53 protein-coding genes and 1 riboswitch (2 of these 54 running past the window's edge) are annotated in these 56550 nt (G+C 63.0%); of the genes, 19 read left to right on the top strand and 34 right to left on the bottom strand.

Annotation, left to right across the window (positions count from 1 at the left end; translation table 11 throughout):
* The 5 genes from C8C92_RS03015 to hppD all read right to left on the bottom strand — a co-directional run.
* Nucleotides 1-1274, bottom strand: partial view of a M14 family metallopeptidase gene (locus C8C92_RS03015; RefSeq protein WP_116742992.1) — the 5' portion only. The gene continues 523 nt to the left of window position 1, outside the view; 1274 of the gene's 1797 nt are visible here — the first part of the coding sequence; its start codon is at nt 1272-1274; the stop codon falls past the left edge of the window.
* 124 nt (nt 1275-1398) lie between these two features.
* Nucleotides 1399-4119 carry a TonB-dependent receptor gene (locus C8C92_RS03010; protein ID WP_116742991.1) on the bottom strand — a complete coding sequence of 907 codons (2721 nt, stop codon included), beginning with the start codon at nt 4117-4119 and terminating at the stop codon, nt 1399-1401.
* Between the two features lie 163 nt (nt 4120-4282).
* On the bottom strand, nt 4283-5788 hold the full coding sequence (locus tag C8C92_RS03005; protein ID WP_116742990.1) for a S41 family peptidase: 1506 nt from the start codon (nt 5786-5788) through the stop codon (nt 4283-4285).
* A gap of 123 nt (nt 5789-5911) precedes the next feature.
* Nucleotides 5912-9508, bottom strand: a complete 3597-nt coding sequence (locus C8C92_RS03000; RefSeq protein WP_099760970.1) for an indolepyruvate ferredoxin oxidoreductase family protein — start codon at nt 9506-9508, stop codon at nt 5912-5914.
* A 286-nt stretch (nt 9509-9794) separates the two neighbouring features.
* Nucleotides 9795-10922 carry a 4-hydroxyphenylpyruvate dioxygenase gene (gene hppD, locus C8C92_RS02995; protein ID WP_116742989.1) on the bottom strand — a complete coding sequence of 376 codons (1128 nt, stop codon included), beginning with the start codon at nt 10920-10922 and terminating at the stop codon, nt 9795-9797.
* 125 nt (nt 10923-11047) lie between these two features.
* Here hppD and C8C92_RS02990 point away from each other — a divergent pair, with 125 nt between their 5' ends.
* Nucleotides 11048-11572 (top strand): Lrp/AsnC family transcriptional regulator, encoded by a 525-nt coding sequence (locus C8C92_RS02990; RefSeq protein WP_099760971.1) that lies wholly within the window; start codon nt 11048-11050, stop codon nt 11570-11572.
* Here C8C92_RS02990 and C8C92_RS02985 read toward each other — a convergent pair.
* From C8C92_RS02985 to C8C92_RS02970, 4 genes are all read right to left on the bottom strand, one after another.
* Nucleotides 11564-12277 carry a GNAT family N-acetyltransferase gene (locus C8C92_RS02985; RefSeq protein ID WP_116742988.1) on the bottom strand — a complete coding sequence of 238 codons (714 nt, stop codon included), beginning with the start codon at nt 12275-12277 and terminating at the stop codon, nt 11564-11566. The two genes, C8C92_RS02990 and C8C92_RS02985, sit on opposite strands and share 9 nt — an antisense overlap.
* Before the next feature lie 87 nt (nt 12278-12364).
* Nucleotides 12365-13462 carry a multifunctional CCA tRNA nucleotidyl transferase/2'3'-cyclic phosphodiesterase/2'nucleotidase/phosphatase gene (locus C8C92_RS02980; protein WP_116742987.1) on the bottom strand — a complete coding sequence of 366 codons (1098 nt, stop codon included), beginning with the start codon at nt 13460-13462 and terminating at the stop codon, nt 12365-12367.
* Nucleotides 13463-13475: 13 nt separating this feature from the next.
* Nucleotides 13476-14192, bottom strand: coding sequence for a glutathione S-transferase family protein (locus C8C92_RS02975; protein ID WP_116742986.1), 717 nt, complete (start codon nt 14190-14192; stop codon nt 13476-13478).
* 22 nt (nt 14193-14214) lie between these two features.
* Nucleotides 14215-16194 (bottom strand): lytic transglycosylase domain-containing protein, encoded by a 1980-nt coding sequence (locus C8C92_RS02970; RefSeq protein WP_116742985.1) that lies wholly within the window; start codon nt 16192-16194, stop codon nt 14215-14217.
* A 104-nt stretch (nt 16195-16298) separates the two neighbouring features.
* Between C8C92_RS02970 and C8C92_RS02965 the strand changes: the two genes are divergently transcribed.
* Complete coding sequence (locus C8C92_RS02965; protein WP_116742984.1) at nt 16299-16826, top strand: 5-formyltetrahydrofolate cyclo-ligase; 528 nt, start codon at nt 16299-16301, stop codon at nt 16824-16826.
* 14 nt (nt 16827-16840) lie between these two features.
* Here the strand turns inward: C8C92_RS02965 and metF are convergent, their stop codons facing one another.
* The 5 genes from metF to metK all read right to left on the bottom strand — a co-directional run bounded on the left by metF (nt 16841) and on the right by metK (nt 21500).
* Nucleotides 16841-17671: a methylenetetrahydrofolate reductase [NAD(P)H] gene (gene metF / locus C8C92_RS02960; protein WP_099760976.1), complete on the bottom strand. Its 831-nt coding sequence runs from the start codon at nt 17669-17671 to the stop codon at nt 16841-16843.
* Nucleotides 17658-18014 (bottom strand): phage holin family protein, encoded by a 357-nt coding sequence (locus C8C92_RS02955; RefSeq protein ID WP_034783534.1) that lies wholly within the window; start codon nt 18012-18014, stop codon nt 17658-17660. Before C8C92_RS02955 ends, metF begins: the two co-directional genes overlap by 14 nt.
* Before the next feature lie 81 nt (nt 18015-18095).
* On the bottom strand, nt 18096-19520 hold the full coding sequence (gene ahcY, locus C8C92_RS02950; RefSeq protein ID WP_099760977.1) for an adenosylhomocysteinase: 1425 nt from the start codon (nt 19518-19520) through the stop codon (nt 18096-18098).
* A 24-nt stretch (nt 19521-19544) separates the two neighbouring features.
* Nucleotides 19545-19613, bottom strand: a riboswitch (S-adenosyl-L-homocysteine riboswitch).
* A 57-nt stretch (nt 19614-19670) separates the two neighbouring features.
* The gene (locus tag C8C92_RS02945) at nt 19671-20192 is read right to left on the bottom strand and encodes a hypothetical protein (RefSeq protein ID WP_116742983.1); all 522 of its coding nucleotides are present in this window, start codon (nt 20190-20192) and stop codon (nt 19671-19673) included.
* A gap of 141 nt (nt 20193-20333) precedes the next feature.
* Complete coding sequence (gene metK / locus C8C92_RS02940) at nt 20334-21500, bottom strand: methionine adenosyltransferase (protein WP_071079821.1); 1167 nt, start codon at nt 21498-21500, stop codon at nt 20334-20336.
* A 188-nt stretch (nt 21501-21688) separates the two neighbouring features.
* Here metK and C8C92_RS02935 point away from each other — a divergent pair, with 188 nt between their 5' ends.
* Genes C8C92_RS02935 through dapF form a run of 3 tightly spaced genes read left to right on the top strand, consistent with a single transcriptional unit; the run spans nt 21689 to nt 24305 of the window.
* Nucleotides 21689-22558: a lysophospholipid acyltransferase family protein gene (locus tag C8C92_RS02935; protein ID WP_099760979.1), complete on the top strand. Its 870-nt coding sequence runs from the start codon at nt 21689-21691 to the stop codon at nt 22556-22558.
* Nucleotides 22555-23430, top strand: coding sequence for a lipid A biosynthesis acyltransferase (locus C8C92_RS02930; protein WP_099760980.1), 876 nt, complete (start codon nt 22555-22557; stop codon nt 23428-23430). Before C8C92_RS02935 ends, C8C92_RS02930 begins: the two co-directional genes overlap by 4 nt.
* A gap of 11 nt (nt 23431-23441) precedes the next feature.
* Nucleotides 23442-24305 (top strand): diaminopimelate epimerase, encoded by an 864-nt coding sequence (gene dapF / locus C8C92_RS02925; protein ID WP_116742982.1) that lies wholly within the window; start codon nt 23442-23444, stop codon nt 24303-24305.
* 11 nt (nt 24306-24316) lie between these two features.
* On the opposite strand, the gene C8C92_RS02920 is transcribed toward dapF, so the two are convergent.
* Nucleotides 24317-25819, bottom strand: a complete 1503-nt coding sequence (locus C8C92_RS02920) for an SEL1-like repeat protein (RefSeq protein WP_099760982.1) — start codon at nt 25817-25819, stop codon at nt 24317-24319.
* Nucleotides 25820-26231: 412 nt separating this feature from the next.
* On the opposite strand from C8C92_RS02920, the gene C8C92_RS02915 reads away from it, so the two are divergent.
* The 8 genes from C8C92_RS02915 (at nt 26232) to C8C92_RS02880 (ending at nt 33737) form a co-directional block, all read left to right on the top strand.
* The gene (locus tag C8C92_RS02915; RefSeq protein WP_116742981.1) at nt 26232-27266 is read left to right on the top strand and encodes a porin; all 1035 of its coding nucleotides are present in this window, start codon (nt 26232-26234) and stop codon (nt 27264-27266) included.
* A 178-nt stretch (nt 27267-27444) separates the two neighbouring features.
* A complete protein-coding gene (locus C8C92_RS02910; RefSeq protein ID WP_099760984.1) occupies nt 27445-28122 on the top strand; it encodes a DUF484 family protein in 678 nt (225 codons plus the stop codon).
* Between the two features lie 7 nt (nt 28123-28129).
* Nucleotides 28130-29077 (top strand): tyrosine recombinase XerC, encoded by a 948-nt coding sequence (locus C8C92_RS02905; RefSeq protein ID WP_116742980.1) that lies wholly within the window; start codon nt 28130-28132, stop codon nt 29075-29077.
* A 139-nt stretch (nt 29078-29216) separates the two neighbouring features.
* The gene (locus C8C92_RS02900; RefSeq protein ID WP_099760986.1) at nt 29217-30335 is read left to right on the top strand and encodes a GTP-binding protein; all 1119 of its coding nucleotides are present in this window, start codon (nt 29217-29219) and stop codon (nt 30333-30335) included.
* A 481-nt stretch (nt 30336-30816) separates the two neighbouring features.
* The gene (gene dksA / locus C8C92_RS02895) at nt 30817-31269 is read left to right on the top strand and encodes an RNA polymerase-binding protein DksA (protein WP_099760987.1); all 453 of its coding nucleotides are present in this window, start codon (nt 30817-30819) and stop codon (nt 31267-31269) included.
* Nucleotides 31270-31492: 223 nt separating this feature from the next.
* The gene (hslV, locus tag C8C92_RS02890; protein ID WP_096233303.1) at nt 31493-32029 is read left to right on the top strand and encodes an ATP-dependent protease subunit HslV; all 537 of its coding nucleotides are present in this window, start codon (nt 31493-31495) and stop codon (nt 32027-32029) included.
* 136 nt (nt 32030-32165) lie between these two features.
* Nucleotides 32166-33524, top strand: coding sequence for an ATP-dependent protease ATPase subunit HslU (hslU, locus tag C8C92_RS02885; protein ID WP_116745825.1), 1359 nt, complete (start codon nt 32166-32168; stop codon nt 33522-33524).
* A gap of 18 nt (nt 33525-33542) precedes the next feature.
* Nucleotides 33543-33737: a hypothetical protein gene (locus C8C92_RS02880; protein ID WP_077398720.1), complete on the top strand. Its 195-nt coding sequence runs from the start codon at nt 33543-33545 to the stop codon at nt 33735-33737.
* A 151-nt stretch (nt 33738-33888) separates the two neighbouring features.
* Here the strand turns inward: C8C92_RS02880 and C8C92_RS02875 are convergent, their stop codons facing one another.
* The gene (locus C8C92_RS02875; RefSeq protein WP_099760988.1) at nt 33889-34503 is read right to left on the bottom strand and encodes an outer membrane beta-barrel protein; all 615 of its coding nucleotides are present in this window, start codon (nt 34501-34503) and stop codon (nt 33889-33891) included.
* Nucleotides 34504-34671: 168 nt separating this feature from the next.
* On the opposite strand from C8C92_RS02875, the gene C8C92_RS02870 reads away from it, so the two are divergent.
* Nucleotides 34672-35445: a helix-turn-helix transcriptional regulator gene (locus tag C8C92_RS02870; protein WP_071079832.1), complete on the top strand. Its 774-nt coding sequence runs from the start codon at nt 34672-34674 to the stop codon at nt 35443-35445.
* Here the strand turns inward: C8C92_RS02870 and C8C92_RS02865 are convergent.
* The 17 genes from C8C92_RS02865 to gpmA all read right to left on the bottom strand — a co-directional run bounded on the left by C8C92_RS02865 (nt 35418) and on the right by gpmA (nt 53401).
* Nucleotides 35418-37679, bottom strand: a complete 2262-nt coding sequence (locus C8C92_RS02865; RefSeq protein WP_116742979.1) for a patatin-like phospholipase family protein — start codon at nt 37677-37679, stop codon at nt 35418-35420. The genes C8C92_RS02870 and C8C92_RS02865 overlap by 28 nt on opposite strands.
* A 70-nt stretch (nt 37680-37749) precedes the next feature.
* Nucleotides 37750-38304 carry a type II secretion system protein N gene (locus tag C8C92_RS02860; protein ID WP_099760990.1) on the bottom strand — a complete coding sequence of 185 codons (555 nt, stop codon included), beginning with the start codon at nt 38302-38304 and terminating at the stop codon, nt 37750-37752.
* Nucleotides 38305-38320: 16 nt separating this feature from the next.
* Complete coding sequence (gene gspF, locus C8C92_RS02855) at nt 38321-39541, bottom strand: type II secretion system inner membrane protein GspF (protein ID WP_099760991.1); 1221 nt, start codon at nt 39539-39541, stop codon at nt 38321-38323.
* Between the two features lie 10 nt (nt 39542-39551).
* Nucleotides 39552-40979, bottom strand: coding sequence for a type II secretion system ATPase GspE (gene gspE / locus C8C92_RS02850; RefSeq protein WP_099760992.1), 1428 nt, complete (start codon nt 40977-40979; stop codon nt 39552-39554).
* Nucleotides 40980-40989: 10 nt separating this feature from the next.
* Nucleotides 40990-43224 carry a type II secretion system secretin GspD gene (gene gspD, locus C8C92_RS02845; RefSeq protein WP_116742978.1) on the bottom strand — a complete coding sequence of 745 codons (2235 nt, stop codon included), beginning with the start codon at nt 43222-43224 and terminating at the stop codon, nt 40990-40992.
* On the bottom strand, nt 43221-43997 hold the full coding sequence (locus tag C8C92_RS02840) for a type II secretion system protein N (protein WP_099760994.1): 777 nt from the start codon (nt 43995-43997) through the stop codon (nt 43221-43223). Before C8C92_RS02840 ends, gspD begins: the two co-directional genes overlap by 4 nt.
* On the bottom strand, nt 43994-44542 hold the full coding sequence (gspM, locus tag C8C92_RS02835) for a type II secretion system protein GspM (protein WP_116742977.1): 549 nt from the start codon (nt 44540-44542) through the stop codon (nt 43994-43996). Before gspM ends, C8C92_RS02840 begins: the two co-directional genes overlap by 4 nt.
* Nucleotides 44539-45768 (bottom strand): type II secretion system protein GspL, encoded by a 1230-nt coding sequence (gene gspL / locus C8C92_RS02830; RefSeq protein ID WP_243420097.1) that lies wholly within the window; start codon nt 45766-45768, stop codon nt 44539-44541. The genes gspM and gspL overlap by 4 nt, the downstream gene beginning before the upstream one ends.
* Nucleotides 45769-45787: 19 nt before the next feature.
* Nucleotides 45788-46762 carry a type II secretion system minor pseudopilin GspK gene (gene gspK, locus C8C92_RS02825; RefSeq protein WP_116742975.1) on the bottom strand — a complete coding sequence of 325 codons (975 nt, stop codon included), beginning with the start codon at nt 46760-46762 and terminating at the stop codon, nt 45788-45790.
* On the bottom strand, nt 46759-47394 hold the full coding sequence (locus tag C8C92_RS02820; protein WP_116742974.1) for a prepilin-type N-terminal cleavage/methylation domain-containing protein: 636 nt from the start codon (nt 47392-47394) through the stop codon (nt 46759-46761). The genes gspK and C8C92_RS02820 overlap by 4 nt, the downstream gene beginning before the upstream one ends.
* Nucleotides 47394-47786 carry a type II secretion system minor pseudopilin GspI gene (gene gspI / locus C8C92_RS02815; protein WP_116745824.1) on the bottom strand — a complete coding sequence of 131 codons (393 nt, stop codon included), beginning with the start codon at nt 47784-47786 and terminating at the stop codon, nt 47394-47396. The genes C8C92_RS02820 and gspI overlap by 1 nt, the downstream gene beginning before the upstream one ends.
* Nucleotides 47786-48265 (bottom strand): type II secretion system minor pseudopilin GspH, encoded by a 480-nt coding sequence (gspH, locus tag C8C92_RS02810; protein WP_096233276.1) that lies wholly within the window; start codon nt 48263-48265, stop codon nt 47786-47788. Before gspH ends, gspI begins: the two co-directional genes overlap by 1 nt.
* Nucleotides 48266-48277: 12 nt before the next feature.
* Complete coding sequence (gene gspG / locus C8C92_RS02805) at nt 48278-48730, bottom strand: type II secretion system major pseudopilin GspG (protein WP_099761000.1); 453 nt, start codon at nt 48728-48730, stop codon at nt 48278-48280.
* A gap of 93 nt (nt 48731-48823) precedes the next feature.
* Nucleotides 48824-49585: a molybdopterin-synthase adenylyltransferase MoeB gene (gene moeB, locus C8C92_RS02800; RefSeq protein WP_116742973.1), complete on the bottom strand. Its 762-nt coding sequence runs from the start codon at nt 49583-49585 to the stop codon at nt 48824-48826.
* Nucleotides 49586-49593: 8 nt separating this feature from the next.
* Nucleotides 49594-51087, bottom strand: coding sequence for a S41 family peptidase (locus C8C92_RS02795; RefSeq protein WP_116742972.1), 1494 nt, complete (start codon nt 51085-51087; stop codon nt 49594-49596).
* A gap of 33 nt (nt 51088-51120) precedes the next feature.
* On the bottom strand, nt 51121-52578 hold the full coding sequence (locus C8C92_RS02790; protein WP_099761003.1) for a peptidoglycan DD-metalloendopeptidase family protein: 1458 nt from the start codon (nt 52576-52578) through the stop codon (nt 51121-51123).
* Nucleotides 52579-52654: 76 nt separating this feature from the next.
* On the bottom strand, nt 52655-53401 hold the full coding sequence (gene gpmA / locus C8C92_RS02785) for a 2,3-diphosphoglycerate-dependent phosphoglycerate mutase (RefSeq protein ID WP_099761004.1): 747 nt from the start codon (nt 53399-53401) through the stop codon (nt 52655-52657).
* 106 nt (nt 53402-53507) lie between these two features.
* Here gpmA and C8C92_RS02780 point away from each other — a divergent pair, with 106 nt between their 5' ends.
* The 5 genes from C8C92_RS02780 (at nt 53508) to C8C92_RS02760 (ending at nt 56528) form a co-directional block, all read left to right on the top strand.
* Nucleotides 53508-53924 carry a rhodanese-like domain-containing protein gene (locus C8C92_RS02780; RefSeq protein ID WP_116742971.1) on the top strand — a complete coding sequence of 139 codons (417 nt, stop codon included), beginning with the start codon at nt 53508-53510 and terminating at the stop codon, nt 53922-53924.
* A 25-nt stretch (nt 53925-53949) separates the two neighbouring features.
* Nucleotides 53950-54216: a glutaredoxin 3 gene (gene grxC / locus C8C92_RS02775; RefSeq protein ID WP_116742970.1), complete on the top strand. Its 267-nt coding sequence runs from the start codon at nt 53950-53952 to the stop codon at nt 54214-54216.
* Nucleotides 54217-54376: 160 nt separating this feature from the next.
* Entirely contained in the window at nt 54377-54850 is a 474-nt protein-coding gene (gene secB, locus C8C92_RS02770) for a protein-export chaperone SecB (RefSeq protein WP_034783580.1), read from the top strand.
* A gap of 140 nt (nt 54851-54990) precedes the next feature.
* Complete coding sequence (locus C8C92_RS02765) at nt 54991-55452, top strand: SH3 domain-containing protein (protein ID WP_116742969.1); 462 nt, start codon at nt 54991-54993, stop codon at nt 55450-55452.
* A gap of 35 nt (nt 55453-55487) precedes the next feature.
* Nucleotides 55488-56528 (top strand): NAD(P)H-dependent glycerol-3-phosphate dehydrogenase, encoded by a 1041-nt coding sequence (locus tag C8C92_RS02760; protein ID WP_116742968.1) that lies wholly within the window; start codon nt 55488-55490, stop codon nt 56526-56528.
* Nucleotides 56529-56537: 9 nt separating this feature from the next.
* On the opposite strand, the gene C8C92_RS02755 is transcribed toward C8C92_RS02760, so the two are convergent.
* Nucleotides 56538-56550 carry the 3' portion of a cupin domain-containing protein gene (locus C8C92_RS02755; RefSeq protein WP_116745823.1) on the bottom strand. The gene runs 329 nt beyond the window's last position, so 13 of the gene's 342 nt are visible here — the last part of the coding sequence; the start codon falls outside the window, past its right edge — the gene reads right to left on this strand; it ends in the stop codon at nt 56538-56540.

The raw sequence follows: 56550 nt of genomic DNA, 5'->3' as shown, positions 1-56550 counted from the left end.
CCCACCATGGCCGCCTGCGCGCGTGGCACCAGGTAGCCGGCCTTCGGCGCGGCCACCTGCAGGTCGGGCACGATCTCGTCGCGCAGCGGCACGTGCCAGATTTGCGGCGTCTTTTCGTCATAGCGCGTCATCAGCGCGCCCGACACGTCGGACGGCGTGCGCGTATAGGCATAACCGCGAAACGCGATCATGCGGCTTTTCTCCGTGGTCCTGTAGCTGAGGGGTAGCACACTGCCGGCCAGCTGCGTCGCGCGCAGGTCCGCTTCCATGGCGGTTTGTCGCCATGCTGCGCCGTGCTGCGCCATCTGCGACAGCAGGGAAACGATGGTGTTGCGCGTGATGCGCACGCGGGTCGCGTAGTCCTTCCACGAATGGGTTTCCACCAGCACGCCGAAACGGTTACGCAACAGGAAATAGCCGTGCGAAAAGCGCGGGTTCGGCGTCGAATCGACAAAACCCGACTGCGGATTGTCTTCTTCTGCAAACGACATGTAGAACGGCTTCGGATCGGAACCCTGCTTTGCCAGGTCGGCCAGCACGCCGTCGCGCAGCGCCGTTCCCGCCACGCGCAAGGCCGCATCGCCCGCATGCACGGGTTCGACCTGGATCGAGATATCGGGTTCGAACTGCGCGCCATCGGTGACGTGCAAGTCGACATACGCCAGCGGATCCCAGGCGTTCACCAGCGCCAGCATGTGCTGCATCTCGGGCGTATCGGCCTTCATGTATTCGCGGTTCAGATTGTAGTTTTGCGCCGTGCTGCGCCAGCCCATTTCCACGGGACCGCGCTGGTTCGGCCGGTTCCACTGGCCGAAGCGCTCATGGCCGTCGACATTGAAGACCGGCACGAACAGCAGCACCTGCTTGTCCAGCGCGCCAGGCGCTGCCTTGCCTTCCAATACTTCGCGCAGGGCCAGGAAACCCGCGTCCTTGCCGTCGATTTCCCCCGCATGGATGCCGCCCTGTACCAGCAGCACCGGTATCTTGCGCAGCTTGGCCACGTCCGGCGTCAGCGCGCCCGTGTTGGAAACGGCCAGCGCCAGCATGGGGCGGTTTTCCGGCGTGCGGCCAAATTCGAAGCAGCGCACCTGTTTCGGATGGTGCTCCTCGAAGCGCCGGCACAAGGCTTCCACTTCCTCATAGCGGCCCGTATTCTTGAAACCCGAGTACTCGGCCGCCGTTTTCAGGGAAAACTGCCGCATATCGCGCGCGGCATGCGCGTTGACGGCAAACAGGGACAACATGGCGGCGGACAGCAGGGCGTGGCGTAGCATCAGGCGAGCTCCATCAAGGGGGACAAGCGGGCAATTATAGAGGCGCGGTCAGGTAAAAGCACCGTGAAAAATAAAAAAGCCGGAACAGCGTCAGCTGCTCCGGCCTTGCTTTGACAAGCGTGAATTATGAGCCAAAGTGGTAGTTGAATTCGAGCCATCCCTGGCGGCCTTGCGGGCTGTAGTTGCCGATCGGGTAATACGGCCAGCCGTTGCTGGTGTCGCGCTTGATCTTGTCGAACACGTTATTGACGATCAGCGAGACGGTGGCGCGGTCGCTGATGCGGTAGACGGTGCTGATGTTGGCCAGCGCCGTCGGCGTCAGGTAGCCGGTGCCGGCGGCATTCGGCACCTTGCCGTAGCGGCTGACCAGCAAGGTATTCGACCAGTCGCCCGCCGCCCAGTTGACGCTCAGGTTCAGTTTGTCGGGCCAATCCATGTTGGTCAGCGATTTGGTTTCGTCGGTCTCTGCATCGCCGGCAAATTGCTGCGATTTCTTGCTCAGCACCCGCGCGTAGTTGGCCTTGAAGGCAAAGCGGCCATAGTCCGTTGTGCGCAGCACATACTTCAGGCTGACGTCGACGCCGCTGCTGCTTTGCTTGGCCGCGTTGATCGGGTTGACGGTGATGGTCTTGATCTCGCCCGCCTTGTTCAAGGCATTGGCCGCATAGCGCTCGATGCGGCCCAGGGTATCGATACAGGTCGGCGACCCGATGTCGGCCTTGCCCAGGCGGCAATCGGATTCGTCGCGCAGCAGCTTGTCGGCGCTCAGGTTCGTCACCAGGTCGTCGATCTTGATGTTCCAGTAGTCGACCGACACGTCGAAATTCGAACTCGGCGACCAGACAGTGCCCACGCCGAAGGACTTGCCCTTTTCCGACTGCAGGTCGCGGCTGCCGTTTTGCACGTAATCGGCGCCTGGCGATTTATTCGCATATTCGCAGCCGTCGATGGCCTGTCCGGCGGCATCGCAACGGTAGTAATCGGTGGTGCTCGAATAATAGCCTTTGCCGCGGGCCTGGTAGATGTAATTCATGTCCGGCGCGCGGAAGCTGGTGGCGTAGTTGGCGCGGAACAGCAGCTCCGGCGCCGGGCGCAATTCCAGACCGCCGTTATAGGTGAACTTGCCTTCCTTGCGCCCGGCAAAGCTGTAGCGGTCATAGCGGCCGGCCAGGGTGCCGATCAGCTTTTCATGCAGCGGCAGGTTCACTTCCGCGCCCAGCGCATAGCGCGAACGGGTGCCGGCCGTGGTGCCCGAACCGGTGGCGATATTGAAATAGCCCTGGTCGATACGCGCGTCGGGTTCGTTGCTGAAACCCTGCTTGCTCGCTTCGGCTATCGTGGCGATCTTCGCCGTGCCGGCAGGCAGCTGGAACAGGTCGCCATTCGTGGCCAGGCTGAGAGTATTCGTCCAGGCCTTATCCTTGCTGTCGCTGTAGCCGCTGATGCTGTCGAATTCGGCCGGCGTCAGCCGGCGCGACAGACGCGCCGCATCCGGTGCGTAGATGGCCACGCCCTTGGCATCCGTGCCCAGCTTGGGTCCCAGGAAGAAGCTGTCGATGTTCGACAATATGCGTGGCGTGTGGCCTTCGCTCTTGTAGACGGACGCGTTGTAGTTCGCTTCATACTGCCATGCGCTGCCGGGAATGCGGCCCTTGGCGCCCAGCGAGATGGCGGTGGCCTGGTCATCCCAGCTGCGCTTGTAGCGCTGCACGCCGCCGATTTCCTCAGGCGACATGAAGCGGGTCCACTCTTCGTAGGCGCCGCTGTTCTGGTTCAGGAAGTAGCCGTTGCCCAGCGAGGCCGAGGTCCACGATGGGCCGCGCGTCGTATTGACGGTCTTGTTCTTGCCGATCAGGAAGTCGGCAAACAAGGTCGTATCGGCATCGAGCTCGTAATTGGCGCTGCCAAACACGTTCTGGCTGCTATTTTTGGTCTGCGTGGTCCAGTAGGTCGGACGGGCTTTCGGGCTGGCGCAATAGCTGCCATTCTTCGCCGTGTACTTGCTGACACTGCCGCCGAACATGTCGCCAAACTGGCTGCAGGTGTCGCCCAGGTCGACATAGCGGCCGGACGTGCCTGACGCCATCACGCGGCGCGAAGCGACCGTGGTCGGTACGCCCGAGCGGCTGGTCATGAAGTCGCGCTCCATGCTCCACAACGGGTCGCGCTCGCTCAATTCCACGCTGAACAGGGTATGCAGTTTGTCGAAATTGCCGCCGCCCGTCAGCTGCACGCGCTGGTTGCCGGCGCCGCCGCGCGAGGTGCCGCCGACCTTGACGTTGATATCGAAACCTTCCGCCTGTTTTTTCAGGATCACGTTGACCACGCCGGCAATCGCGTCCGAGCCATAGATGGCCGAAGCGCCGCCGTTCAGAATCTCGATGCGCTCGACGATGCTAGCCGGGATATTCGCCAGGTTGGTGAAGTTGACCGCGCCGTCATAGGCGATGGGGAAGTCGGCCAGGCGGCGGCCGTTGAGCAGGATCAAGGTGTGGTTCGGCCCCAGGCCGCGCAGGCTGATGGTATTGGCCGACGGCGTGAACGTGTTGCCGTAATCTTCGCCCTGCGTAAAGCCGCTGTTCTGCACCTGGCTGGTCAGCGCGTCGAAGACGTTCTTGTAGCCCTGCTTGGTGATTTCATCGCCGGTCAGGATGGTGACGGAAGACGGGCCTTCCAGGCTGGCGCGGGGAATGCGCGAACCGGTGACCACGACGGCTGGCGGGGTGGCCGCTGCCTGCTGAGCCGCTGCGGGCGCTTGCGTTTGCGCGTGCGCCTGCCATGCGGTGCCGCCCAGGATGGCCAGTACGCCAAGGCTGAGCGGGGTTAACTTGAACTGTTTCGACATCGTTGCGCTTCTCAAGGTGGGAGAAAAGCGGGACGATAGCAAAATGCCAGTCATTCCAGAACGAATGGATTCATCTTTCTATATATCAAAATTGTTATATAGAAAGATTCTTGAGCAGGAAAACGTCAGGCGTCAAGGCGATGCCAAGGCAGAAGCATGCGCTTTATTGGCGAATAAGGGCAATTTCCTTGTAGGCCGGGCGCAGCAGCCGCGTCGCCGTCTCGGCCGGACTCTGCATCGAACTCAACAGCCTGGTCGCGCCTGTGGCCGGCGTACAGCTGCCGATGTTGCGGTAGCGCAGCGCCGCCGCCAGCATGCCTTCGGCCGGATCGCCCAGCTGGTGCTGGAAATCATCCGTCACGTCGCAGGTCGGCGCCATGCCGTCGGCAAAGTCGCCAAAGCCCTTGGCGTTGACACCCTGGAACTGCACCGCGAAATAGGTGGTGCCGCAATTGGGCGTGGGATAGAAACCGTAGGGCTTGCCGCACGTCGTGCCGCCGATCAGGTTCACTTGCACATTCACGCCGCGCAAGCCGTTGATGATGGCTTCGCTGGCCGAGCAGGTATTGCCCGTCGTCAGCACGGTCACCCGCGTCAGCCCCAGCGAGGGCAAGGGCGTACCCTTGGGGAGGGGATTCGGGCCGGGAAAGCCCTGGCTTTGCGCATGGAAGGGCACGGGCGCTTTCGGCCGGGTCTTGTCATTGAAGAGCACCTGCTCGAAGGTCTTGCCGGTGGTGACTTGTGGGCCGGCAATCATGTAAGCGAGTTCGCTGGCGACATCGAGATAGCCGCCGCCGTTGTAGCGCACGTCGAGCACCAGGTCGCTGATGCCGGCCGCCTGGAAGCGGCGCATGCTCTCGACCAGCTGGCGCTCGGCGACATTATTGTGGGTGTTGAAGGTCAGATAACCCACCTTGCCCGTGGGCGTGTCAATGATGCGCTCGTTCTGCACGGCGCTGGTGCTGACCTCTACCGCCTGCAGGGTGGCGTTTCGCACCGTTCCGTCACGGCTGAAACTGAGCACATGCGTGCCTTGGGCCTCAGGGAACAGGCCCGCGTTGATGATCTTCACGCTGGCCGCGTCCGCGGCATTGACGAAATCGACGCCATCGATGCTTTGCAGCAGGTCGCCCCGCTGCAAGCCCGCCAGGGCCGCCGGCGAACCTGGTTCGACGATCGAGATCACCGCCTGGCGCGGTGGCGTGTTACGCGTCTGCGCCAGCAGCATGCCGTAGCCCAGTTCAATGCCATTCTGCGCATTCTCCCACTCGGCCGTTGGATATGTGAAATGGAACTGGTCCTTAGGCTTGCCGGACGCCGTCGTGGCCGTTGTTTTCAGCACGTCGAAATAGGCGATGGGCGTGGTGAAGCTTTGCGGCTGGTACGAGGTCGGCACTTCGCGGTACCACAGATACGTTTCATCGATCCAACTGCGCACCCACGTCAGTTCATCGAGCAGGGTGCCCGGCTTGTCGATGCTGCTGCCGCTGCGCGGTGCCTCGCAGCGGTTCGCCACAGTGGACGAAGCGACCAGCGCCGTGGGACCCGTCGGTACGGTTGGCGTCAAGGGCGGGACGACGGGCGCGCTGTCGCTGCCGCCACCTCCGCCGCAGGCACTCAACACGAATCCGAGGGAAACAGCGAGGCAACGAAGGCGCAGGGAATGCATGAGAAACTTTCCGAAAAGAAATTATCGAAAAATTATAATATGTTTTGCCAGCAAGCGTTGTTTTCTTTGTCACAGAAAAATGGCGCCCGCAGGCGCCATTACTACTACGTCATACTCAAACCATCACGCCACGCTGGCCGCCACGGGCGCTGCCACGACGGGCGGCAGCGGCGTCGGCGCGTTGAAGGCGATCAGCAAACTGGCTTCCTTCTCTTTCGCCGCCTTCAAATGACGTTCCTTCACGTGACCATAGCCGCGGATGTCTTCCGGGATGCTGGCAATGGCCACGGCTTGCGCCAGCTTGGCCGTCGTCAGTTTCGGCAGCAAGCCGCCCACCGTCGCGCGGTATTCAAGAATCAGCGCGCGCTCCGTCTTGCGCTCGGCCGTATGGCCGAACACGTCGAACGCCGTGCCGCGCAAGCCCTTGAACTTGGCCAGCACGCCGAAGGCCTTCAGCATCCACGGGCCATATTCCTTCTTGATCAAATGGCCCTGCGCATCCGTTTTTGCCATGATCGGTGGCGCCAGGTGGAACTTGAGCTTGATATCGCCCTCGAACATGGCGGCGATCTTCGCCTGGAAGGCGCCGTCCGTGTACAGGCGCGCCACTTCGTACTCGTCCTTGTAGGCCATCAGCTTGTAGAAGTAGCGGGCCACGGCTTCCGTCAGGCGCAAGTGCGGGCCATTCAGGGCGCTTTCGGCCGCGCGCACCTGGCTGATGAAGTCCAGATACTGCTGCGCATACGCACGATCCTGGTAGGCCGTCAGCAAGGCGACCCGTTTTTCGATGATGTCGTCGAGCGTGTCGATGCGCTTGAATTCCACCACCTTGGCGGGGGTTGTCATGCGCACCAGGCTGGCCGTATCGTGGGCGCCCGCGCGGCCCCAGTTGAAGGCGGCCTTGTTGAACGCCACCGAGACGTTGTTCAAGTCGATGGCCTTCATGATCGACGCCTCAGTCAACGGCACCTTGCCCTTTTGCCAGGCATAACCGAGCATGAACATGTTCGTCGCGATGGAGTCGCCCATCAGCGCCGTGGCGATCTGGCCCGCATCGATGAAATCGACGTGATCCGTACCGCAGGCCTTTTCGATTTCCATGCGCGCCGATGCACCGGGGAATTGCCAGTCCGGGTTTTTCACAAACGCCGCCGTCGACGAGCTGGTCGAGTTGATCATGGCCCAGCTGCGGCCCTCGCCCATGCGCGACAGCGCGTCGCGGCTGGCCGTGACGATCAAATCGCAACCGATCACCAGGTCGGCCGCGCCCGTGCCGACGCGCGTCGAATGGATGTCTTGCTGGCGGTCCGCCAGGCGTACGTGCGACATCACGGGGCCGCCCTTTTGCGCCAGGCCGCTCATGTCGAGCACGGAACAGCCCTTGCCTTCCACGTGCGCCGCCATGGCCAGGATCTGGCCCACGGTGACGACGCCCGTGCCGCCGATGCCGGTGACCAGGATGCCGAACGGCTCGGCCGTCGAAGGAATGACGGGTGTCGGCAAGGCTGGCGCGGCCGGTGCGTCCTTGTCGGCTGCAGCGGCTTTTTTCGGCTTTTTCAAGCCGCCGCCTTCCACCGTCACGAAGCTGGGGCAGAAACCCGTCGTGCACGAGAAATCCTTGTTGCAGGACGACTGGTTGATCTGGCGCTTGCGCCCCAGTTCCGTTTCCAGCGGCTCCACCGACAGGCAGTTCGATTGCACGGAGCAGTCGCCGCAGCCTTCGCAGACGGCTTCGTTGATGACGGCGCGCTTGGCCGGGTCCGGGTATTCATTGCGTTTCCGGCGGCGGCGTTTTTCCGAGGCACAGGTCTGGTCGTAGATCATGGCCGACACGCCCGGCATGTCGCGCAGTTCGCGCTGCACGTCCATCAGTTCCGAACGGTGGCGCACGGTGACGCCTTCGGCCCAGGCGTAATCGTCCGGGTATTTTTCCGGCTCATCGGTGACGACGATGATGGGACCGACGCCTTCGGCGGCAATCTGGCGCGAAATGATGGCCGGAGACAATGGGCCATCGAATTCCTGGCCGCCCGTCATGGCCACCGCATCGTTGAACAGAATTTTGTAGGTGATATTCACCTTGGCCGAGACGGCGGCGCGGATGGCCAGGATGCCCGAGTGGAAATACGTGCCGTCACCGAGGTTGGTAAACACGTGCTTTTCATTCGTGAACGGCGCCTGCCCCACCCACGTGACGCCTTCGGCGCCCATGTGGGTAAAGGTCGACGTTTCGCGGTCCATCCACAGCACCATGTAGTGGCAGCCGATGCCGGCCAGCGCACGCGAGCCTTCCGGCACCTTGGTCGAGGTATTGTGCGGGCAGCCGGAGCAGAAGAACGGCGTGCGGTCCTTTTGCGGATCGGGTTTCACGCTGATCGCTTTCAGCACATTCTCTTTGGCTTCCAGGTAGGCGATGCGCTCCTTCACGCGCTGCTCGACGGGGTGGCCGGCGTAATAGCGCGAGATGCGGCTGGCAATCGCGCGCGCGATCATGGCCGGGTTCAGTTCATACGTGGCCGGTAGCAGCCAGTCGCCGTGTCCCGTGCCCTTCTGGTTGCTCCACTCGCCCGTGTCGTCGAACTTGCCGACCACGCGCGGACGCTCGCCATCCTTCAGGTTATACAGTTCTTCCTTGAGCGCGTATTCGAGGATTTGCCGCTTTTCTTCCACCACGAGGATCTCGTCGAGACCCTTGGCAAATTCGTGCACGCCGTCCGCTTCCAGCGGCCAGGTCATGCCGATCTTGTACAGGCGGATGCCGATGTCGGACGCCGTCTGCTCGTCGATGCCCAGGTCGGCCAGCGCCTGGCGCGTGTCGAGGTAGGATTTGCCGGCCGTGATGATGCCGATGCGCGCCTTCGGGCTGTCCCAGATGATCTTATTGAGCTTGTTGGCACGCGCATACGCCAGCGCCGCATACCATTTGTAGCTGTTCATGCGCACTTCTTGTTCCAGCACCGTGTCGGGCCAGCGGATGTTCAGGCCGCCGGCCGGCAGCTCGAAATCGGTCGGCAGCACGATCTGCACGCGGTCCGGGTCGAAATCGACGGCAGCGCCCGACTCGATGATGTCGGTCACGCATTTCATCGACACCCACAAACCCGTGTAGCGGCTCATGGCCCAGGCATGCAAGCCGTAATCGATGTATTCCTGTACCGACGACGGGTACAGCACGGGGATGCCGCAAGCGTTCAGGATATGGTCGGACTGGTGCGCCGTCGACGAGGATTTCGCCGCATGGTCGTCGCCGGCCAGCACCAGCACGCCGCCATGCTTGGCGGAACCGGCGTTATTGGCGTGTTTGAAGACGTCGCCGCAGCGGTCGACGCCAGGGCCCTTGCCGTACCACATGCCGAACACGCCGTCGTATTTCGCGTCTTCGAACAGATTCGTTTGCTGCGTGCCCCAGACGGCCGTGGCGGCCAGGTCTTCGTTCAAGCCGGGGTGGAATTTGACGTGGTGTTCATCGAGGTATTTCTTGGCCTTGATGGCCGTCATGTCGACCGACGTCACGGGCGAACCGCGGTAACCGGTGATGTAGCCGGCCGTATTCAGGCCCGCTTTCAGGTCGCGCTCGCGCTGCAGCATGGGCAGGCGGATCAGCGCTTGCGTGCCCGTCATGAAGGCGCGGCCACGCTCGAGCGTGTATTTGTCGTTCAGGGAAATCTCGGACGCGTGCGCGCCCGGCTCAAGACTCGAGCCCTTGATTGGTGCATTCATTACTTGTCTCCATTATTCTCGGTGCTACGCGTGCAAAGTCGGTTGAACTCACACGTACCGGTCGCGCTTTGTGAGCATGCCGGTGCGGAAAAATGACTTGTTTGTCGTAGACTACCACAGGAGGGCGCACAGTTCTTTTGCTGCACTGCACTCCCGGGCGGGTGCTGTTTGATGCCTGTTTTCTTTGCTGCCATGTCGGATTACGCTGCGCTAATCCGACCTACATCAATGGCGTGTGACGCGTAGGTCGGCTTAGCCCGCCAGGGCGTAAGCCGACAACAGCCAATTACGCCGCGTTCGTATCTTTCAGCACGCCGCGCTTGATCTGATCCAGCTCGATCGATTCGAACAGGGCGCGGAAATTGCCTTCGCCGAAGCCCTGGTCGCCCTTGCGCTGAATGATCTCGAAGAAGATCGGGCCGATTACCGTCTGCGTAAAGATTTGCAGCAGCAGTTCGCGTTCCGTTTCCGTGCTGTGGCCATCGATCAGGATGCGCAGGCGGCGCAGTTCTTCCAACTGCTCGCCGTGGTTCGGCAGGCGGCGGTTGACCAGTTCATAGTACGTTTCAATCGTATCCTGGAAATCGATACCCGTATCACGCATGCCTTGCACGGATGCGTAGATATTGTCCGTGCCCAGGGCGATGTGCTGGATGCCTTCGCCATGGTACTGGTCCAGGTATTCGGCGATCTGCGACTTGTCGTCCGACGATTCATTGATCGGGATGCGGATCTTGCCGCAGGGCGAAGTCATGGCTTTCGATTTGAGGCCCGTCAGCTTGCCTTCGATGTCGAAATAGCGCACTTCGCGGAAGTTGAACAGGCTTTCATAGAAGCTCGCCCATTCCTTCATGCGGCCACGGTGCACATTGTGCGTCAGGTGGTCGATATACGTCAGGCCATGGCCGACCGGGTTGGCGACGGCGCCGGGAATGGCGACGAAATCGACGTCATAGATGCTGATGTCGCCGATGCCGCCCGATGCGGCGGCGCCTTCCTTGTCGGCGCCCTTGCCGCGCCAGCGGTCAACGAAGTACAGCAGCGAATCGCCCACACCCTTGATGGCGGGGATATTGAGCTCCATCGGTCCCGTTTTATTGTCGAAACCCCAGGCGCCCAGTTCCAGCGCGCGGCGGTACACAAAGGCCGCGTCGTCGACGCGGATGGCGATGGCGCACACGGACGGGCCGTGATGGCGGGCAAAACGCTGCGCGAACGAATCTTGTTCGGCATTGATGATGAAATTGATGTCGCCCTGGCGATACAGGGTCACATCCTTGTGGCGGTGGCGCGCGATGGCCGTGAAGCCCATGTTCTCGAACAGCTTGCCCAATGCTTTTGGGTCTGGTGCTGCATACTCGACGAACTCGAAACCATCGGTACCCATCGGGTTATCCCAAGGCTGAAATTGCATGATGTCTCCTCCAAGAAGTAGCGCACAGTATAGGCGTGGCTCACGGGCATTAAATGCCAAAGATCTCCCGAACAATCATGATTTGCGCAATAATATTGCGTGAAACGAGAACCACCGGAGGGAGCATGAGCAAAATTACGCTGGATAAAACAGACCGCAAGATCCTTGCCGTCCTGCAGGCCGATGGCCGCCTGTCGAATCAGGACGTGGCCGAACAGGTCAGCCTGTCGCCGTCGCCATGCTTGCGCCGCGTCAAACGGCTGGAAGAAGCGGGCGTCATCCGCCAGTACGTGGCCCTGCTGGACCCGGAAAAGATCGGTCTGGGCTTGCTCGCCTATGTGAATGTGCGGCTGGAAAAGCATAGCGACGCCACCGCGCACAGCACGGCGCGCGTGCTGGCGCCCAACCTGGTGACGACTACCTCGCCGCGCGCCGACTTCGCCGTGGCCGTGGCGCATTGGCCGGAAGTGGTGGCCTGCTATGCGATGACGGGCGAAATGGATTATCTATTGCGCGTGCATGTGGAAGACATGGAGCATTTTTCGCGCTTCATGATGGCGACCCTGTTGCGCCACCCGGCCGTGCTGGACGTGAAATCGAGCTTTGCCTTGCAGCGCATCAAGGATACGACGGCCCTGCCCTTACTGTGACGGCGGTGACGGTGGCTCGGGCTTCTTCTTGCGCCCCGGCAAGCGATCCCACAGTTTGAATGCGGCGCGCGCGTTCGCCTTGAGCGTGTAGTCGAACATGGCAAACTGCTCCTGTACGGCTTCCTGCAGCATGCTGCTCGGGTTCGGCGGCAATAGTTTCAAATATGCATCAGCTTCGCCATAGTCGCGCTGGATTTCCATGCCCGCCTTCTTGGCGATATGCATCATCGTCTTGTTCGACGACAAACAATGCATGTACAGGGTATCGACATCGTTGTTGCGGCAGTGTATCGCCGCCCGCTCGAACAGTTTCGAACCGACGCCCATGCCGCGCATGGATTTCGACACGGACACGCCAAACTCGGCCACCTGCTCCTTGTCCGTGACGACACTTTTCGCCGGCGACTTGTCCTTCGGCGCGAACGCCAGATGCCCCACGCCCACCAGCTTGAACAAGCTGTTGTAGACGCCATAAATCATATCGCGCGAGAAATCCATCTTCTGTACGTACTGGGCGACGAGTTCATCGGGCAAGGTGCTGCCGAAGCGCAGCAAACGGTCGCTTTTCTCCAGAGAGAGAAAATGCTTCATCATGCGGCGCCGGTCGCGCTCATGCAACTGCTTGACGAGCACGCTCGGGCGCCCGCCGCCGCTACGACTGAGCCAGCGGCGAAACGGATTTTGAAACAGCTTGGGTAAGGTCACGACGACTCCTGGGGGCGGTGCTGCGGCACGTCAGGCCGGTATTGTGCAGTGCAACATTATGGCGCCATTGTAGCCTATTCCCGCCATTCAAGCCTGGGCCAGGAATGCTTGCACGGCGGCTACCCGCGCCGCGTGGATGACTTCAGGAATGCGTTTCGGCTCCGCACAACCTTGCGCCAGCGCGCCAGCGTTGACGGCGCGCGCCGCGTCCAGCCCGCCCTGCAAGCGCACCGCTTGTGGAAAGTCCCCGGTGACCAGCCCATCGCACGCCACCGCTTGCAGCAGCTGCGCAAAGCGCTGCGGTTTACGCAAGCCGTCGCAGCGTTCGCACAAGCTCACCACGGCTTCGGCGTGCAAGTCCAGTGCGCCATTGATCTGGTCCAGCTCGCGCGCCGCCATGACGGCCAGCTCGCGGCACTCGTTGGGCACGCGCAGGCGCTCGCTCAGTTGTTCAATGGCATCTTTCGGCAGGCGCAGCAGCAGGGCGGCGAAGCGCACGGGCAAGTCAAGGCCTTGCGCGGCCGCATGGTCGATGACCTGCAGCAAGCGCTCGCTCAACTGGATTTCTCGCATGATGCGCGCCAGCGCGCCGCATTCCTGCAGCGCCGTCAGCATGCGCGACGGCCGCGCTTCCATCAATCCTTTCGCTACTTCCTGCCACACGCGTTCGGCCACCAGGGCATCGACTTCGCCGTCGGCCACCATCCGGCGCATCAGCGCCATGGTGGCGGGCGCGACAGTGAACGTATGAAACCGGGCGGCAAAGCGCGCCAGGCGCAGGATACGCACGGGGTCTTCGCCAAACGCGTCGGAGACGTGGCGGAAGATTTTGTTCTCGATATCCTGAATGCCGCCGAACGGGTCGGTCAACGTACCGTCCGCGGCTTGTGCGATGGCGTTGATGGTCAGATCGCGCCGCACCAGGTCGTCTTCCAGCGTGACGTCGGGCGCCGCGTGGAAGACAAAGCCCCGGTAGCCGGGGGCCGTCTTGCGTTCCGTGCGGGCCAGCGCGTACTCTTCCTGCGTCTTCGGGTGCAGGAAGACAGGAAAATCCTTGCCGACGGGGCGGAAGCCCTGGCGCAGCATATCCTCGGGCGTGGCGCCCACGACGACGTGGTCGTGGTCTTTCACGGGCAAGCCCAGCAGTTGGTCGCGCACCGCGCCACCGACCGTGTAAATCTTCATGGTGAACTTCTCTTTAATCGGGTAATTCCGCGTCGTGCTTGGCCGCGACTTCCGTCTCCGCCAGCGCTTCCGTGATCCAGCGCGCCACGGCGGGGTGCGCCTGCACGCGCTCGCAATACGCGTTCAGCGCCGGTGCCAGACTCACGCCATACGTGCGGAAACGCATGACGACGGGGGCGAAATACGCATCGGCGATGGAAAACTCGCCAAACAGGAATTGGTGGTGGCCAAAGCGCGATAAACACTCTTCCCAGATTTCGCTGATGCGGCCGATGTCCGCCTGCGCGGCGGCCGTGCGGCCACGGCCCGGCAACGTCGCCTTGATATTCATCGACATGTCCGTGCGCAAGCCGGTGAAACCGGAATGCATTTCCGCGCAGACACAGCGCGCCATGGCGCGCGCGGCCACGTCTTGCGGCCACAGGTGTTTGTCAGGAAACTGCTCGGCCAGGTATTCGCAGATGGCCAGGCTGTCCCAGATCGTGATCTCGCCCGCCAGCAGCACGGGGACCCGGCCGCAGGCCGAATACTCGGCGATCTTCGTCGCCGTGTCGCTCTGGTCGAGCAGCACGCGCACTTCCTGGAACGGGATGCCAAACGCCGTCATGGCCACCCACGGGCGCATCGACCACGACGAATAATTCTTGTTGCCGATGATGAGGGTCAGGCCTGGCTCGCGCGCGGCGGCCAGGGTTTGCGTCAGGCTGGGATCAAGGATGGTCGTTTGCATGGTCGGGTATCAATTCATTGGGTTACGGCAAATCGGCCGCGATGGCGCTGTTTTTCGGTCCCACGGTACCCAGGCGCGCTTTCAGCGACTGCGGGCGCTTCTCGAACAGGGCCGCGTAATAGGTGGCGTTGGCCATCACGTTTTTCACGTAGCCGCGCGTTTCCGTGTACGGAATGATCTCGGCAAAGATGGCGCCTTCCAGCGGACTCTTCATGGTGGCGCGCCAGATGCGCAAGCGCCCCGGCCCCGCGTTGTAGGCGGCGCTGGCCAGCACTTGCGAACCATCGAGGCCACCGAGCACCATGTTCAGGTAATTCGTGCCCAGCAAGACGTTGGTGCGCACATCGCTCAAGGTTTCCGTGACGAAATCGGTGAGGCCGATCTTCTTGGCCACGTAACGGGCAGTCGATGGCATCACCTGCATCAAACCGGAGGCGCCCACATGCGATTGCGCATCCATGATGAAGCGCGATTCCTGGCGGATCAAGCCATACACCCAGGCTTTGTCGAGGCCCAGGGTTTGCGTGGCCGGATGCATGACGTCGTCGTGCGGCGTCGGGTAGCGCTGCGTATAGTCCACTTCCAGGCGCGTGCGGTCGGACGTATTGACCATGCGGTCGAGCACATTGTTCTGGCGCGCAAATTCCGCGGCCGCCAGATGCTGGCGATCCGTCATCGAGCGCAATTCCCAGTTCCACTCGCGCGTGCCTTCGAAGCGCAAGCGCATATTGAAAAATTTCAGCGCCCGCTGCAAGCCCGGATTGGCGGCCATGGCGGCGATTTCTGTCGGGCTGACGGGCTGGCCCGGCGGCGGCAACACCAGATGGTTGCCCAGCTCTTCGTTGGCCAGCAAGCCATAGAAATTCGATTGTTCGCTGATCGTGCGATACAGGGTGTCGGCTTGCGCATTCGGGCGGCCCGGCGTTTCCGCCTGCTGCGCGCGCGCCAGCCAGTAGACCCAGGTGGGGTCCGTGCGCAGCGAGGCCGGCATGGCCTGGATGGACGATTTCACCACAGGCCAGTTGCCTTCGCGCAAGGCAATGCGCGTTTTCCACTGCATCTGCTCCTGGGTCAACGGTGCGCCATTGGATTTTTGCCAATATTCAAACGCTTCCGGCGCCAGCGAATACGATGCCTGCAGGGCCAGGCTAGCCCAGCCGATGGCTTGCTCCTGCGCGGTCAGCTGCGCGCTGGCTTTTTGCAAGGCCACCACGCCCAGTTTCAGGGTGCTTTTCGCCATGCGGCCGACAGCCACCAGGTACATTTCATGGTCGGCACGGCTGGCGCCCGGGCCCTTGGCCAGCACCAGCGCCGGCAAATCGATCGCTTGCGCCATCTTCGCGTCGGACGCACCGAGCAACAGCGCGATGCGGCGCGCCGGGCCCGTGGCGTTGGTCTGGCCCGCCAGGCGGATCTGCGCCCACAGCTCATTCGTGTCGAACTGGCCATTTTGCGCCAGCACGGCGATCAGGCTGCCGCACGCTTCGCCATAGCCGGGCGGCGAGACCAGCAGGTTGCGCGCTTCGGGCGCCACGTTCTGCCCCTTGGCCGCGCGCGACATCAGCGCGTAGCACTTGAGCTGGGTGTCGTCGTCGAGGGCGAATTGCGGGTATTGCTCGTCAAATACGACCCAATCGCGCTTGCGGCCCAGTTCCAGCAGCCAGTCGTTGCGGAAACGGTCGGCGATGGCGCTGCCCTTGTAGCGGTTCAGGTAATCGCGAAATTGCGCCTCGGTCAGCAGTTTGATGCGCGGTTTCAGCCGATAATAGTCAACATACGATGGAATCTGGTAATTCGTCAGGCGCCCCGCATAAAAGTCGGCTTTTTCGGCGTCATCCTTGCGCGCGGCGTCGCGCAGCAGCAGGAAGGCATCGTCCTCGCTGCGCGTGTCGGGTGCGGCAGGAGAGACGGTGGCGGACACCTGGGCCAGGGCGGCCAGGGGAGACAAGGCCGATGCAACACACAGCATCGTGCCGGCAATCCATTTCAGTGGGGAAATCAATGTACGACTCTCAATCTTAACTTGATGGTGATATGAATAGCGACCCTAGAATAACATGCGATCCGGCTACACGGCCACCCATTGCGCCACAGGACAAAGCCGGCTTGCGCAAGGCCCTGCTGGCGGCTCGCCGCGCCCTGCCCGAGACTACCCGCGCGGGGTGGGATGCGGCCATCGCGCAGCGCCTGCTGGACTGGTGCGCACAGGAAAAAGTCGAGGAACTGGGCGTGTACTGGCCCCTGCATGGCGAGCCGGACTTGCACGGCGCGTATGCGCAACTGGCCGCGCGCGGCGTGCAATTAAGCTTGCCTGTAGTACTGGAAAAGCATGCGCCGCTGGCATTTTCCGACTGGACGCCCGGTGTAGCGATGGTGAAAGATGGCATGGGCGTGGCCGTGCCGGCCCAGTTGCGCCTGCGCCCGGCGCCGGCCACCCTGCTGGTGCCCTGCCTGGGTTTTAGTGTGGAACGGTATCGCCTCGGCTATGGCGGCGGCTATTACGACCGCACGCTGGCGCAAACGCCCCGTCCGCGCACCCTGGGCATCGCCTATGCCTGCCTGATGGCAAGTTTTCCGAACGGCGAATACGACATCGCCCTCGATTACGTCGTAACCGAGGGCGATCTGCTCTAACGCATCAGAATGGTTTATTTCACCAGGCGCTGCCACAGTGCGGTCGTGGGCGCCGCCTGGTTCATGCTATAGAAATGCAAGCCTGGCGCGCCGCCTTCCAGCAGGCGTTCGCACAAACCCGTCACCACGTCCAGTCCAAAGGCCTTGATGGACGCGCTGTCGTCGCCGAAGCTGGCCAGTTTCAGACGCACCCAGCGTGGAATTTCCGCGCCGCACATGTCCGAAAAGCGCATCAATTGCGTGTAGTTCGTGATTGGCATGATGCCGGCCACGATAGGCACGTTGATGCCCATCTTCTGTGTCTGCTCGACAAACTGGAAATACGCGTCGGCATTGTAGAAGTACTGGGTGATGGCCGCATCGGCGCCAGCCTGCACCTTGCGCGCGAACGCCTGCAGGTCGTCTTGCGGCGAACGGGCTTGCGGATGCACTTCCGGATAGGCGGCCACTTCGATATGGAAATGGTCGCCCGTCTCGGCGCGGATGAATTCCACCAGCTCGTTGGCGTAGCGAAACTCGCCCGAGGCACCGTAGCCGCTGGGCAAGTCACCGCGCAAGGCCACGATACGGCTCACGCCGGCCGCCTTGAAGTCGGCCAGCACGGCGCGGATCGATGCGCGCGAACCGCCCACGCAAGACAGATGCGGTGCGGCTTGTTCGCCAGCCGCCAGGATTTCGCGCACGGTGTCCAGGGTGCCCTGCTGCGTGGTGCCGCCGGCGCCGAACGTCACCGAGAAATACTTCGGCTGCAATTCAGACAACTTGATACGCGTGGCGCGCAGCTTTTCCGCCCCTTCCGGGGTTTTCGGCGGGAAAAACTCAATACTGAAATTATGCTTTTCCATCGTCATTACTCAAAAGTAAGGTCGACAGGGCCCAGGAAATGATGCTGTACAGAATGGCACCACCCACGGCAGACCAGAAACTGGCGACATGGAAACCATCGATCACCTGCGCCACCAGCCAGAACAGGAAGCCGTTGATGATCAGAATGAACAGGCCCAGCGACAAGAATGTCACCGGCAGGGTCAGCAGGATCAGCAATGGGCGGATCAGCGCATTGACCAGCCCCAGCACGGCAGCGGCCAGCAGCGCCGTCCAGCCGCTGCTCATCGTCACCGAGTGCATCAGGTAGGGGACGGCAAACAGGGCTGCCGCATTGATAAACCAAATCAGTAGCAAGCGCATTTCTCTAGCCTGTCAAAAGTAGGGTCAGGCCGGCGGCAGGCGCCGGCCCTCAGAGGGTGAGTTACAGCCCCGGACTACCGATTAATAACGGTAATGCTCTGGCTTGTAGGGGCCTTCTTGACGCACGCCGATGTAGTCGGCTTGCTCTTGCGTCAGTTCCGTCAGCTGCGCATTCAACTTTTTGAGTTGCAAACGGGCGACTTTTTCGTCCAGGTGTTTTGGCAAGGTGTACACGCCGACCGGGTAGTTGGCCGTGTTCGCGTACAGCTCGATCTGGGCGATCGTCTGGTTGGCAAACGACGAGCTCATCACGTACGACGGGTGGCCCGTGCCGCAACCGAGGTTGACCAGGCGGCCTTCGGCCAGCAGGATGATGCGGCGGCCCGACGGGAAGATGATGTGATCGACTTGCGGCTTGATGTTTTCCCACTCGTATTGCTTCAACGAAGCAACGTCGATTTCATTGTCAAAGTGACCAATGTTGCAGACGATGGCCTGGTCTTTCATGCGCGTCAGGTGATCGTGCGTGAGGATGTGATAGTTGCCGGTGCAGGTGACAAAGATGTCGCCGTGTTCGCAGGCGTAATCCATGGTCACCACGCGGTAGCCTTCCATCGCCGCCTGCAGTGCGCAGATCGGGTCGACTTCCGTCACCCACACTTGCGCCGACAGGGCGCGCATGGCTTGGGCCGAACCTTTACCGACATCACCGTAACCGGCGATGACGGCCACTTTACCGGCGATCATCACGTCGGTGGCGCGCTTGATACCGTCGACCAAGGACTCGCGGCAGCCATACAGGTTGTCGAATTTCGACTTCGTGACGGAATCGTTGACGTTGATCGCAGGGAAAGCCAGCTTGCCGTCCTTGTGCATTTGATACAAACGGTGCACGCCGGTGGTGGTTTCTTCCGTCACGCCGAGGATTTCCGGCAGACGCTTCGAATACCAGGTCGGATCGGTCAGCAAGTGTTGCTTGATCGAGTTGAACATGCAGATTTCTTCTTCCGAACCGGGGTTCGCCAGCACCGACAGGTCGGTTTCCGCGCGCACGCCCAGGTGCAGCAGCAGGGTCGCGTCGCCGCCATCGTCGAGGATCATGTTCGAGTAGACAGCCTTGCCGTCCACGTTCGGCCATTCGAAGATGCGGTGCGTGTATTCCCAGTAGTCGTCCAGCGACTCGCCCTTGATGGCGAACACAGGCGTGCCGGCGGCAGCGATGGCGGCAGCAGCGTGATCTTGCGTCGAGTAAATGTTGCACGATGCCCAACGCACTTGCGCGCCCAGTGCTTCCAGGGTCTGGATCAGCACGGCGGTCTGGATGGTCATGTGGATGGAACCGGTGATGCGCGCGCCTTTCAGGGGCTGCGCTGCCGCGAATTCTTCGCGGATGGCCATCAGGCCAGGCATTTCCGTTTCAGCGATCTTGATTTCTTTGTTGCCCCATGCGGCCAAAGTGATATCGGCGATGGTGTAGTCGTGTTGCGATTTGAGTACGGCGTTCATCACGCCCTCCTTTCAGTTGAAAAAGGTACGTGAGCGCAGTTGCAGGATATTCCGAGCCTGGCGAATTTCTTCGTCGCAACGCTCCTCGGACAGTGCATCATAACATTGGCCATGCGCCGGCGGCAACCATTAGTCAAGCGCGCTGGCGCCCTATGGTTTCTGCGGCGGCCAGTTCTTGCCCTGGCTGAGACAGCTGGCGCGCGCGTCGGCATCGAGGCGCCGCGCTATGTCATCGGCCAGGTCGCGCAGGATGGGTATCATGTCTTTATCGGCCTTGCTGCCGTCGGTCGGGTAATTCGCGGCGCGCATGGCCCATTTGCAGGTGAGCACGGGATCGGGCTTGCTGTTCGAGCGCCAGGCATCGGGATCCGTGGCGAGAAAACCACTGTCCGCATAGATGGTGAGCACATGCAAGGCCTGGCGTGCCGACATTTGCCCCATCAACTCGGTGAGTTCCGGCCGCATCTGGACCGGCGTTGCCAGCGAGCCCTCGGGAAAAATAAATTTGCCGCCCGCCGCCAGGATCAGCACGGCATGACCATCGCCGGCCTCCGCCTTGTCCAGCCATTGCCCCACCGTCAGCGTGGCCGGCGCCGCCACCGCCAAGGCAGCGGACAGGCCGAATGTCGCCACCAGACCAACACACAGCGAGCGTACGTGCAACACAGTCATGCCATTCCCCTATTGGTTTATTTGCAATGAATTGTAGCGTATCCCTACGGCAACGCCGTTCGGTACGCACTGTCGCGTGCGCCCATGAAAAAAGCGCCCGCGGCCAGCTGGCCGGGGCGCTTCTCATGCAAGCGGGCTAGGTTACTTCAGGCCGGCAGCGTCGCGCAGCAGGGCGACCTTGTCCGTGCGTTCCCACGTGAACTCCGGCTCTTCGCGGCCGAAGTGGCCGTAGGCGGCGCTCTTCTGGTAGATCGGGCGCAGCAGGTCGAGCATTTGCACGATGCCTTTTGGACGCAAATCGAAGTGCGCCAGCACCAGCTTGGCGATTTCCGCGTCAGGAATCACGCCCGTGCCTTCCGTGTAGACGGTGATGTTGATCGGCTTGGCCACGCCGATGGCGTAGCTGACCTGCACCTGGCATTGGCGCGCCAGGCCGGCCGCGACGATATTTTTCGCCACGTAACGGGCCGCGTAGGCTGCCGAACGGTCGACTTTCGATGGGTCCTTGCCCGAGAACGCGCCGCCGCCGTGCGGGGCTGCGCCACCGTAGGTGTCGACGATGATCTTGCGCCCGGTCAAGCCGCAATCGCCTTGCGGACCGCCGATGACGAAACGGCCCGTCGGGTTGACGAGGAATTTGGTCTCCGTCAGCCATTCGCGCGGCAGGATCGGCTTGATGATCTCTTCGATGACGGCTTCTTCGATCTGCTTGTGCGAGATTTCCGGCGCATGCTGGGTCGACAGCACGACCGTGTGCACGCCGACGGGGCGGCCATCGACGTAGCGCAGGGTCACTTGCGATTTCGCATCCGGACGCAGCCATGGCAAGCGGCCATCCTTGCGCAGCTGCGACTGGCGCTCGACCAGGCGGTGCGCGTAATGGATGGCGGCAGGCATCAGCTCGGCCGTTTCATCGCAGGCGTAGCCGAACATCAGGCCCTGATCGCCAGCGCCTTGATCCAGGTCAATCCCCGCACCTTCATCGACGCCTTGCGCGATATCGGGCGACTGCTTGTCGTAGGCCACCAGCACGGCGCAACCCTTGTAGTCGATGCCGTATTCCGTGTTGTCGTAACCGATGCGTTTGATGGTTTCGCGCGCAACTTGAATATAATCCACATTGGCGTAAGTGGTAATCTCGCCAGCCAGCACCACCAGGCCCGTGTTGCACAGGGTTTCGGCAGCCACGCGGGCGGTCGGATCCTGGGTCAGGATGGCGTCAAGGATGGCGTCGGAAATTTGATCGGCAACCTTGTCGGGATGGCCTTCCGAGACGGATTCGGAAGTGAAGAGATAGTCGTTTGACATTGCAAGCTCCTGATTACTATGTGAATGTTCTGTCGCAGTAAAGAGGATATTGCCTGCGACGCTTTAGCGATATTTATATTCCGCTTCGCAAGTTGTCTATTAACTCAGCGGTTACTGCATACGTGGTATTTTACGCTTCTTAAAAAATTTTGGCACGGCAACACGCCATTCCTGGAAACAGCTTATTCATGTTAGTCCCAATTTTCCGCTTTTTATCCCTCTTTCCCCTGCCCGTCCTGCATGGCCTGGGCGCTGCGCTCGGCTGGGTGATTTACGCCATTTCCCCGTCCTACCGGCGCCGCATGCGCGAGAACATGCAGGGTGCGGGGTTTTCGCAACACTTGCACACGGCCGTGGCCGAAGCGGGCAAGAGCGTGCTGGAATTGCCCTTCATCTGGTGCGCGCCGCCCGAGCGCGTGGCGCGTCATGCCACCGTGGAAAACTGGGAACTGGTGGAAAAGGCCTTGCAACACGGCCGCGGCATCGTCTTCCTGACGCCGCATCTGGGCTGCTTTGAAATCGTCGCCCAGCAAATCGCCCTGCGCACCCCGCTCACCGTGATGTACCGCCCGCCCAAGCGCGCCGCCCTGAAACCGCTGATCGAAGGCGCGCGTGCGCGCGAAAACCTGATGCTGGCGCCGGCCAACATGTCGGGCGTGCGCATCTTTGCCAAATGCCTGAAAAAAGGCCAGCCCATCGGCCTGCTGCCCGACCAGGTGCCGCAAGAGGGCGAAGGCGTGTGGGCCGATTTCTTCGGCCGCCCCGCCTACACCATGACCCTGCCGGCCAAGCTGGCGCAGATGGGCGGCGCCGAAGTCATCATCACCTACGCCGAACGCCTGCCGGGCGGGCGCGGCTATATCGTGCATTTCGTGCCATTTACCGAATCGCTGGACAGCACTTCGGCCGAGCAGGCGCGCACCATCAACGCGGCCATGGAAGAATTGATCGCGCGCAGCCCGGCGCAATACCTGTGGAGCTACAACCGCTACAAGGTGCCGCGCGGCGCGCCGCCGCCCACGCCGGCCAGCCCCGCTGCCGCCAGGGAGAAGGCATGAGACTGCTGATCGCCTTCATGTGGCTGCTGCACTGGTTGCCCCTGCCCATCCTGGGCCGCTTCGGCGTCGGCGTCGGCAGCGTGTTGTTCCTGGTCATGCGCAAGCGGCGCGCGATCGCCCTGACGAACTTGCGTCTGTGCATGCCGCAATTGTCGGAAGCCGAGCGCGTGGCCCTGGCGCGCCAGCATTTCCAGGCGTATTCGCGCAGCGTGTGGGAGCGCAGCATCCTGTGGTGGTCGTCGGAAGCACGCCTGACCCGCCTGATCAAAAAGGTGCCCGCCTTTCCGGGCCAGCAGATCGCGGCCAAGCCGACCATTTTGCTGTGCCCGCACTTCGTCTGCCTCGACGTGGCAGGCGCCGCCACAGCGATGGAAATTTCCGCATCATCGATGTATGTGCAGCAAAAGAATGCCGCCTTCGACCAGGCCCTGCGCGCCGGCCGTTCGCGCTTCAAGCCGCCCAAGCTGTTTACGCGCCAGGATGGCATCAAGACGATACTGCGCGCGCTGCGCGACGGCTTGCCGTATTTCATGCTGCCGGACATGGATTTCGGCGAAAAGGATGCGGAATTCGTGCCCTTCTTCGGCGTGCCTGCCGCCACCCTGACGGCCACGGCGCGCCTGGCGCTGGCCGCCAAGGCGCAAGTGATTCCCGTCATCGCCACCTTTTTGCCCAATTACCAGGGCTGGCAAGTGACGTATTACCCGGCCTGGGACGATTATCCGGGCGACGACATCACGGCAGCCACGCGCCGCATGAACGCATTCATCGAAGAGCGCGTGCGCGAAGCGCCGGCCGAATACTTCTGGACGCATAAACGCTTCAAGACGCGTCCGCAAGGCGAAGCGTCGTTCTATAACCAGCACAAGTGATACGGCAAAACATGAAACTCCAATTTACCAAGATGCATGGCGCCGGCAATGACTTCATCGTCATCGATGCCATCAATCAAGATATCGACTTCACGCCGGCCCAGTGGCAGCGCCTGGCCGACCGCCGTTTCGGTATCGGCGCCGACCAGATCCTGGTGGTGGAAAAGCCGCGCCTGCCCGGCTGCGACTTCCGCTACCGTATCTATAACAACGATGGCGGCGAAGTCGAGCAATGCGGCAACGGCGCGCGCGCCTTCGTCAAGTTCGTCAGCGAAAAAGGCTTGTCAAGCAAGGCGAGCATCCGCGTGGAAACCATGGCCGGCATCATTGCACCGCGCCTGGAGCTTGACGGCAGCATCACGGTCGACATGGGCGCGCCTGTGCTGGAACCGGCACTGGTGCCGTTCGATGCGGCTGGCCTCGCCGGTGTAGCGCAAGGCAGCGACACCTTGTGGCCGCTGGACCTGGCGCTGCCGGGCCACAGTAGCCCCGTGCTGGTGTCCGTCGTCTCGATGGGCAACCCGCATGCCGTGCAGGTGGTCGACGATGTCGATGCGCAAGACCTGGAACAATCGGGCCCGCTGATCGAGCACCATCCGCGCTTTCCCCGCCGGGTCAACGCCGGTTACATGCAGATCGTCGACCGCCATCACGTGAAACTGCGCGTGTATGAACGGGGCGCGGGCGAAACCCTGGCGTGCGGCACGGGCGCCTGCGCTGCTGCCGTGGCCGGCATCCTGCGCGGCTTGCTTGACTCCCCCGTGCGCATCAGCGCGCGCGGCGGTGAACTGTCGATCGCCTGGCAAGGCCCGGGCCAGCCTGTCCTGATGACGGGCCCGGCCGTGACCGTGTTCGAAGGCACGATCGAGTTGTAAGCAAATAAACGTCAGGCGGCCAGGAACTGCTGTTCCTGCGCGACGCCGAGTTCGGCCAGGTAGCACTTCAGGCGGTACAGGCGTTGCCGGTAATTGCCTTCCGGCCCCGTCACGCCGCAATCGACGCGTTCGAACAGGCGCACCACCTGATCGAGCAGCTGGCGCTCCTGCGCCGTGCGGATCAATACCAGGCGCCGCTTGCCGCGCCCATGCGTGGCGCTGATATCGATCAGCAGGCAATGTCCCTGGTCGGCCGCATGCAGATCGAGCAGCAAGGCCTCTGCACGCGACAGATGAAAGCGGCGCGCCAGCTCCAGCCGCGCCGCCAGCAAAGGGTGGCTCTGGCCCAACTGGCGCAGTTGTCCATCGGCATGCAGGGCGGCATACTGGCCCCAGTCGCCGGGCTCGCCGTACGGCGCGATCTTCGCCAGCGCCGCCTCCGCTTCATTGCTGCCCTGCGCCTGCGCCTGCAGCAGCCAATAGGCGGCACGCACATCGTTGTTGACATCGTCGCGGCGATTGCGCCAGGCATGCATGCCGCACTCGAGCTGGGCCGGGCCATGTCCCAGGCCGGCGGCACGCTCCAGGCAGGAATGGGCTTCGACCACATTGCGCTGGGAAAATTCCGGTTTTGTATAGATGCGCGACAGCACGAACCAGGCTTCGGCCAGGCCCTGCTCGCCCGCCTGCGTCAGCCAGCGCACGGCGCGCTTGAAATTGGCCGCGCCGTTGCGCGTGGCCAGCCGCTGTCCATGCCCATCCATGCGCGCATAGCCGAGTCCCAGCTCCAGCTGCGCCGTGCGGTCGCCGCCATGCGCGGCCAGCTCGCAACATTGCCACCCCTCGGCATCGCCGCCAGGCGCCAGTGCCTGGGCACAACGCGACAGCAACTGCACTTGCTGCGGGTCCAGCGCGATCGTGCGCGCCCCGGCGGCGGCCTGGCGCTGCAACAGCTCGCGCGCCAGCGGCAAGCCTTGCGACAGGAAGCCGGCATGGTTGTCCTGGCTCCAGGCCTGCTCCAGCCAGGCGTACAGGGGCGCATCGCCATCGAAGGCGTGCTTGCCAGCGACGCCAGTATCGGGCACGCAGGCTGCGGACGCTCCTTCTTGCATGGATAATAACCATTGCGCATCGGGCAAGCCGGCGCGCACCGCGGCGTCCAGCGCCACGCGTGCCTTGGCGCGCAAGGTTTCACAACTGTTGGCGGCGTTGCCCAGCACCAGTTGCGCCAGCACCAGGCCCGCCTGCACCAGGCCCGCATCGAACGCCTGCGCGTAATACGGAATCAGCGTCCTGGCTGCCGGTTGCGCCACTTCGAACGGCACGTGCGTACCGATCAGCAAGCATGCTTCCTGGCTATCCTCCTGGGCCGCCCGCGCCAGCCAGTGCAAGGCGGTCGGCAAGCTCTGCGGCACACCCTGTCCGAACAGATACAGCCGTCCCAACGCCAGCTGGCAAGCCACATCGCCCGCGCGTGCCCCCTTGATCAATCCTAATGTTTCGCGATTTGCCATCGATTCTCGATATTGAGTCAATGATTCTAATAGTAAGCCGTCTCCAGGCCCGTCCATGCGGGCCGTCCCTTAGTGTAACGTCCTTGCGTCATAAATCCGTCACAGCCCGCTTAAGAACTTGATTCAACGCAACAATGTCCTGGCCAGGACACGCCAATATGGCGAGGTGCCGCCACCGTGGCGATGGGAGAACGCCGGCCATCGGCGCAGGATCGGCAAAAACCGCGCGTTACAAAAATACAACAGGGCCATGGATTTATGACGCTTTTCACCAATCTTTTCACGCATATTTGACCAATCCCGCACGTCTTGCGCGCCAACGAATTAAGGTTCACTCATCGAAACGCGGTAATTGGCGCATTTCAATCTGCTCGGATCTCGGACGGAACTCACTTTTAATAGGGAATAAGACATGAAAAAATCACTCGTTGCCCTCGCACTCTTCGGCGCCTTTGCCGCAACCGCACAAGCGCAGTCGTCCGTCCAAATCTACGGTACGATCGATGCTGGCCTGGGCAAATTGACTGGTGAAACCACCAAAGTCACCAAGCGCGACAACAACAAGCTGGGTTTCAAGGGTACGGAAGATCTGGGCAATGGCTTGAAAGCTATTTTCCAACTGGAAATTCGCTATGAATCCGATACGGGTACGCTGGAAAGCAATTCCCGTCCGCTGTTCCAGGGTCAAAGCCGCGTCGGCCTGCAAGGCAACTTCGGTACCGTGCGCCTGGGCCGTGGCCTGACCGCCTTCCAGGAATCGAGCACCGCGTTCGAACCATGGTCGGGCATGCCTACGCCAGCCGGTTTCCAGACCGACATCACGGTGGCCGCCTACACCAGCGATCCGCTGAGCGCAACGGGCAACTCGCGTAACCGCTTCTCGAACGCCGTGTTCTATAACTCGCCAGTCTTCAGCGGCTTCCAGTTCAACGCCACTGTCGCCGCCAAGGAAGCCAATAACAATCCAGCATTCCCTGGACCAGCAGCTACGCCACCAGCCAACAACTACCCGGTGGCTGCCAATGCCGTGCCAGCGTCGAATCCATACTCGATGTCGGCCACGTATAACTACGGCCAGTTCGCCGGTATGGCCGCGTATGAGCGCAATGGCGTGCAAGCCAAGCTGTGGTCGGTTGCCGCATCGTTCAATCCGGTAACGGAACTGAAACTGATGGCGTCGTACCAGCATCAGGATGACAGCAACTTCAAGATCGTCAATACGGACACCAAAGCATGGCTGGTTGGCGCCAACTACGACGTCGGCGCAGGCAAGATCCGCGCCGGCTACGGTCAAAAAACGCCAGACGGCGTGACCAAGACCAAGCAGGCATCGCTGGGCTACGACTACAACCTGTCGAAGCGCACCTACCTGTACGCGGACATCTCGAATCGCAAGGACGTCGTTTCGAAGACCTACATCGGTCTGGGCGTACACCACAATTTCTAATGCCCCGCACCTCACCCGCCACGGGTGATTGCTGAGCAAGAAATGCAAGGCGGCATGGGCAACCATGCCGCTTTTTTCATGCGCGCGCGGAAAATGCTGCGACACCCTCCCCTTTGCGCCTATGCCGCCGCACTCTCGGTTAGAATGAAGCGTTCATCCTTCTCTCTTCTGACTACCAATGACCGCTACACTCGATTCCAGCACCGTCGCCCAGTACCTGAGCGAGCATCCGACGTTCTTCGCAGAGCATACCGCGCTGCTCGGCGAGGTCAAGCTGAGCAGCCCGCTGACGGGACGCACCATCTCGCTGCAGGAGCGGCAGATGGAAGTGATGCGTGACAAATACAAGGCGCTGGAACTGCGCATGTCCAAGCTGAGCCGCCTGGCCGAGGAAAATGGCGACATCGCCAGCAAGTTCCACGGCTGGAACCAGGCCATGCTGCAAGTGCGCAGCGATGCGGCCATGCCGCGCGTGCTGGTCGATGCCCTGCAAAGCAATTTCGACGTGCCCTATGTCAGCCTGCGCCTGTGGCAAGTGCTGCCGGAACACGCCAATGGCTGGTTCACGGAAGATGTCACGGCCGACGTGCGCATGTTCGCCAACAGCCTGCAAGCGCCGTACTGCGGCAGCAACCGCGATTTCGAAGCAGTGCACTGGTTGCAGGCGGATAAAATCGAATCGACCGTCATGATCGCCCTGCGCGCCCCGAACACCACGGGCACCTTCGGCTTGCTGGTGCTCGGCTCGCCCGACAGCGAACGCTTTACGTCCAGCATGGGCACGGACTTCCTCGTGCATATCGGCGCCACGGCCAGCGCCGCCCTGGCCGCGCTGCGCGCCGGCTCGCCTGCCTGAGTCAGCCATGGGCGAAGCGCGCGGCAAGGCCGAATGGCTGAGCAGCTACCTGGCGCAGCTGGCCACGCAGCGCAAGCTCTCGCCCCACACCCTGGACGCCTACGGGCGCGACCTGCGCGCCTTGCTGGAACTGAGCGGCAATACGCCCTGGACGGCGCTGGCGCACAATGAAGTGCGCCGCTACACGGCCAAGCTGCACGCCGGCGGCCTCGACCCGCGCTCGATCGCCCGCAAGCTGTCGTCGTGGCGCGGCTTTTTCAACTGGCTCAGCGGCGAAACGGCACTCGACGCCAATCCCGTCGACGGCATCCGCGCCCCAAAGCGGGCCAAGACCTTGCCCAAAGCCCTGTCGGTGGACGACGCCGTGCGCCTCGTGGCGCCCGCGCAACACCAGCAAGGCGCCGCCGAGCCGGAACAACTGTGCAACCGCGCCATGTTCGAGCTGCTGTATTCGAGCGGCTTGCGCGTGTCGGAACTGACCAGCCTGGACACCCATTACTGCAAGGCCGAGGGCGGCCAGCCCGCCTCGCTGGGCTGGCTGGACATGGCCAGCTTCGAAGTCATCGTCACGGGCAAGGGCAGCAAGATGCGCAAGGTGCCCGTTGGCAAGGCCGCCCTCGTGGCGCTGGCCAGCTGGCTGGCCGTGCGTCCGCCTGCCAAGGATGGCAGCACTGCCTTGTTTTTAAGCACACGCAACACGCGCATCTCGCCGCGCGTGCTGCAGCTGCGCCTGAAGGCGCATGCGCAGGCGACGAACATTCCCGCGAATGTGCACCCGCACGTGCTGCGCCACTCGTTCGCCTCGCACGTACTGCAATCATCGGGCGACTTGCGCGCCGTGCAGGAAATGCTGGGCCATTCCAGCATCACCTCGACCCAGGTCTACACGGCCCTCGATTTCCAGCATCTGGCGCACGTGTATGACCAGGCGCACCCGCGCGCCAAGCTCAAGTAGGCAGCCGCAGCCGTGGGCCAGCCTGATGCATATCAAGCCGATGGGCGCGCATTTGCAAGCATTTGCAAAATTCCGGCATAATCGTCCGCATTCTTCCGCTTGCGCGGCGGCACCATCGATTACAGCATAGGCATCTCTCATGGCACTGATTCCAACCACCATCCTCACCGGTTTCCTCGGTGCCGGCAAAACCACCTTGCTCAACCGCATACTGCAGGAAGACCATGGCATGCGCATCGCCGTGATCGAGAACGAGTTTGGCCAGGAAAACATCGACAATGAAATCCTGGTGCAGGATAGCAACGAGCACATCATCGAGATGAACAACGGCTGCATCTGCTGCACCGTGCGCGGCGACCTGATCGTGGGCTTGACGGAACTGGCGCGCAAGCGCGACGCCGGCCTGCTGGCATTCGACCGCGTCGTCATCGAAACGACGGGCCTGGCCAATCCCGGCCCCGTGGCGCAAACCTTCTTTGTCGACGAAGAAGTGGGCAGCCACTACATGCTCGACGCCATCATCACGGTGGTCGATGCCCGCCATGCGATGAAACAACTCGATGAATACGAGGAAGCCCAGCGGCAAGTGGGCTTTGCCGACAAGCTGTTGCTGTCGAAAACCGACCTCGTCAGCGAAGACGACGTGGCCACGCTGACGCGCCGCCTGAAGCGCATCAATCCGCGCGCGCCCATCGCCAAGGTCGATTTCGGCCGTGCGCCGCTGGCCGAAGTGCTCGACATCCGCGGTTTCAACCTGAACGAAAAGCTGGAACTGGACCCGGATTTCCTGGCCACCGAAAGCGAGCACGTGCATGATCACGACAAAGCGCACGACCATGCGCATGAGCACGCAGATGAGCACGCAGATGCGCACGGCCACGAGCACAAGCATGCGCACGAGCACAGCGACGCCTGCGCCACCGATTGCGGCCACACGGACCACCATCATGCGCAGCATAGCGACGATATCGCCGCCTTTGTTTTCAAGAGCACGCAACCGTTCGACAGCGCCAAGCTCGACGAGTTCCTCGGCGGCCTGGTGCAAGTGTATGGCCCGCGCATGTTGCGCTACAAGGGCGTGCTGCTGATGCAGGGCGCCGAACGCAAGGTGGTCTTCCAGGGCGTGCACCAACTGATGGGCAGCGACCTGGGCGCCAAATGGGGCGAAAACGAAGTACGCGGCAGCAAAATGGTGTTTATTGGCAAGAATCTACCAAAAGACATTTTTATTCGCGGACTCGAACAATGTTTGGTATAAACTAGCCGGGTTTTGCAAAATACCCGTTGCAAAGCAGAAACAAAAGGGAAAGTTAAGCACGCTTTCCCGCTGTCCGACACCCGTCTTGCTGGTATAAACCAACAAGTGGCCGTCTCTGATCGGCTAGGCAACAAATCGGGATGGCAATATAAGGCAAAGCGTGCCAAAATCAGCGACGAAAACGGCCCATGTCGTTCGCCTGTCATAAAATGCTGGCAAACTGCCGCTGGCCGCATGCCAGGCATGCAAACGATCCACCCAACACGCCCGTTGTTGCGCGCATAGCGCGACTGGCATAGAGCGGTAAAAAGTTATCAACATGGCACCATAGCCTGCCGGTAGTCCTGGCTTTCGCCGGCAAGCCAAGGTCGCACGCAGTACAGCGGGACAGCAATGCCAAGCGGAACCTGTACAGTTGCTCGGTATCGCCGCATCAACTGATCAATTTGAAAACTCTGTCGTATCGAAGGTAAGCGAAGTTATGACCAAAACTAATAAATCGACCCCGGCCGCCAGCCAAGACATCCCCCTCATCAGCGAAGATCAAATTCGCGCCATGAGCGAAGATGACTACATGAATGCGGCACAACTGGCATTCTTCAAGGCGCGCCTGCAGCAACTCGAAAAAGACTTGCTGAAAAACGCCGGCGAAACCACGGAACACTTGCGTGAAACCGTGCTCGTACCGGACCCTGCCGACCGCGCCACCATCGAGGAAGAGCATGCGCTGGAACTGCGCACGCGCGACCGCGAGCGCAAATTGCTGAAAAAAGTGCAGCAATCGATCGCCAGCATCGACGCCGGCGACTATGGCTGGTGTGAAGAAACGGGCGAGCCTATCGGCATCCCGCGCCTGATCGCCCGTCCGACCGCCACCCTGTCGCTGGAAGCCCAGCAACGGCGCGAACTGAAGCAAAAACTCTACGGCGACTGATCACCCTTTCCCTTGCGCGGCCGCCCCGGCTGCTGCGTGGCGGCAGAAAAAAAAGCACACAACCTGCGTTGCGTGCTTTTTTTTCGTCCCGCGCCGACTACACTGAAGCAGACGCGGCAGTGGCAAGTGCCGCTTGCAATTGTCTTTTCCATCCCCACTTTTGAGCCATGGGCGCGCAACCGCATGGCCTTGCACGCATCGGCACGAATCTTTTGAGGTCACTATGGAACAATTTCACGGCACCACCATCCTCTGCGTCCGGCGCGGCAAGCAAGTCGCCCTGGGCGGCGACGGCCAGGTCACGCTCGGTAACATCGTCATGAAGGGCACGGCCCGCAAAGTGCGTAAGTTGTATCAGGGCAAAGTCCTGGTCGGCTTTGCCGGCGGCACGGCCGACGCTTTTACCTTGCTCGACCGTTTTGAAGGCAAACTGGAAAAGCACCAGGGTAACCTGCTGCGCGCCTCCGTCGAACTGGCCAAGGACTGGCGCACCGACCGCGTGCTGCGCCGCCTGGAAGCGATGCTGCTGGTGGCCGACAGCGAGTCGACCCTGGTCATCACGGGCAATGGCGACGTGCTGGAACCGGAAGACGGCATCGGCGCCATCGGCTCCGGCGGCACCTTCGCCCAGTCCGCCGCCAAGGCGCTGCAGGAAAACACGGACTTGTCGCCGGCCGAAGTGGTCAAGAAATCGCTGACCATCGCCGCGGAACTCTGCATCTACACCAACATGTCACACATCATCGAAACCCTGGACTAAGAGTCCCCGAGAAAACGCCCATGGCTGCGTTGCCTGGCCTGGGCGTACAAAAACGTACTGCCTGCGGCCAAGCGCCTTGCCCTGAACGTTTTTCGGGCACTCTACGCAAAAGAAAGATAGAAAGCCAACTATGATCATGAACATGACCCCGGCGGAAATCGTCACCGAACTCGACAAACACGTGGTGGGCCAGGCCAAGGCCAAGCGCGCCGTCGCCATCGCCTTGCGCAACCGCTGGCGCCGCCAGCAGGTGGCCGAGCCCCTGCGCCATGAAATCACGCCCAAGAACATCCTCATGATCGGCCCCACGGGTGTCGGCAAGACGGAAATCGCGCGCCGCCTGGCCAAGCTGGCCGAAGCGCCGTTCATTAAAATCGAAGCGACCAAATTCACCGAAGTCGGTTATGTCGGCCGCGACGTCGACACCATCATCCGCGACCTGATCGATATCGGCATCAAGCAGACGCGCGCGCTGGAAATGAAGAAAGTGCGCGCACGCGCCGAAGATGCGGCCGAAGACCGCGTCATCGACATCCTGGTGCCGCCGGCACGCGACTTCGGCTTCACGCCGAATACGCCAGCGGCCGTGGACAGCGGCAGCGGCAGCGGCGACAGCACGCGCCAGACCTTCCGCAAGCGCTTGCGCCAGGGCGAGCTCGATGACAAGGAAATCGAGATCGAACTGGCCGAGGCGGGCCCGCAGATGGAAATCATGGCGCCGCCAGGCATGGAAGAAATGACGGAGCAGATCAAGTCCATGTTCTCGGGCGTGGGCGGGCAACGCAAGAAGGCGCGCAAGGTCAAGATCCGCGAAGCATTGAAACTGCTGGTCGAGGAAGAAGCGGCCAAGCTGGTCAACGAAGATGAGCTGAAACAGAAGGCCATCCAGAACGTCGAGCAGAACGGCATCGTCTTCCTCGATGAAATCGACAAGATCGCCTCGCGTTCGGAGTCCGGCGGCGCCGACGTCTCGCGCGCCGGCGTGCAGCGCGACCTGCTGCCGCTGGTCGAAGGCACGACCGTCAACACCAAGTACGGCATGATCCGCACGGACCACATCCTGTTCATCGCCTCGGGCGCCTTCCACCTGTCGAAACCGTCGGACCTGATTCCCGAGCTGCAGGGGCGTTTCCCGATCCGCGTGGAACTGGAATCGCTGTCGATTTCGGACTTCGAGCGCATTCTCACCAGCACCGACGCCTGCCTGACGATGCAGTACGAAGCCTTGCTGGCAACGGAAAACCTGACCTTGAAGTTCGCGCCGGAAGGCATCACACGCCTGGCGGAAATCGCCTATTCGGTTAACGAGCGCACGGAAAACATCGGCGCGCGCCGGCTGCATACGGTGATGGAAAAACTGCTGGAAGAAGTGTCGTTTACGGCCAGCGAAGGCAGCAGCACGACGGAAAACCTGCTGGTGATCGATGCCGCGTACGTGAATGAACGCCTGGAAGCGCTGTCGGTCAACGAGGACCTGTCGCGCTACGTGCTGTAATCAGGGAGGGGAAAACCGATGGCAAACAAGGCATTGGCAACACGGCAGAAAATGCAGTTCCGCGTCGAACCCTCGCAAAAACCGCGCAACCCGGTCGCCACGGCCGCCCTGCAGCGCGCCGCCGGCGCGCACGTGAAGACCGTCTCAGGCCAGCGCCAGCAGGAAAAACGCCTGCTGGCGAAATTGCTGCTGAAGGTTGACGTCAAAGACTGATCTGGAAATGTCCATGGCAAGGCGCATGGACGAAGACAGTATGGATAATACGGTGAGGCCATGCAACGCAGCCATGGTCATTTCCGGCCGCCCGCGGACACCCCTTCTACAGGGCGTCCGCCATCAGGCCATCGTCTGCTGAACGTCCCCCTTAGAACCGGTAGGACGCGCCCAGCGAAAACATGTCGACCTTGCTCGTTTGCTTGCTGTTGTACTTGACGGGCACGCGATCCCAGTCGAGGTGCAGCGACCAGTTCTGGTTCAGCGCATATGCCGTGCCGATGCCGTAGGTCAGGCCGGCCTTGTTCTTCTTGTCCGAACCGCCGCCCAGGTAATCGACCTTGCCCTGCGTGTAGGCCAAGCCGGCGCGCCCGCTCAGGGTGAAGGCATCGAACTGGTAGCCGAGCACGCCCTGCACGCCGAGGCCCGTGAACTTGCCCCGGCCGGCGCGCTTGCCGGCGCCCGTGTCGAAGCCTGACTTGACCTCGCCGCCTGTGTACCCCACCAGTTCAACCGAAGGCAGGGCCACGCCGCCCTGAAACGGCAGCGCGTTGAAACTGTAACCCAGGTAGGCCTTGCCATTGCGCTTGCTGCTTTTGTCGCAATCGGCTTGTCCTGGCACGCAATCGAGGCCGCTATTGGCGCGAAAGCCATAGCTAGCGCCCGCATAGATGGGACCCGGTGCAGGATCGGCAGCGGCGGCATGCAGGGGAGCGATGCTGGCCAGCGCCAGCAGCGCTGCGGGGAAACGGAAAGATGGGAACATGGATAACCTCTACAAGTGGATGGATTGCCTGGTTGTAGCGCGCTGCGCGAGCCACAAGCGGGAGTGTCATCTTTTTTGCCGAGAAGTACTATCAGCTTGTGCAAAGTGCCATTAAGGGCTACATTCGGTACCGTCATCTGCTACCAAACTTGTAAAGAAGGATATCTCGTGAGTTCACCTGAACTGGTTTTGCGCGTGCTGCGCACCCAATTGCGTGCCGCCGGCATCACGTACAAGGTATTGGCCGAGCGCATCGCCATGAGCGAATCGAGCGTCAAGCGCATGTTTGGCCAGCACGACATGTCGCTCTCGCGCCTGGCCCTGATCTGCAAGGCCTCGGGCATCGCCATGGAAGACGTGCTGCGCGGCGCGGCCGACATCACGCCGCATGCCGATACGCTCACCCTGGTGCAAGAAAAGTCGCTGGTGGCGCATCCGCGCCTGCTGCTGGTGGCGATCTGCTGCCTCGGCCACTGGAGCCTGGAGCAGGTGGTGGAAACGTATGCGCTGACGCAGGCCGAGTGCATCGGCTGCCTGGCCGAACTGGACCGGCTGGGCTTGATCGAACTCAAGCCCCTGAACCGCTACAGCCTGCGCGTCTCGAACGCCTTCCACTGGCTGGCCGACGGCCCGGTGCAGCAGTACTTCCGCGAACACGTGGTGGCCGATTATTTCAGCGGCCATTTTGACGGTGCCGGCGAAACGCTGATGTGCATCCCGGCGCGCCTGTCGCTGTCGAGCGCGCAGGAACTGGTGCAAAAGATCCGCCAGCTGGCCGAGGAACTGGCGCGGCTGCACCAGAACGACCGCCGCCTGGCACCTGCCGAACGCGATGGCTTTACCCTGCTGCTGGGGTTTCGCTCATGGGAATTTGCCGCCTTCACGGCTCTGCGCCGCAGCACGGCCCCCGCCGGCTACCAAACGGGTCCCAGGAACAGATAGAAGGTGCTCTCGCCGCCCTTCGATGCGCCCGAGGCCACGTATACGGGGCCGAAGCGCGTATCGACGGAGATGAAGGCGCTGCTGGCCTGCGTGAACTTGCTGGATTTCCAGCGCTCGTTCTGGTCAAAGCCGCCGCCCATTTCCAGCGAAAAGCCGGCCCGCACGGCGCCGCCCAGAGTACTGGGCAGGGAAGCGATGCGGCGCGCCATCACCACGCGCGCCAGGGCGATGCTGCGCCCGCTCACCGATTGAGAATCCGTGCCGGACAGGCGCAGAAAGCCGCCCAGGCTGAGTGGAGCCTCGCCGCGCTGCGCGCGCGCCCATTCGCCATACACGTGGCCGGCCCAGTTGCCGTAACCGAAAGCCTTCAATGCCGTCAGCGAAGAGCGGCCCAGCGCCGCCTCGCCCGAACCCGTGGTCGAAGCGCGCGTCCAGGTAGCATCGAGCAGCGCGCCGCGCGTGGGGAAGCCCGGCGAATCGAGCGTATCGACGCGGAACTGGACAAACTGGGTGGTACCCAGCCCACGCGACTCAGGCTGCGTGGGATCGGCCGGTATCGCCAGCTTGCCCTTGATCTCCGTGCGCGTGACACCGAACTGCAAATCGCCCCAGGTACCGAACTCGCGTCCCAGCACCAGCGCCGCCGTCTGGCCGCTGTACGCCACGCGCGCGCTGCGCCGGCCCTGGTCGAAGACATCCATCGCCGACGAGGTGTACTGCAGCTGCGGCGCGATATACCACGGGTTGCCTGCTCCCAGCGGCTGCCAGAACTGCACACCATAGCCGCGCGCATTGCCGATCTGCGCCATGCTGCGCAACTCGCCGCCCCAGCTGTTCAGGTTCGAACGCACGTGCAGCAGCTTCAGGGCGAAGCTGTTGCTGTCTCTGAAATCGCTGGACAGCTCCAGCCCCACGCGCAGGCGGTTGCTGGCCCATGGCGCTTCGACCGCCTTGATGCTGACCGTGCGCTGGTCGCCGGCATCGACCACGTCCGTCTCCACGCGCGCCACGTCGCCGCGGCCATACAGCTTGGCCGCCGCCTTGAGCACATCTTCCTGGCTGACGGCCTGCCCTTCCACCAGGCCCGATTGCGCCTGCAGGATGCGCGGATTGATGTCGCCTTCGCTCTCCACGGCCAGGCGCGTGAGCGGCAGGGCCACGTCCAGCAAGGCCGGCGCCGCCAGACGCAGCTGCTCGCGCGCCGCATACTGTTCCGGCGGCAGGGCCAGCGGCGCCAGGCGGGCGGCCAGCGCCTGCGTCGCCTGTTCGCCGGCGCGCATGGCGCGCGCATAGTTCTCGAAATCGAGGAAGCTGACGCCCGTCAGATCCGGCGCCACCAGGATATCCTGCGGACGCAATTCCTTGAGCGAGCGCTGCACATTCTGCTCCGTGAGGATCTGCAGCATCTGCTGCGCCACGCCGATGGCGCTGCCCAGGTCTTTTTCCGGCGCCAGCGGCGTGCCCACGTTGACAGCGATGATGATGTCGGCACCCATGGCGCGCGCCATGTCGACGGGCAGGTTGCGCACCAGGCCCCCGTCCACGACCAGGCGGTTATTCACGCGCACGGGAGCAAACACGCCAGGCACGGCCAGCGAGGCGCGCATCGACAGGAACAGCGGCGTGTCGACCAGTTCCACCAGCTCGCCATTGACCAGGTCGGACGCCACCGAGCGGAAGGGCAGCGGCAGCTGACTGGCGGGGCGGTCGCGCATGCCGGCCGGCAGCAGCCGGTTCAGCGCCATTTCCAGCGCCGCATTGCTGGCCGCAGCCGGCGGCGTGGAAATGCCGTTGCGGCTGATGCCAAACTCGATGCGCGACGGCAGCAATAAATCTTCTTCGCGGCGGCGAAACGCCAGTTCGTCACGCGGCGGCCGGTCGGCCACCACGCGCGCCCAGTTGGTCTCGCGCGCCATTTTTTCCAGGTCCGCCACGGAAGCGCCGGCCGCATACGCGCCGCCCACCACGCCACCCATGCTGGTGCCGACCACCATGTCGATCGGCACATGCAGCTCCTGCAGCACTTTCAATACGCCGATATGCGCGAGACCACGCGCGCCGCCGCCCGACAGCACCAGTGCAATGCGCGGGCGCGCCGCTACGGGCGCAGGAACGGCCAGGGCGGGAGCGGAGGCAACGGTGCTGGCGGGAACGTCAGCGGCGGCGCCGGCGTGCGGCAAGGCGCACAGCGCCGCCACGCAGCCTGCTGCCAGGACGGCACGAATCGAAAACATGAGGACTCCTGTTGCGATGACGGCACGGCGCCATCAGCATGGTGGTAATGGGGTGATCCCGAAAATCAGCTCAATTTGACGGCGGCGCGCCGGTGCTGCTCACCTGCGGCGGCGCCGGCATCATGGTCGCCGGACGCTGCTGCTCCATCGGCAGCGGCGGCGGCACCAGATTCGTTGCCGACGCCGGTGCCGGGCTGGCAGACACTGGCCCCGGCAAGGCCAGCGCCTTGTCGTCGGCCACCAGGTCGATGCGCTTGCTCACGCCGCCATCGCGCAGCAGCACATGGCGCGCATGCACTTCCAGCACCGTCACGCCGGGCGCCACCTCGGCGCCTTCCGGCAAGGCCACGGACGGCTTGCCGTCGGTGGCGATGATGGCCACGCTGCCACGGCCATTGCCGGCCGCGACCACGCCCTTGAGCTGGTAGTTGCTGGCCGTGGCTACGCTGACCTGGCCGCCAAACAATGCAGCGCCCGCCTCCACGCTGGCATCCTGCACCACCGGTACGGCGGGTGGATTGATGGGGCGCTGCGGCGCCTTGAACAGCTGCATGGCCCAGTAGGCCAGCGACACGGACAGCGCCACGACGGCGAGCAAACTTGTAAATTGAGGCAAACGCTTCATGGCTTCCTTGAGTTTCTTATCTGACGAGCTGATTGATTTCGATAATCGGCATCAGCACGGCCAGCACGATCAGCAGCACCACCACGCCCATGGCCAGGATCAGGGCCGGTTCCAGCAAGCCCGCGATGGTCAGCGTGCGGCGTTCCAGGTCCTGCTCCTGCGCACTGGCGGCACGTTCCAGCATGGCCGGCAGCTCGCCCGTGATTTCGCCCGCGCGTATCATGTGGATCAGCATGGGCGGAAAATGCTTTTGCGCCGACAGCGCGCGCGCCAGGCTGACGCCCTCGCGCACGGCGCCGCTGGCTTCTTCCACCAGTTCCTGCATCGCCACATTGGTCAAGGTATCGCGGCTGGTGTCGAGCGCGCGCAGGATCGGCACGCCGGAGCCCGTGGTGATGGCCAGGGTACTGGCGAAACGCGCCGTATTCAGGCTGCGCTCGAACTTGCCGTACAAGGGCGCCGTCAGCAGCCAGGTATGCCAGCGCCGTTTCAAGGCCGGCTGCTGCAGCGCGCGGCGCCAGGCGAACCAGGCGCCAATCAGGACGATGCCCACCACGATGCCGTAATTGCGCACGAAGTCCGACAGCGCCAGCATGATCACCGTCAGCAGCGGCAGCTTCTGCTTGGTATTGGCAAACACGGAAACGATCTGCGGCACCACGTAGGTGAGCAGGAAGATCACGATGGAAAACGCCACCACCGTGACGATGGCCGGATACGTAAAGGCCAGCTTGACCTTCTGCACCAGCGCGTTGCGCCGTTCGATGTAGTCGGCCAGGCGCGACAGCACGCGCGACAGATGGCCGATCTGCTCGCCCGAGGCCACCAGCGCCCGGTAGATTTCCGCGAAATCGCGCGGATGGCGCGCCAGCACGTCGGAAAACGCGGCGCCGCCGATCACTTCGGAACGGATCGAGGCAATCAGGTCGCGCAAATACGGCCGCTCGGCCTGTTCCAGCAGCGCGGAAAACGCCTGCTCCAGCGGCAGGCCCGCTTCGAGCAAACTGGCCAGCTGGCGCGTAAACAGGGCCAGCTCGGTGCTCGACAGGCGCTCGCCGAAGCCGCGCCGCTTGGTGACGCCGGCCGCGTCGACCTGCGCGGCAATCGGTTCGACGGCCAGCGGCACCAGGCCTTGCACGCGCAGCTCGGCGCGCGCGGAGCGGGGACTGTCGGCATTGAGCACGCCCTTGCGGGTGGCGCCCTGGGCGTCGACGGCTTCATAACGGAATGCGGGCATGGTGGCGGGCCTAGTCTTTGGTCACGCGCAGCAACTCGGCCTGCGTGGTGGTGCCGTCGCGCAGCCAGCGTTCGCCGTCGTCGCGCATGCTCGTCATGCCGTCCTGCAGGGCGACGGCGCGCACCTCAGCTTCCGAGGCGCGGTTGTGGATCTGCGCGCGGATCTGCTCCGTCGTGCGCAGCAGCTCGTACACGCCCACGCGGCCCTGGTAGCCCGTCTGGCCGCACTGCTCGCAGCCGACCGCCTGCCAATATCCGCTTTGGCCATCGAAGGTCTTGCAGGAGCCGCACAATTTGCGCACCAGCCGCTGCGCCAGCACACCGAGCAAGGAGGACGACAGCAGGAACGGCTCGATGCCCATGTCGAGCAAGCGCGTGACGGCCGCCGAGGCGTCGTTCGTGTGCAGGGTCGCCAGCACCAGATGGCCCGTCAAGGATGCCTGCACGGCGATCTGCGCCGTCTCCAGGTCGCGGATCTCGCCGATCATGATGACATCGGGGTCTTGCCGCAAAATCGCCCGCAGCGCCTTGGCAAAGGTCATGTCGATGCGCGGATTGACCTGCGTCTGGCCCACGCCGGCCAGGTCGTATTCGATCGGATCTTCCACCGTCAGGATGTTCGTGGTGGTGGCGTTGAGCATCGACAGCGCCGCGTACAGGGTCGTCGTCTTGCCCGAGCCGGTGGGACCGGTGACGAGCACGATGCCGTGCGGCTGCGTGATCAGGCCATCGAACTGTTTCAACATCGGCGCGCTCATGCCCAGGTGCTGCAGGTCGAGGCGGCCCGCTTCCTTGTCCAGCAAGCGCAACACGGCCCGTTCGCCATGCCCGGTGGGCAGGGTCGAGACGCGCACGTCGACGGGCTTGCCGCCCACGCGCAGGGTGATGCGGCCGTCCTGCGGCAAGCGCTTTTCGGCGATGTCGAGCTGCGCCATGATCTTGATGCGCGAAATGAGCGAACCGTGGATGGCTTTGCGCGGGCGCACCACGTCGCGCAGGCTGCCATCGATGCGAAAACGCACGACGGAGGTCTGCTCGAACGGCTCGATATGGATGTCGGACGCGCCTTCGCGCAGCGCCTGCGTGAGCAAGGCGTTGATCATGCGGATGACGGGCGCGTCGTCGGACGATTCGAGCAAGTCCTCGATGGCTGGCACGTCCTGCAGCAGCTTGGTCAAATCCAGGTCGGCGTCGAATTCATCGGCCATCTGCGAGGCGTCGCCGCCGCCGCCCGCGTAGGCGCCGGCAATGGCCGCATCGAGTTCGCCGCGCGGCAGCACCGTCAATTGAATCTGGCCGAAACGGCGCGACACTTCGGCAATGGCCGCCGGCGCCGTCGATGCCGCCACCAGCACGTCGACCGGGGCACCGTCGACCGCGCCGGGCCGGGCCAGCAAGCCGAAATCGCGCGCGTAGGCGTAGGGAAGCAGATTGCTCATGGCTGTCCCATCACTTCTGTGGCTGTTGCTGCTGGTACTGCTGCAGCAGCGGCTGCGGCGGCGTGGCCGCGTTGGCCGGCGCGCCTGGCGGCGGCGTCGGCGCCGGCGGCACGGGACGCGTCACCATGTTGCCGCCCACCGGCTGGCCATCCTGCAGGGCTGGCAGCACAGGCGTACCCAGGTCTTTCAGCATCAGGTTGCCCGTGGCCGGCACGGCGGCCGTCTCGGCCGAGCGCATGTAGTCGTAGCGGTCGGCCGCCAGGCTGCCGCTCTGCTCCTTGTTGCGCACGATGACCGGGCGCAGGAAGATCATCAGGTTGGTTTTCTTGCGCTCGCGCGTCTGGTACTTGAACAGGTTGCCGATCAGGGGAATGTCGCCCAGGCCGCGCACTTTCTCCGCGTTGTCGCCCGTGGTGTCCTCGATCAGGCCGCCCAGCACGATGATCTGGCCATCGTCGGCCAGCACATTGTTTTCGATCACGCGGTTGTTGATGGTGATGCCGCTGACGGCCGACGCGGTGGATTTGTCCACGCTCGACGTCTCGTGATAGATACCCAGCTTGATGGTGCCGCCCTCGGAAATCTGCGGGCGCACCTTCAGGGTCAGGCCCACTTCCTTGCGGTCGATGGTCTGGAACGGATTGGTATTGGTGCCGGCCGTACTGGTGTACTGGCCCGTCAGGATAGGCACGTTCTGGCCCACCTTGATGGTCGCCAGTTCATTGTCCAGGGTGATCAGGTTCGGCGTCGACAGGATATTCGCATTGCCGTCCGATTCCAGCGCATGCGCCACGGCGCCCAGGCCCAGCGCGCCGTTGATCTGCTTGAAGATGCCCAGGGTCAGGCCGCCCGTCGGCAAGACCTTGCCACCGCCCGTGGCGATGGCAGCGATGTTGTTGGTGGTGCCGCCGGCGAACGACTGCAAGGCGCCCACGCGGTAGTTGCTGGTGCTGTCGCCCGACAGCCCCAGCCACTGCACGCCGAATTCGGACGCCTTGGCCGACGTCACTTCGACGATCAGCGCCTCGATGTAGACCTGGGCGCGGCGCACGTCAAGCTGGTCGATCACAGCGCGCAGGTTGCGGTAGACGGCTTCGTTGCAGGTCAAAATCAGCGTATTCGTCGACGCATCGGCCTGGATGAAACCGGCCGCGCCGCCCGACGACAGTTGCTGCGGCGCGTTGTTCAGCGAAGCGCCGCCCGTGCTGCCGCTTTGCGTATTGCCGCCCAGGCCAGTGCTGTTCATGCCGCTGTTGTTCTGGCCGATCTGGTTGTTCGTGTTCTGGTTGCCGACGCCCTGCTGCGCGGTGGCGGCCGTGCCGTCCGACGTCACCACCGAGCGCAGGGTCTGCGCCAGCTTGGTGGCGTCCGCATTTTTGAGGTACACCACGTGCACATTGCCCAGCTGCGTGGTGGGCTGGTCCAGCTTCGAGATCAGCGACTTGGCCAGGTTGGCGCGCGCCGCCGACGGCGCGCGCAGCACCAGCGAATTGGTGCGCGGGTCGGCCAGCACGGAGACCTTGCCAGCGTCGGCCCCTGCGGCGGCCCCCGCATTCCCGCCTTCCATCAGTTTATTCACCATCGAGGCCAGGTCGGACGCGATGGCATAGCGCACGGGGATCACATCCAGGTCCGTCGAGGCGGGCACGTCGAGCGCGGCGATGATCTTCGCCAGGCGCTTGAGGTTATCCGCGTAATCGGTGATCACCAGCGAGTTGTTGCCCGGATTGGCGTTGATCGTGTTGTTCGGCGAGATCAGGGGGCGCAGCACGGCCAGCAGGTTGGCCGACGATTCGTAGTTCAGGTAAAACACCTGGGTAGCGATCTGGTCGCCCTTCACCTGGCTGGCGCCGTTGCCCACCTGGGTCGGCACGGATTGCAGCTTGGCGTCCGCTTCCGGCACCACTTTCGCGTAGCCGTCGCCGGACACCACCGCATAGCCCTGCAAGCGCAGCGCGGAGGCCAGCAGCCCGAAGGCCTGAGTTTTGCTGATCGATTTTTCCGACACCAGCGTGATCGTGCCCTTGACGCGCGGGTCGATGACGAAATTGATGTTGGTGTAATGGCCCACGGCCTTGATCACCGACTCGATGTCGGCACCGACGAAATTGAGCGCCGCTTCATCACCGGGTGCGGCCCAGGCGGGTGCCGGCATGCCGGCCACGGAACAGCACAGCAAAGCGGCGGCCGACAGGCGGCGCAGCGAAAAGGAGAAAGTATGGGGGCTCACGGATGGTTTTTTCATTGTCTGAACTCTAAGGCGATGATGTTTTTTTCGCTATTGCTACGGCGCTGTCCCAGCAAATTCAACAAACTCGCCAAGGTCTCTTCATATCCTGCTGCGGCCTGGGCCTGGCCGGAAAACTGCATGCGCCCCTGTTGCAGGCTGCCGCTGCCGTCAAGCAGCAGCGGTCCCTTGATGGAGCGCAGGGTCAACGTCGCCTGCTGCCCCTGCCAATCGAAATCGAGCTCGTAGCTGCCCAGCGGACGCAAGGACGACAGGCGCGAGGCCATGTCCGTCATCTGCAAGGTGGTGCGGCCGACGGCGGAAAACTGCCGCTGCTCCAGGGCCAGCTGCAGGGTGCTCCACGACAGGCGCATGCTGCCCGTCGGCGCCACGGTATTTAATGGTGCACCGAGGCCGCCGAGGCCATCGGCCGGCAGCAGCAGGGCCGCCGGGCTGACCTGCCAGTGCGACCACGAACCGCGCAGGTTCACCGGCTGCGACAGCGCCTGCGGATTCTGCAATTCCACGTCCGCCGATCCCCACAGCACCGAGGGCGAAATGCGCCAGCTGAAGCGCCCCGGCAGCAGCGGCGTCACGGCGCCATTCGCGCTGGCCGCCCCGCCGATAAAGGCCGAGCCGCGCCACAGGGTACCTTGCGCGTCGCCCAAGGTCAAACGTCCGCCCGTCTGCTTTTCCACGATGCCGGCGACCCAGCCGGCCGGGAAAAATACCAGCAGGGTGACGCAGACGCTGACGATGATGGCCAGCAGCCAGCCAAGCAAGCGCCTCATCGTGCCGCGCCCGGGCTCTGGTGCAGGGTCAGGCTGGCATCGACCAGGCCCGCCACCGCCTTATCCTGCACCGTCTGCGCCGTGATCTTCGCTTCCTGCACCGCCACGCGGCCTTCGCGGCGCAAGCCGTCCAGCCACAGCATGACGCTGGCAAACGGCACGCCGTTCAATTGCACGCGCGCGTACTCTCCCGTCAGCGACAGCGATTGCGGCGCCAGGCCGCGCGCCTTCAGCGACGCGTCTATGCTGTCACGGCTCATGGGAGCGACCTGCACGGGCGCCTGGCGCGCCAGGTCGCCCGCTTCACGCGCCAGCGCCTGCAGCTGGGCCGCGTTCTGGCGCAGCTCGGGCAAGCTCTTTTGCAAGGCGATGCGGCCCGTCCAGGCCGGCTCGAAAAACACCGCGTAGACGAGGGCCAGTCCCGCCACCACGCCGCCGATGGCCAGCAGCTTGCGCTCCTGCTGCGTGCGTTCCGCCCAAAAGGCTTGCAGCGCCTGCTGCTGCCGCGTCAACGCGGCGCGCGCCTGATTTACTGCTGCACTCATGCTTTTGCTCCCGTGGCCGGCGTGATCTTCCACACGCCCGGCGCCGTTTCATTCAAGGCCAGCTTGCGCGCGGCCAGGCCATCGCGCACCTGCGCCTGCGCGCTGGCGTCGACCATATCCGGTTTCAGCGTGACGATCAGGCTGCGCTCGCGATATTCCAGTGACGCCACCACGCCGCGCCCGGCCAAGCCACCCAGCGCCTCGCCCAGCGCCGCGCTCATGCTCGTAAAATCGTCCATGCTCGCTTGCCCGCCCTGCAGGCGGGCGGCGGCGATATTGCGCCGCATCTGCTCCGCTTCCAGTCCATACACGGGCGCTTCATTCGGATACGCGGCCTTGAAGGTTTGCTGCATCGAGGTGCGCACGGTGGCGGCCTCGCGCTTCAGCCGCATCCATTCGATATTCATGCCGGCCAGGTTGACGATCACGGCCAGCAGCGCCAGGCGCAGCGGCCAGCGCCAGCGGCGCCATTCGGTGGCCGACCCAGTGGCCGTGCCCAGCGCGGGCGCCAGGTCCAGTCCCGCATTTTTGGCGCCGGCGATCCAGTGCGCCCAATGATCGGGTTCCAGCGTCACGCCCTGCATGCCGGCAGCGAGCTGTTGATATTGCGCCAGCTCGGCCTGCGCCACGTAGACCGTCAGCGGCACGTCGCCGGCAAACGCGCGCGTCGTCAGCAGCGCCTGCTGAGGGTGAGCCGGCAAGACCAGGCCCAGCCCTTCTTGCGGGGCCTGGCGCAAGGCCAGTTCCAGGCCGTCGCCGGCCGCCTGCAAGGAGGCCGTCACGCTGCCTGGCTGCAAGGGCAGGCATAGCTGCGACGGCAGCAGCACCACCTTGCGCGCGCCCTGCGCCAGTAAAGCCTTCACCAGTACCCCGGCCCAGGCGCGCTGCGCCACGGCGACCGTGCGCATGCCGGCAGCATCGGGCACACCGGCGGCCAGCAGGCAGTCCTGCGTGTCACCGAGGATATGTTCTTCCACCAGGCCAGGCAAGGCCGCGCGCAGGCGGGCGCCGGCCAGCGGCGGGGTTTTCAGGCGCAGCAGAGTCACGTCGGCCGCCGCCAGCAGCAAGACCACCTGCTTCGCGCCGGCGATCAGCTGCCCCAGGCTGCCCAGCGGCGCGCTGCCCTGCTGCAACAGGGCGCCGCCGTCGCCGGCCAGCACGAAGGAGCAGGCCGGCGCGCTATCGATGGACGCCCTGGCCGGGTGACGGATATACAATATTATCAAAGTGACTCGCTTTCAGGGGTTAATTTTCCCGCAACCAGACCAGGCTGGTGGTGCGCTGCGGATCCGTTTTGCGATTGACGAGCGCCACGGCATCGAGGGCGGCACGGTCCAGCCGCACGCGGATGACGGTGAGGAAGTAGCGGCTCTTCACATCGAGCTCGACGCCCTCAATCACACTGCCATTGATATTATTCTTGAAGTTTGCCAAATCGACAAACTTTTTGCGCGGATTGCTCAAGGTCAGCGCGCTGGCTTCAGACAGCGACATCATCGTCACGGCCGCCAGCACCTCGGCCGGCGCCGTATTCACATTCACGGACGTTATTTCCGGCAACACGATGATGAAGTCGCGCAGCTTTTCGATGATTTGCGGCGTATAGCCGGGCACGGCCAGCAAGTCCTCGACCTGCGTGAAGGCCATCGGCTCGCTGCTGCCGCCCGATGGGGGCGTGGAGGCGGGCGTCTTGCCATCGCTGCCGCTGTCCATGGCGCGCGGTTTCGGCCGCGCGCGCAGCACGGCATCGGCCGTCGCCTGCGCCAGGGAACTATCGAGCTGCAAGTTGGCCAGCAGCCGCTGGTAGGCCTGCACGTAGGACTGGCTGACAATGCCCGTGGCGGCGGCCAGGTTGGTGATATTGAAACGCGCCTGCGCATCGAGCGCGCGGCCCGAGACGGTGGCGTCAAATTTTTCCGTGTCGACCTTTTCGCGGTCGACGTAATCGTCGAGCCGTGCTTCCTCGATGGGCGTGGCCCACACGCCGTCCAGCGCGGTCTGCGAGGGATTATCCTGGCGCAACCAGAAGCGGGCGAAGTCGACCATGCCGCGCATGGCCCACTGCGTCTGCAGGCGCAGGCGCTGGTTTTCCATCGAACGCACCTGCACTTGCTGCTGCCAGAACAGGCTGGCGACGACGGTAATGGCCAGCGCCGTCAGCAGCAGGGCCGTGATGACGGCCACGCCGCGCTGGCGCGCGGGGAGCGAAAAGTGCTTCATCCCGGCCCCAACAAAAAGACTTTGGACAGGCCCGCATCCTGGCCCGGCATTTGCAAGGTCACTTCCAGGCCGACAAAATCCTCTGTTTTTGTACCGGCAAACATGGTGATCCACTCAGGATTGGGCGTATTTTGGCGCATTTGACCGCGCATGACCATGCTGTCGACGCCATGCATCAGGGCCACGTCGGCGTTGGAGGTATCGGTATCGTCGCGCGCCGCCTGCCACAGCGTGTCGAGCACGGCCAGGTCGCGCGTGCCGTTCGACTCGCGCCGCGTCAGCACGCCGCCACGCAGACGGTAAGTGACCACTTGCAACTGTTGCGGCTCCTGTTCCGATGCGGCCAGGCGCACCAGGGTCAGGCGGTCATTTTCCGCCGACAAGTTCAGGCGGCCATTCAGCAGGGTATTGCTCTGGCCGGCACCAGCCAGATGGTCACAATCGCTTTGCATCTGGGCAAACGCCAGCTGCATGCCGCGCGCCTGCTCCAGCTGGCTGGTCAGCACTTCACGCGAACGCATGATGCTGTCCAGGCCGCGCCAGCCCAGCACGGCGACCATGGCCAAAATGCCGATCGCCACGAGCAGCTCGATCAAGGTGAAACCCGACGCGGAGTGATTGCGGCGCGCCATCAGTCGTTGAACGCCAGCAAGACCAGGCGCACGATGCGCCGGGCCGGGTATTGCACGTCGTACACGTTCACGCGCACTTGGCGGATGCGGGGATTCGGCGTGGCCACCACTTCCTCTTCGCAGATCAGTTTTAAATCGCCCTGCGGGCAGTCGACCGTGCGCTTGCCCGTCTGCGGAAAGGTTTTTGCCAGGCGCAGTCGCACCAAATGGTTTTCCGCCGACCAGGTGGCCATCATGGCGCTGCGCAAGCCGTCGCTGTTCTGCGTCAGGCTGCCGACGGCGCGCAGCGAAGCACCCAGGGCCGTGCCGACGATGACCAGGGCCACCAGGACTTCCAGCAAAGTGAAGCCGAACTGCGAGCCGCGCTGGCGGCGTGATCGGGAGAGACCCATCATTGCTCGACCGTGAAGTGGCCGATGCCATCGGCGCGGATGGCCACGCTGCGCTCGCCGCTGGCCAGGGTCAGCACGAAAGGCTTGTCGACCGGTTCGCGGCCGAAGATGATGCGCAGCGGCTGAGCCACGCTGTTCGACGGCTGCACGCTGAGCAGCATGGGCGTGTTGGCAAACGCGCGCTCGCGCAGCAAGTCATCCTGCGTCACGGGTTGCCACAGCTTTTCATTGAGGACCAGGAAACGGTATTGATTTTCGTCCGCCTCGAACGCCACTTGCCGGCTGCGCACGATGGCTTCATCGCGTGCCAGCTGCAGCAGCAGGGCGATGCGCTCGGCTTCTTTTTGCAGCGCTTGCTGGCCATTCGGCATGGCGTTCAGCGACACCAGGCCCAGGGTCACCCCGATGATGACCATCACCACCAGCAATTCGATCAGCGTGAAGCCGCGCTGGCGCAGACCGGTGGTCATGGCAGGCATGCAATGAAAAACTTACAGTTCCCAGGAGCCGATATCGGCATCGTCGCCGCTACCGCCAGGCTGGCCGTCGGCACCCAGCGAAATCAGGTCGACTTCGCCTTTCACGCCCGGTGACAGGAACTGGTATGGGTTGCCCCACGGATCTTTCGGCATCTTTTCCAGGTAGCCGCCGGCCTTCCAGCCATTCGCGGCCGGTCCCGTGGTCGGCTTCTCGACCAGGGCACGCAGGCCCTGTTCGGTAGTCGGGTAGCGCTGGTTGTCCAGTCGGTACAGTTTCAAGGCTTGCATCACGGTGGCGATGTCGACTTTCGCCGCCGCCACTTTCGACTCGCCCGTGCGAGCGATCAGCTTGGGCACCACCAGCGAAGCGAGGATGCCCATGATCACCACCACTACCATGATTTCGATCAAAGTGAAGCCGCGCGCGCGGCGCTGGCGTATCGGATGGTTTGCTGCGTTTTGCATAAGAAAGAGAGAAGAAGGTGAGTAATGAGTGCAGAGTATAAAGCGGAAATATGACAAAGCCTGTCATATGGGGAAAAATTTGTGCGGGGCTATTCAGAGCGGCAAGACCACTACACCGCAAACGGCGCAGCCGGGGTCGCGCGCGACCCGCATGCTGCTCCATTCCATGTGCAAACCGTCGAGCAGCAGCAGCCGTCCGGCCAGCGATTCGCCCGCGCCCATGATGAGTTTCAGCGCTTCGGCCGCCTGCATGGCGCCCACCACGCCCACCAGCGGCGCGAACACGCCCATGCTCGAGCACGCCTCGTCCGTGAACTGCTGCTCTTGCGGAAACAGGCAGGAATAACAGGGTTGCGTGCCCGTGCGCGGGTCGAACACGCTCACTTGCCCATCGAAACGGATCACCGCGCCCGACACCAGCGGCACCCGGGCCGCCACGCAGGCGCGGTTGACGGCGTGGCGCGTGGCGAAGTTGTCGGTGCAGTCGAGCACCACCGTGGCGGACAAGACCAGTTCAGCCAGGCGCGCGCCGTCGAGGCGCTCTTGCAAGGCGACGATGTCAATTTCGGGATTGATGCCGGTCAAGGTTTCGCGCGCCGACAGCACTTTCGGCTGGCCCACGCGGGCCGTGGTGTGGGCGATCTGGCGCTGCAGGTTGGTCAGGTCGACCGTATCGTCATCGACCAGGGTCAGCTTGCCGACGCCGCTGGCGGCCAGATACATGGCGGCCGGCGAGCCCAGCCCGCCCGCGCCAATCACCAGCACATGCGCATCGAGCAAGGCTTGCTGGCCTTCGATGCCGATCTGATCAAGCAGGATATGGCGCGAATAGCGCAGCAGTTGGGCGTCGTTCATGGCGGCGACTACGGTTTTTGCACAGGAATCTTTTTGTCATCGGCCTTGGTGTCGGAAGCAATTTCCGGCTTGGCGCCGATCTTCTCCGCCTTCGGGTCCACCTTGGCCAGCTGCACCGGCAAGCCCTGGAAGTGGTTCAAGGCTTGCTGCAACTGGAAATCATCCTTGGCGCCGTATTCGAGCGGCTTGCGCTTTTTCGCCGTGGCGATCAGGCGCTGCTCTTCTTCCAATTGATCTTGCATGCCTTCCATCGTCGGCTTGGCCGCTTCCGGCTTGCCGTCGTTGCTGCTCAAGTGTTTTTCCAGGTCCGCCTCGCGCACGCGCAGGCTGTTCCAGCCATCGCCTTCGGCCGTTTCATCGACCAGCAAGTCGGGCACGATGCCGCGCGCCTGGATTGCGCGGCCTTTTGGCGTGTAGTAGCGGGCCGTGGTCAGCTTGACGGCCGTATCGGCCGTGATCTGGCGCAAGGTTTGTACGGAACCCTTGCCGAACGTTTGCGTGCCGATGACGGTGGCGCGCTGGTAATCCTGCAAGGCGCCGGCGACGATTTCCGAGGCGGAAGCGGAACCGGCATTGACCAGCACCACCAGCGGCACGGTTTTCAGCGCGGCCGGCAGCTTGGCCAGCGGGTCGGCCTTGGCGCCCGGCGGCGCATAGAATTCGCGGCGGCCATAAAACACTTGCTTCGACTCCGGCAACTGGCCCTTGGTGGAAACGATCACGGAATTACCCGGAAGAAATGCTGTCGCCACGCCGATAGCGCCCGGCACGACGCCACCGGGATCGTTGCGCAAGTCCAGCACCAGGCCCTTGAGCTTGGGGTCTTGCGCATACAGCGCGTTGATCTTTTTGACCATGTCATCGACGGTCGGTTCCTGAAACTGGGCGATGCGCAGCCAAGCATAGCCGGGCGCGACCATCTTGGCTTTCACGCTTTGCACGCGGATTTCCTCGCGCACGATGGGGAACACCAGCGGGCGGCTTTCGCCCTTGCGCGACATGGTCAGCACCAGCTTGGTGCCGGGCTGGCCGCGCATCTTCTTGATGACCTCCTCCAGCTGCAAGCCCTTCAGCGGGATATTGTCGAGGCGGGTGATCAGGTCGCCGGCCAGGATGCCGGCCTTGGCGGCCGGGCTGTCCTCGATGGGCGAGACGACTTTCACGTAGCCGTCTTCCATGCTCACCTCGATGCCGATGCCGACAAACTTGCCCTGCACGCTCTCGCGCATTTCCTTGAAAGCATTTTTATCGAGGTAGACGGAATGCGGGTCCAGCGACGAGACCATGCCGGAAATGGCTTCCGTCAGGAGTTTCTTGTCTTCCACCTTCTCGACATAATCGGACTTGATCAGGCCGAAGACGTCGGACAGCTGGCGCAGCTCGTCGAGCGGCAGCGGGGCATTCGTGATTTTCTGCGCCACGGCCGGGAACTGCAGCGACATGCCGATGCCGGCCAGCACGCCCAGACCGATCAGGCCGATACTTTTGACTTTGATACCCATGTATTCTTCGCCTCTACAAATTCGCTGGGGAACTTAAAACTTCACCCAGGTGGCTGGATCGAAGGCGCGGCCCTGATGACGCAATTCAAAGTATAGCCCTGATTCCTCGTTGCCGCCGCTGTTGCCCGCGCTGGCAATGGCGTCGCCGCCCTTGACGGCATCGCCCACGCGTTTCAGCAAGGATTGGTTATTGCCATAAATACTCATGTACTGGCCGCCATGGTCGACGATGATCAAATTGCCGAAGCCGCGCAGCCAGTCGGAAAACACGACCCGGCCGCCGGCGATGGCGTGGACCTCGCTGCCTTCACCGGTGCGGATGAACACGCCCTTCCAGCTGGGGCCGTCACCACGCTTGCTGCCGAAGCGAGCGGCGATCTTGCCCGCCACGGGGGCGCGCAGCTGCCCTTTCAGGCTGGCAAAGGCGCCGGCCGGCGCGGCCGGGCCCAGGCTTGGGCGTTCCGGCTCCGGCTTGGGTTCCGGCTTCGGTGTCACCTTGGCCACCTGCGGCGGCTCGTCGTCGTCGATCGGTTCCAGTTTCACGGGCGGCGCCGGCGGCGTTTGCGGCTTGATCTTGCCCGATTTGTTTTGTTGTTCTTTCGCCAGGCGTTCGCGTTCGGCCTGCGCCTGGGCGGCCTTGGCGCGCGCGGCCAGCAAGCGTTCGCGTTTTTCCGCCGCGATCCTGGCGTCGGCGGCCGCTTTCGCGGCGGCACGCTGCTCGGCCAGCAATTGCTGGCGTTTCTTTTCAGCCGCGGCGGCGGCGGCCTGCTCTTCGATCAGTTTCGCCAGCTTGTCGACCAGGCTGCCCATGCGCTGTTCGTCGCGCTCGACATTGCCCACTTCCTTGCGTTGCGCCACCAGGCGCTGCGACAAGCTCGTCAGCAAGGCGGCGCGGCGCGCCTTCTCTTGCACCAGCAGGGCCTTCTGGTCGCGCTCTTCCTGCGCGATTTCTTCCAGTTCATCCTTGGCGTTCTGCACGTCCGCCTGGTTTTTCTCCACCGCCAGCAAGTTGGCGCGCAAGGCGTCGAGCAGGCGCGCCTGCGCCTGCGACACATAGGCCATCAATTGCAAGTCGCGGTTGATGCGGTTCGGATTGTCGCCCGACAAGAGCAGCTTGATGCGGTCTTCGTTGCCGGCGACATATTGTTTACGCAGCAACTTTGACAGCTGCGCTTTTTGTTTTTCGACGGTGGCCGTCAGTTGCTGGTGCTCTTGCCCCAGCGCATTGAGTTTCACGCCCGTCGCGCTTTGCTCCTGCGCCAGGTCGCGCAAGGCGCGGTTGGCGTTGGAAATGGCCTCTTCCGACTCGGCCAAGGTATCGGCCGCGTCATCCTTGGCGCTTTCCGTGCGGCTGATGTCGCGCTTGAGCGCCGTCAGCTTTTGTTGCAATCCAGCACGTTGTGCTTCCGCGGCCGCTTTCTGCTTGCTGCGTTCGGTGGGCTTGGCACCCTGTGCGGCAGCGCTGCAGAACAGCAGCGCTGCGCACAGCATGGCGCCGGCGCGCCACGCCGGCAGGGGTCGTTCAGCAGAGGGGGCGATTGCTGTGCCGCGGAAGAAAGACAACAAGTTACTTGGCCTTCCCTTGGTTCGCCACGGCCGCTTGCGCTGCCGCAATCGCTGCCGGGTCGCCCAGGTAGTAATGACGGATCGGTTTCAGGTCGGCGTCCAGTTCATACACGAGCGGCTGGCCGTTCGGGATGTTCAGGCCGACGATATCGCTGTCGCTGATGCCATCGAGCATCTTGATCAGCGCGCGCAGGCTGTTGCCGTGGGCCGAGATGATGATTTTCTTGCCGGCGCGAATGGCCGGGGCGATTTCCTCGTCCCAGGACGGCATCACGCGCGCCACGGTGTCTTTCAGGCATTCGGTCAGCGGAATCGACGCTTGCGGCAAGCCGGCGTAGCGCGGATCGTTGAACGAGGCGCGGTCATCGTTCGCTTCCAGCGGCGGCGGCGGCGTGTCGTAGCTGCGGCGCCACACCAGTACTTGCTCGTCGCCATACTTGGCGGCTGTCTCGCCCTTGTCCAGGCCTTGCAGGGCGCCGTAGTGACGCTCGTTCAAGCGCCAGTCGTTCTTGATGGGCAGATACATCATATCCATCTCGTCGAGCGCCAGCCACAGGGTGCGGATGGCGCGCTTCAGGACGGAAGTGTAGGCCACGTCGAACGTAAAACCTTCCTGCTTGAGGATCTGGCCGGCGGCCCTGGCTTCGTTGACGCCCTTTTCCGTCAGATCGACGTCGGTCCAGCCGGTGAAGCGGTTATCGAGATTCCAGGTGGATTCGCCGTGACGCATGAAAACGATTTTGTACATAGTTCTATCTTCTCAAGGGGTTCAAATCAAAAAAGCAAAACGTAAAAAGACCTCGTCCAGCTTCTATTTTATAATGCGCGGATTGACTTAAACCATTGGACCCTACGTGAAATTCATTATCGACCACATTTTTCTGTTTGCCATCGTCATTATTTCCGGCGGCGCCCTCCTCTGGCCACTGCTGTCGATGCGCGGCAAACGCGCGACCGTGCTGGAAGTCACGCAACTGATCAACCGTGGCAAGACCATCATCGTCGACGTGCGCAACGCGGAAGAATTCGCCACGGGCCACTTGCCTGACGCAAAAAATATGCCGCTGCCGGAACTGGCAAAACGCCTGGGCGAGCTGGAAAAATTCAAAACGCGCCCCATTGTAGTGGTTTGCCAGAAAGGTTCGCGTTCGGCAACCGCCGTCGGCCTGCTGGGCAAAGCCGGTTTCGCTGAGGCAACGAGCCTGGAAGGTGGTATCGACGAATGGAAAAAGCAAGGTTTGCCATTGAAAACCTTGTCGCTGGCGAAATAAGCCGGCCTAAACTGAAGGAATCATCATGAGTGTCCCAGTAATTGTGTATAGCACCGCCGTGTGCCCGTATTGCGTGCGCGCCGAGCGCCTGTTGGAAGCCAAGGGCGTGACCGTGCAAAAGATCCGCGTCGACCTCGACCCGGAAGAACGCATCAAGATGATGGAACGCACGGGCCGCCGCACGGTGCCGCAGATCTATGTGGGCGATACCCACGTGGGCGGTTTCGACGATTTGTATGCGCTCGATCAAGCTGGCAAGCTGGACCCCTTGTTAAATGGCACGGCAGCCTGATATAAAGCGGGTTCGAGAAATTGCTTGGTTTTTTGTCGTATTGTTTTGATACAATTGCCCTCGCACCTGATCTGGCCGCGCCTACCCGGCGCGGTTTGAATACCGCAAGCACCATATTTGAACGGTGTGCCGTTCTTGTCCCTTACAACGAAAGCGTTCCATGTCTGACGAAAATCTGCAACCAGTCTTCCAAATCCAACGCGTCTACCTGAAAGACATGTCGCTGGAACAACCAAATTCCCCAGCTATTTTCCTGGAACAAGAAGCGCCAGCCATCGAAGTAGCGCTGGACGTGGGCGCTGCGCCTCTGGCCGACGGGATCTTCGAAGCCACCGTGACCATCACCGTCACCGCCAAAGTCGGCGAAAAAGTCGCTTTCCTGGTTGAAGGCAAGCAAGCCGGTATTTTCGAAGCACGCAACATTCCTGCCGATCAACTCGATCCGCTGCTGGGAATCGGCTGCCCGAACATCATCTACCCTTACCTGCGCGCCAACATCGCCGACGTGATCACCCGTGCCGGCTTCCCGCCAGTGCACCTGGCCGAGATCAACTTCGAAGTGTTCTACCAACAACGTCTGCAAGCTATTGCTGACGCCGCTGCCGCAGCACCAGCAGCCAGCGAAACGCACTAAGAACATCTCACCAAACCTGCTGCGCGGCGCGCCTTGCGGCCTGCGATGCACTGCCGCTCGCGACGGTTTTGTGAGTGTTCTATACTGCAGGTAAGAAACGGCGGCCTGGCCGCCGTGTTTCGTTAAGGTTCAAAAATATCATGTTGAAAAGTGCGCTCTTGAGCAAGTTCCGCTGGATCGCCGGCGCCGTGCTGCTGCTGGCCACCGCCGCCAGTCACGCCGTCGATTTCAAAACGGTGGGAGCAAACCCCGTGATCCTGTACGACGCGCCGTCCGCCAAGGGCGGCAAGCTGTACGTGGCGCCACGCGGCATGCCGCTGGAAGTCGTGCTCAGCTACGGCGAATGGGTCAAGGTACGCGACGCCAGCGGCGAAATGGCCTGGACCGAAGCCAAGGGCCTGTCAGCCAAGCGCAACGTCGTGGCGCGCGCCGCGAACCTCAAGGTTCGCGCCAGCCCCGATGACACCGCCTCCGCCATCATTCTCGTCGACAAGGGCGTGCTGCTGGAAATGAGCGAGCAGCCAAGCTCCGGCTGGATTAAAGTGCGCCACAAGGATGGCCAGAGCGGCTACGTCAAGACCAGCGAAGTGTGGGGCTTGTAAGCACCGCGCCCGTCCCCCCTGCCCGTTGAGGTTGCATGCAAGTTTCTCCTGAAGTCACTCCCGATAGTATTCCCGCCATCCGCAAGATCACCATCCTGGGCGCCGGCGCCTGGGGCACGGCCGTGGCCATGGCCCTGGCCGGCCGCCACGACGTGCTGCTGTGGGGCCGCAACGCCGAAGCCATGGCCGCCATGGCCGCCAGCGGCGAAAACAGTTATCTGCCCGGTTTTCCTTTACCGCCGCAACTGCGCATCAGCGCCGATTTCGACGCCGCCGTCGCGCATGCCAGCGGCGAACACGGCCTCTTGATCGCCGCCTGCCCCGTGGCGGGCCTGCGGCCGATGCTGCATCAACTGAAAGACAGAGCCATCGGCAACCTGGTGTGGCTGTGTAAAGGCTTTGAAGGCGGCACGGGCCTGCTGCCGCACCAGATCGTGCAGGAAGTGCTGGGCGACAAGATCCCCGGCGGCGCCCTGTCCGGCCCCTCGTTCGCGCAGGAAGTGGCGCGCGGCCTGCCGTGCGCGCTGACCATCGCCTCGCACAGCGACGCCTTGCGTGGCGCCGTCGTCTCGGCCTTGCATGGCGGCACCATCCGCGTGTATGCGAGCGAAGACCTGGTGGGCGTGGAAGTGGGCGGCGCCGTCAAGAATGTGCTGGCGATTGCCACCGGCGTGGCCGACGGCCTGGGCCTGGGCTTGAATGCGCGCGCCGCGCTGATCACGCGTGGCCTGGCGGAAATCACGCGCCTGGGCACGGCCCTCGGTGGCCAGACGGAAACGTTCATGGGGCTGACGGGCATGGGCGACTTGATTCTCACCTGCACGGGCGACCTGTCGCGCAACCGCAGGGTCGGCCTGGGCCTGGCACAGGGCAAGGCGCTGGCCACCATCGTGGCCGAACTCGGTCATGTGGCCGAAGGCGTGCCGTGCGCCAAGGCCGTGCGCGAACTGGCGCGCCGCATGGGCGTCGACATGCCGATCACCAATGCGGTGGCCGGTGTGCTGTTCGATGGCGATTTGCCGCACGTGATGGTGCAGCAACTGCTGTCGCGCGATCCGCGTGCCGAGGCGGCGTGACAGGGGAAACTAACGCCCCGCC

Origin of the sequence: Janthinobacterium sp. 78, from assembly GCF_003096775.1 — a bacterium.
GTDB classification, from domain to species: domain Bacteria; phylum Pseudomonadota; class Gammaproteobacteria; order Burkholderiales; family Burkholderiaceae_D; genus Janthinobacterium; species Janthinobacterium tructae.
Note: the sequence above shows the minus strand (reverse complement) of the source record. Positions and strands in the feature narration are given on the sequence as shown.

What these genes read in the sequence shown, in the direction of transcription:
- C8C92_RS03010 (WP_116742991.1), bottom strand. Translation starts at nt 4,119, where the DNA reads ATGTCGAAACAGTTCAAGTTAACCCCGCTCAGCCTTGGCGTACTGGCC.
- C8C92_RS03005 (WP_116742990.1), bottom strand. Translation starts at nt 5,788, where the DNA reads ATGCATTCCCTGCGCCTTCGTTGCCTCGCTGTTTCCCTCGGATTCGTG.
- C8C92_RS03000 (WP_099760970.1), bottom strand. Translation starts at nt 9,508, where the DNA reads ATGAATGCACCAATCAAGGGCTCGAGTCTTGAGCCGGGCGCGCACGCG.
- hppD (WP_116742989.1), bottom strand. Translation starts at nt 10,922, where the DNA reads ATGCAATTTCAGCCTTGGGATAACCCGATGGGTACCGATGGTTTCGAG.
- C8C92_RS02990 (WP_099760971.1), top strand. Translation starts at nt 11,048, where the DNA reads ATGAGCAAAATTACGCTGGATAAAACAGACCGCAAGATCCTTGCCGTC.
- C8C92_RS02980 (WP_116742987.1), bottom strand. Translation starts at nt 13,462, where the DNA reads ATGAAGATTTACACGGTCGGTGGCGCGGTGCGCGACCAACTGCTGGGC.
- C8C92_RS02975 (WP_116742986.1), bottom strand. Translation starts at nt 14,192, where the DNA reads ATGCAAACGACCATCCTTGATCCCAGCCTGACGCAAACCCTGGCCGCC.
- metF (WP_099760976.1), bottom strand. Translation starts at nt 17,671, where the DNA reads ATGGAAAAGCATAATTTCAGTATTGAGTTTTTCCCGCCGAAAACCCCG.
- C8C92_RS02955 (WP_034783534.1), bottom strand. Translation starts at nt 18,014, where the DNA reads ATGCGCTTGCTACTGATTTGGTTTATCAATGCGGCAGCCCTGTTTGCC.
- ahcY (WP_099760977.1), bottom strand. Translation starts at nt 19,520, where the DNA reads ATGAACGCCGTACTCAAATCGCAACACGACTACACCATCGCCGATATC.
- C8C92_RS02945 (WP_116742983.1), bottom strand. Translation starts at nt 20,192, where the DNA reads ATGACTGTGTTGCACGTACGCTCGCTGTGTGTTGGTCTGGTGGCGACA.
- metK (WP_071079821.1), bottom strand. Translation starts at nt 21,500, where the DNA reads ATGTCAAACGACTATCTCTTCACTTCCGAATCCGTCTCGGAAGGCCAT.
- C8C92_RS02935 (WP_099760979.1), top strand. Translation starts at nt 21,689, where the DNA reads ATGTTAGTCCCAATTTTCCGCTTTTTATCCCTCTTTCCCCTGCCCGTC.
- C8C92_RS02930 (WP_099760980.1), top strand. Translation starts at nt 22,555, where the DNA reads ATGAGACTGCTGATCGCCTTCATGTGGCTGCTGCACTGGTTGCCCCTG.
- dapF (WP_116742982.1), top strand. Translation starts at nt 23,442, where the DNA reads ATGAAACTCCAATTTACCAAGATGCATGGCGCCGGCAATGACTTCATC.
- C8C92_RS02920 (WP_099760982.1), bottom strand. Translation starts at nt 25,819, where the DNA reads ATGGCAAATCGCGAAACATTAGGATTGATCAAGGGGGCACGCGCGGGC.
- C8C92_RS02915 (WP_116742981.1), top strand. Translation starts at nt 26,232, where the DNA reads ATGAAAAAATCACTCGTTGCCCTCGCACTCTTCGGCGCCTTTGCCGCA.
- C8C92_RS02910 (WP_099760984.1), top strand. Translation starts at nt 27,445, where the DNA reads ATGACCGCTACACTCGATTCCAGCACCGTCGCCCAGTACCTGAGCGAG.
- C8C92_RS02905 (WP_116742980.1), top strand. Translation starts at nt 28,130, where the DNA reads ATGGGCGAAGCGCGCGGCAAGGCCGAATGGCTGAGCAGCTACCTGGCG.
- C8C92_RS02900 (WP_099760986.1), top strand. Translation starts at nt 29,217, where the DNA reads ATGGCACTGATTCCAACCACCATCCTCACCGGTTTCCTCGGTGCCGGC.
- dksA (WP_099760987.1), top strand. Translation starts at nt 30,817, where the DNA reads ATGACCAAAACTAATAAATCGACCCCGGCCGCCAGCCAAGACATCCCC.
- hslV (WP_096233303.1), top strand. Translation starts at nt 31,493, where the DNA reads ATGGAACAATTTCACGGCACCACCATCCTCTGCGTCCGGCGCGGCAAG.
- hslU (WP_116745825.1), top strand. Translation starts at nt 32,166, where the DNA reads ATGAACATGACCCCGGCGGAAATCGTCACCGAACTCGACAAACACGTG.
- C8C92_RS02880 (WP_077398720.1), top strand. Translation starts at nt 33,543, where the DNA reads ATGGCAAACAAGGCATTGGCAACACGGCAGAAAATGCAGTTCCGCGTC.
- C8C92_RS02875 (WP_099760988.1), bottom strand. Translation starts at nt 34,503, where the DNA reads ATGTTCCCATCTTTCCGTTTCCCCGCAGCGCTGCTGGCGCTGGCCAGC.
- C8C92_RS02865 (WP_116742979.1), bottom strand. Translation starts at nt 37,679, where the DNA reads ATGTTTTCGATTCGTGCCGTCCTGGCAGCAGGCTGCGTGGCGGCGCTG.
- C8C92_RS02860 (WP_099760990.1), bottom strand. Translation starts at nt 38,304, where the DNA reads ATGAAGCGTTTGCCTCAATTTACAAGTTTGCTCGCCGTCGTGGCGCTG.
- gspF (WP_099760991.1), bottom strand. Translation starts at nt 39,541, where the DNA reads ATGCCCGCATTCCGTTATGAAGCCGTCGACGCCCAGGGCGCCACCCGC.
- gspE (WP_099760992.1), bottom strand. Translation starts at nt 40,979, where the DNA reads ATGAGCAATCTGCTTCCCTACGCCTACGCGCGCGATTTCGGCTTGCTG.
- gspD (WP_116742978.1), bottom strand. Translation starts at nt 43,224, where the DNA reads ATGAAAAAACCATCCGTGAGCCCCCATACTTTCTCCTTTTCGCTGCGC.
- C8C92_RS02840 (WP_099760994.1), bottom strand. Translation starts at nt 43,997, where the DNA reads ATGAGGCGCTTGCTTGGCTGGCTGCTGGCCATCATCGTCAGCGTCTGC.
- gspM (WP_116742977.1), bottom strand. Translation starts at nt 44,542, where the DNA reads ATGAGTGCAGCAGTAAATCAGGCGCGCGCCGCGTTGACGCGGCAGCAG.
- gspK (WP_116742975.1), bottom strand. Translation starts at nt 46,762, where the DNA reads ATGAAGCACTTTTCGCTCCCCGCGCGCCAGCGCGGCGTGGCCGTCATC.
- C8C92_RS02820 (WP_116742974.1), bottom strand. Translation starts at nt 47,394, where the DNA reads ATGGCGCGCCGCAATCACTCCGCGTCGGGTTTCACCTTGATCGAGCTG.
- gspI (WP_116745824.1), bottom strand. Translation starts at nt 47,786, where the DNA reads ATGGGTCTCTCCCGATCACGCCGCCAGCGCGGCTCGCAGTTCGGCTTC.
- gspH (WP_096233276.1), bottom strand. Translation starts at nt 48,265, where the DNA reads ATGCCTGCCATGACCACCGGTCTGCGCCAGCGCGGCTTCACGCTGATC.
- gspG (WP_099761000.1), bottom strand. Translation starts at nt 48,730, where the DNA reads ATGCAAAACGCAGCAAACCATCCGATACGCCAGCGCCGCGCGCGCGGC.
- moeB (WP_116742973.1), bottom strand. Translation starts at nt 49,585, where the DNA reads ATGAACGACGCCCAACTGCTGCGCTATTCGCGCCATATCCTGCTTGAT.
- C8C92_RS02795 (WP_116742972.1), bottom strand. Translation starts at nt 51,087, where the DNA reads ATGGGTATCAAAGTCAAAAGTATCGGCCTGATCGGTCTGGGCGTGCTG.
- C8C92_RS02790 (WP_099761003.1), bottom strand. Translation starts at nt 52,578, where the DNA reads ATGCTGTGCGCAGCGCTGCTGTTCTGCAGCGCTGCCGCACAGGGTGCC.
- gpmA (WP_099761004.1), bottom strand. Translation starts at nt 53,401, where the DNA reads ATGTACAAAATCGTTTTCATGCGTCACGGCGAATCCACCTGGAATCTC.
- grxC (WP_116742970.1), top strand. Translation starts at nt 53,950, where the DNA reads ATGAGTGTCCCAGTAATTGTGTATAGCACCGCCGTGTGCCCGTATTGC.
- secB (WP_034783580.1), top strand. Translation starts at nt 54,377, where the DNA reads ATGTCTGACGAAAATCTGCAACCAGTCTTCCAAATCCAACGCGTCTAC.
- C8C92_RS02765 (WP_116742969.1), top strand. Translation starts at nt 54,991, where the DNA reads ATGTTGAAAAGTGCGCTCTTGAGCAAGTTCCGCTGGATCGCCGGCGCC.
- C8C92_RS02760 (WP_116742968.1), top strand. Translation starts at nt 55,488, where the DNA reads ATGCAAGTTTCTCCTGAAGTCACTCCCGATAGTATTCCCGCCATCCGC.